General features: G+C 52.4%; 42 protein-coding genes, 2 tRNA genes, 1 rRNA gene, 1 pseudogene and 1 riboswitch. Of the genes and pseudogenes, 14 read left to right on the top strand and 32 right to left on the bottom strand.

What is annotated here, in order from left to right; all coding sequences use genetic code 11:
• The 6 genes and pseudogenes from DFP95_RS25390 to DFP95_RS25370 form a co-directional block, all read left to right on the top strand.
• Positions 1-186: pseudogene (locus DFP95_RS25390) on the top strand (thiol peroxidase); the annotation flags it as partial.
• A gap of 15 nt (positions 187-201) precedes the next feature.
• Positions 202-573: a hypothetical protein gene (locus DFP95_RS25385; RefSeq protein ID WP_245987961.1), complete on the top strand. Its 372-nt coding sequence runs from the start codon at positions 202-204 to the stop codon at positions 571-573.
• Positions 574-628: 55 nt separating this feature from the next.
• On the top strand, positions 629-769 hold the full coding sequence (locus DFP95_RS29055; RefSeq protein ID WP_181907605.1) for a hypothetical protein: 141 nt from the start codon (positions 629-631) through the stop codon (positions 767-769).
• A 145-nt stretch (positions 770-914) separates the two neighbouring features.
• Positions 915-4,034, top strand: a complete 3,120-nt coding sequence (locus DFP95_RS25380) for an ATP-binding protein (RefSeq protein WP_115995481.1) — start codon at positions 915-917, stop codon at positions 4,032-4,034.
• A 171-nt stretch (positions 4,035-4,205) separates the two neighbouring features.
• Positions 4,206-4,691, top strand: coding sequence for a GNAT family N-acetyltransferase (locus DFP95_RS25375; protein WP_115995480.1), 486 nt, complete (start codon positions 4,206-4,208; stop codon positions 4,689-4,691).
• Between the two features lie 108 nt (positions 4,692-4,799).
• Positions 4,800-5,000, top strand: coding sequence for a DUF378 domain-containing protein (locus tag DFP95_RS25370; protein WP_115995479.1), 201 nt, complete (start codon positions 4,800-4,802; stop codon positions 4,998-5,000).
• Between the two features lie 86 nt (positions 5,001-5,086).
• On the opposite strand, the gene DFP95_RS25365 is transcribed toward DFP95_RS25370, so the two are convergent.
• The 6 genes from DFP95_RS25365 to DFP95_RS25340 form a co-directional block, all read right to left on the bottom strand.
• Positions 5,087-5,374, bottom strand: coding sequence for a 4a-hydroxytetrahydrobiopterin dehydratase (locus DFP95_RS25365; protein WP_115995478.1), 288 nt, complete (start codon positions 5,372-5,374; stop codon positions 5,087-5,089).
• Positions 5,349-6,122, bottom strand: coding sequence for an ECF transporter S component (locus tag DFP95_RS25360; RefSeq protein WP_245987959.1), 774 nt, complete (start codon positions 6,120-6,122; stop codon positions 5,349-5,351). The genes DFP95_RS25365 and DFP95_RS25360 overlap by 26 nt, the downstream gene beginning before the upstream one ends.
• Positions 6,119-7,780 carry an ABC transporter ATP-binding protein gene (locus DFP95_RS25355; RefSeq protein ID WP_181907604.1) on the bottom strand — a complete coding sequence of 554 codons (1,662 nt, stop codon included), beginning with the start codon at positions 7,778-7,780 and terminating at the stop codon, positions 6,119-6,121. The genes DFP95_RS25360 and DFP95_RS25355 overlap by 4 nt, the downstream gene beginning before the upstream one ends.
• A complete protein-coding gene (locus DFP95_RS25350; RefSeq protein ID WP_115995476.1) occupies positions 7,753-8,646 on the bottom strand; it encodes an energy-coupling factor transporter transmembrane component T in 894 nt (297 codons plus the stop codon). Before DFP95_RS25350 ends, DFP95_RS25355 begins: the two co-directional genes overlap by 28 nt.
• On the bottom strand, positions 8,643-9,326 hold the full coding sequence (locus DFP95_RS25345) for a DUF4430 domain-containing protein (protein ID WP_115995475.1): 684 nt from the start codon (positions 9,324-9,326) through the stop codon (positions 8,643-8,645). Before DFP95_RS25345 ends, DFP95_RS25350 begins: the two co-directional genes overlap by 4 nt.
• A gap of 881 nt (positions 9,327-10,207) precedes the next feature.
• Entirely contained in the window at positions 10,208-12,982 is a 2,775-nt protein-coding gene (locus DFP95_RS25340; RefSeq protein WP_181907603.1) for an S-layer homology domain-containing protein, read from the bottom strand.
• Positions 12,983-13,285: 303 nt separating this feature from the next.
• Positions 13,286-13,473: riboswitch (cobalamin riboswitch) on the bottom strand.
• 235 nt (positions 13,474-13,708) lie between these two features.
• Between DFP95_RS25340 and motA the strand changes: the two genes are divergently transcribed.
• Both motA and DFP95_RS25330 read left to right on the top strand, forming a co-directional pair.
• Complete coding sequence (motA, locus tag DFP95_RS25335) at positions 13,709-14,515, top strand: flagellar motor stator protein MotA (RefSeq protein WP_115995473.1); 807 nt, start codon at positions 13,709-13,711, stop codon at positions 14,513-14,515.
• Positions 14,496-15,338, top strand: coding sequence for a flagellar motor protein MotB (locus tag DFP95_RS25330; RefSeq protein ID WP_115995472.1), 843 nt, complete (start codon positions 14,496-14,498; stop codon positions 15,336-15,338). The genes motA and DFP95_RS25330 overlap by 20 nt, the downstream gene beginning before the upstream one ends.
• 111 nt (positions 15,339-15,449) lie before the next feature.
• On the opposite strand, the gene DFP95_RS25325 is transcribed toward DFP95_RS25330, so the two are convergent.
• A complete protein-coding gene (locus tag DFP95_RS25325) occupies positions 15,450-16,229 on the bottom strand; it encodes a hypothetical protein (protein ID WP_115995471.1) in 780 nt (259 codons plus the stop codon).
• 236 nt (positions 16,230-16,465) lie between these two features.
• Here DFP95_RS25325 and tadA point away from each other — a divergent pair, with 236 nt between their 5' ends.
• Positions 16,466-16,927: a tRNA adenosine(34) deaminase TadA gene (gene tadA / locus DFP95_RS25320; RefSeq protein WP_115995470.1), complete on the top strand. Its 462-nt coding sequence runs from the start codon at positions 16,466-16,468 to the stop codon at positions 16,925-16,927.
• On the opposite strand, the gene DFP95_RS29940 is transcribed toward tadA, so the two are convergent.
• A complete protein-coding gene (locus tag DFP95_RS29940) occupies positions 16,859-17,137 on the bottom strand; it encodes an aspartyl-phosphate phosphatase Spo0E family protein (RefSeq protein WP_115995469.1) in 279 nt (92 codons plus the stop codon). The two genes, tadA and DFP95_RS29940, sit on opposite strands and share 69 nt — an antisense overlap.
• Positions 17,138-17,356: 219 nt before the next feature.
• On the opposite strand from DFP95_RS29940, the gene DFP95_RS25310 reads away from it, so the two are divergent.
• From DFP95_RS25310 to DFP95_RS25295, 4 genes are all read left to right on the top strand, one after another.
• A complete protein-coding gene (locus DFP95_RS25310; protein ID WP_115995468.1) occupies positions 17,357-18,046 on the top strand; it encodes a response regulator transcription factor in 690 nt (229 codons plus the stop codon).
• Complete coding sequence (locus DFP95_RS25305; RefSeq protein WP_115995467.1) at positions 18,034-19,341, top strand: sensor histidine kinase; 1,308 nt, start codon at positions 18,034-18,036, stop codon at positions 19,339-19,341. Before DFP95_RS25310 ends, DFP95_RS25305 begins: the two co-directional genes overlap by 13 nt.
• A 117-nt stretch (positions 19,342-19,458) precedes the next feature.
• A complete protein-coding gene (locus tag DFP95_RS25300; RefSeq protein WP_115995466.1) occupies positions 19,459-20,151 on the top strand; it encodes an ABC transporter ATP-binding protein in 693 nt (230 codons plus the stop codon).
• Complete coding sequence (locus DFP95_RS25295; RefSeq protein ID WP_115995465.1) at positions 20,148-22,685, top strand: ABC transporter permease; 2,538 nt, start codon at positions 20,148-20,150, stop codon at positions 22,683-22,685. The genes DFP95_RS25300 and DFP95_RS25295 overlap by 4 nt, the downstream gene beginning before the upstream one ends.
• A gap of 501 nt (positions 22,686-23,186) precedes the next feature.
• Here the strand turns inward: DFP95_RS25295 and DFP95_RS25290 are convergent.
• Complete coding sequence (locus DFP95_RS25290; RefSeq protein WP_147304217.1) at positions 23,187-24,194, bottom strand: LacI family DNA-binding transcriptional regulator; 1,008 nt, start codon at positions 24,192-24,194, stop codon at positions 23,187-23,189.
• A 107-nt stretch (positions 24,195-24,301) separates the two neighbouring features.
• Here DFP95_RS25290 and DFP95_RS25285 point away from each other — a divergent pair.
• Positions 24,302-24,377 (top strand) — tRNA-Arg (locus DFP95_RS25285).
• A 106-nt stretch (positions 24,378-24,483) separates the two neighbouring features.
• On the opposite strand, the gene DFP95_RS25280 is transcribed toward DFP95_RS25285, so the two are convergent.
• From DFP95_RS25280 to DFP95_RS25175, 23 genes are all read right to left on the bottom strand, one after another.
• On the bottom strand, positions 24,484-27,315 hold the full coding sequence (locus DFP95_RS25280) for a glycoside hydrolase family 2 protein (RefSeq protein ID WP_115995463.1): 2,832 nt from the start codon (positions 27,313-27,315) through the stop codon (positions 24,484-24,486).
• Positions 27,316-27,397: 82 nt separating this feature from the next.
• Positions 27,398-28,201 (bottom strand): carbohydrate ABC transporter permease, encoded by an 804-nt coding sequence (locus tag DFP95_RS25275; protein ID WP_115995462.1) that lies wholly within the window; start codon positions 28,199-28,201, stop codon positions 27,398-27,400.
• Positions 28,198-29,133, bottom strand: a complete 936-nt coding sequence (locus DFP95_RS25270; RefSeq protein ID WP_115995461.1) for a carbohydrate ABC transporter permease — start codon at positions 29,131-29,133, stop codon at positions 28,198-28,200. The genes DFP95_RS25275 and DFP95_RS25270 overlap by 4 nt, the downstream gene beginning before the upstream one ends.
• Positions 29,134-29,162: 29 nt before the next feature.
• Entirely contained in the window at positions 29,163-30,542 is a 1,380-nt protein-coding gene (locus DFP95_RS25265; protein ID WP_115995460.1) for an ABC transporter substrate-binding protein, read from the bottom strand.
• Between the two features lie 122 nt (positions 30,543-30,664).
• Positions 30,665-32,401 carry a sensor histidine kinase gene (locus DFP95_RS25260; RefSeq protein ID WP_245987963.1) on the bottom strand — a complete coding sequence of 579 codons (1,737 nt, stop codon included), beginning with the start codon at positions 32,399-32,401 and terminating at the stop codon, positions 30,665-30,667.
• Positions 32,402-32,413: 12 nt separating this feature from the next.
• Positions 32,414-33,985, bottom strand: coding sequence for a response regulator (locus DFP95_RS25255; protein ID WP_181907602.1), 1,572 nt, complete (start codon positions 33,983-33,985; stop codon positions 32,414-32,416).
• 194 nt (positions 33,986-34,179) lie between these two features.
• Entirely contained in the window at positions 34,180-40,218 is a 6,039-nt protein-coding gene (locus DFP95_RS25250; protein ID WP_115995457.1) for an S-layer homology domain-containing protein, read from the bottom strand.
• A gap of 46 nt (positions 40,219-40,264) precedes the next feature.
• Entirely contained in the window at positions 40,265-41,530 is a 1,266-nt protein-coding gene (locus DFP95_RS25245; protein ID WP_181907601.1) for a HupE/UreJ family protein, read from the bottom strand.
• Between the two features lie 253 nt (positions 41,531-41,783).
• Positions 41,784-41,999, bottom strand: a complete 216-nt coding sequence (locus tag DFP95_RS25240) for a YolD-like family protein (protein WP_115995455.1) — start codon at positions 41,997-41,999, stop codon at positions 41,784-41,786.
• Entirely contained in the window at positions 41,999-42,187 is a 189-nt protein-coding gene (locus DFP95_RS25235; protein ID WP_115995454.1) for a hypothetical protein, read from the bottom strand. The genes DFP95_RS25240 and DFP95_RS25235 overlap by 1 nt, the downstream gene beginning before the upstream one ends.
• A 210-nt stretch (positions 42,188-42,397) precedes the next feature.
• Entirely contained in the window at positions 42,398-43,522 is a 1,125-nt protein-coding gene (locus DFP95_RS25230) for a hypothetical protein (protein ID WP_115995453.1), read from the bottom strand.
• Positions 43,523-43,652: 130 nt separating this feature from the next.
• Positions 43,653-44,555 (bottom strand): YitT family protein, encoded by a 903-nt coding sequence (locus DFP95_RS25225; protein ID WP_115995452.1) that lies wholly within the window; start codon positions 44,553-44,555, stop codon positions 43,653-43,655.
• 160 nt (positions 44,556-44,715) lie between these two features.
• Positions 44,716-44,865, bottom strand: a complete 150-nt coding sequence (locus DFP95_RS25220) for a small acid-soluble spore protein P (RefSeq protein ID WP_115995451.1) — start codon at positions 44,863-44,865, stop codon at positions 44,716-44,718.
• A 12-nt stretch (positions 44,866-44,877) separates the two neighbouring features.
• Positions 44,878-45,054, bottom strand: coding sequence for a hypothetical protein (locus DFP95_RS29050; protein WP_181907600.1), 177 nt, complete (start codon positions 45,052-45,054; stop codon positions 44,878-44,880).
• A 15-nt stretch (positions 45,055-45,069) separates the two neighbouring features.
• Positions 45,070-45,417 (bottom strand): hypothetical protein, encoded by a 348-nt coding sequence (locus DFP95_RS25215; RefSeq protein WP_181907606.1) that lies wholly within the window; start codon positions 45,415-45,417, stop codon positions 45,070-45,072.
• Positions 45,418-45,853: 436 nt separating this feature from the next.
• Positions 45,854-45,942: transfer RNA gene (locus DFP95_RS25210), tRNA-Ser, on the bottom strand.
• A 77-nt stretch (positions 45,943-46,019) separates the two neighbouring features.
• A complete protein-coding gene (gene serS / locus DFP95_RS25205; protein ID WP_115995449.1) occupies positions 46,020-47,306 on the bottom strand; it encodes a serine--tRNA ligase in 1,287 nt (428 codons plus the stop codon).
• On the bottom strand, positions 47,293-47,883 hold the full coding sequence (gene pdxT, locus DFP95_RS25200; protein ID WP_115995448.1) for a pyridoxal 5'-phosphate synthase glutaminase subunit PdxT: 591 nt from the start codon (positions 47,881-47,883) through the stop codon (positions 47,293-47,295). Before pdxT ends, serS begins: the two co-directional genes overlap by 14 nt.
• 108 nt (positions 47,884-47,991) lie before the next feature.
• Complete coding sequence (gene pdxS / locus DFP95_RS25195; RefSeq protein WP_220376467.1) at positions 47,992-48,876, bottom strand: pyridoxal 5'-phosphate synthase lyase subunit PdxS; 885 nt, start codon at positions 48,874-48,876, stop codon at positions 47,992-47,994.
• A gap of 127 nt (positions 48,877-49,003) precedes the next feature.
• A complete protein-coding gene (locus DFP95_RS25190) occupies positions 49,004-50,344 on the bottom strand; it encodes a D-alanyl-D-alanine carboxypeptidase family protein (protein ID WP_245987957.1) in 1,341 nt (446 codons plus the stop codon).
• A 125-nt stretch (positions 50,345-50,469) separates the two neighbouring features.
• Positions 50,470-51,927, bottom strand: coding sequence for an IMP dehydrogenase (guaB, locus tag DFP95_RS25185; RefSeq protein WP_115995446.1), 1,458 nt, complete (start codon positions 51,925-51,927; stop codon positions 50,470-50,472).
• Between the two features lie 150 nt (positions 51,928-52,077).
• Positions 52,078-53,304: a putative glycoside hydrolase gene (locus DFP95_RS25180; RefSeq protein ID WP_115995445.1), complete on the bottom strand. Its 1,227-nt coding sequence runs from the start codon at positions 53,302-53,304 to the stop codon at positions 52,078-52,080.
• A gap of 363 nt (positions 53,305-53,667) precedes the next feature.
• A 23S ribosomal RNA gene (locus tag DFP95_RS25175) occupies positions 53,668-53,751 on the bottom strand; the annotation flags it as partial.

The following is a 53,751-nucleotide window of genomic DNA, read 5'->3' as shown; positions in this document are numbered from 1 at the left end:
ACCGACTATAAACACCGCTCATTCGGTGAAGCGTATGGCGTACTCATCAAAGAATTGCAATTGGACATGAGGGCGATCTTCATTCTAGACGCGAACAATACCATTCAGTATGTAGAATATCTCAAGGAAATGACGGACCATCCGGATTATGAAGCCGCTCTGAACGCTCTTCGCGAATTCATTTGAATAGGAGCCACTACTTTGAACCCTTTACCATTAGAAGAACAATTAGCGAATGAAAAAAACCATTTCATGGCAAATACACCTGCAGAGGCGCATGTGATATTAGAAAGGTCTCTGCGCGAATTACAAGACTCTGGAAATTATAATGGAATTTCAATTGGAGCGAAGGCTAAGGATTTTACTGCCTCAGATGCTTTAGGCAATAAAGTTACTTTGTATGATGAATTGTCGAACTTAGCGGAATATAACAGTACAAACCGTTGGATATTGCCGGTACCCGCTACATTTATGATTGATGAGAGTGCTATAGTTCGCTCTGCGTATGTAAACCCTAATTTTATGCAACGTATGGAACCGGCAGATATTTTGTACGAATTACAAAAGCTGTAGTCCAATTCGGGGTAATGATTTCTTTATAAAGATTTGAACATAGGATCCCATCGACATGTCAATGTTGATGGGATCCTATGTTTACTGGTATACGAGCTTGCGCACGGAGCGAAACTTGCAATCCTCCTACGAAGGTCTCCAATTCGCGCATGAATTGATCGTCCACAGCCGCCCTTCGGATCGGGGGGATTTTTAATCTGAAGGTATGAAGTTCCGATGGCCGACGTTAGGCGTTTTTTCGATTGTTCGATGCGCGAATGGATTTATATAGGATGTGCGGTCGCAACTAGTATAATAGAACTAGTAGATTCCCCAATAGAAACAATAGGAGCGTTAAATGGATGCTGGCTGTTCGCAACCGAACGAGACGAAACGGTATCGCTCTAGTCGCCTTAATCATGCTTATCTCGTTGGTATTGGCCGGTGCGGCGTTTGCGCTGAAAGCCGCTGGCGATTCCCGGCAAGCCAAACCTATGGCGCAGCGCGGAGAATTGGATGTGCGGCAATGGAACTTCGGCGAGGACGGAATTCTTAAGCTCAATGGGGAATGGGCGTTTTATTGGAACCGATTGCTGTCGCCGGATGATTTCGCGGCCGATCGGGTTCCGCAACCTGGCGGCTACTTTGCCGTCCCGGACGTCTGGACCGGCTACCGCGTAGAGGGCAAACGTCTGCCCGGACACGGCTACGCGACTTACCGCCTAACCGTGAAGAACGGCGGCGCGCCGGTAGAGCTCGCTCTGAAAATTCCGGCCATGGCGCCCGCTTATCAAGTATACGTGGCAGGTCGAACCGTAGCCGAAAGCGGTACCGTAGCCGCCGATAAGGAGCGCTCTCGTTCCGCTTATCGGCCGACGACCGTCTCCTTCATTGCTCCCGCCGGCGATTTCGACATTATCGTGCAGGTGTCCAACTATCTGTTCGCGCGAGGCGGCATGTGGTTCGGGCTGGAGCTCGGAACGGCAGATCGGCTCCACGCCGCCCGCGAGGGAAATCTGGCCTTCGATATGTTCTTTTTCGGCTGCGCGATCATGCTCGGTTTATATCATCTGCTCGTCTACGCGTTGCGGCGCTCCGATCGGTCGGCGCTTTATTTCAGCATCTGCTGTTTGCTGGGGGCACTATGGGAACTGGTCGTCGGAGAACTCTATATCCTGCAGGTATTCCCGGACGCGAGCATTCGGCTAATCAATAGTTTGGGGTATTTGACCTATTACGGCGGAGTGGCGTTCGTCGCATTGTTCATGCGCGAGCTGTTCCCGCAAGACTTCTCCGCTAAGGTCATTCGATCTCTCGCGGGCATCAGCTTCGTCTTCATGGCCTCCGCCGTCGTATTGCCGATCGAGGTTTATACGCGTTGGATAAGCGTATACCATGTGATTGCCATACTTGGCGGATTCTATTTCCTCCTTGGTCTGATGAAGGCGATTATCCGCAGGCGAACCGGAGCGTTGCTTCAATTGATCGGATGGATGATCTACATGTCCGCCGCCCTGCACGACATCTTGTACAATGCGAACGTCATATTGTGGCTAGATAAACAGCTTACGCCCTACGGGCTGTTCATTCTCGTCTTCTTGGAAGCGGCGGAGCTGGCCCGTCGTTTCTCGCGCGCATTCGGGACGATCGAATCGATGTCGAAGAAGCTGTTGTCGATGAACCGGATGAAGGATGAATTTCTTGCTAATACATCGCATGAGCTGAAGACGCCGTTACACGGCATCCTCAACATGTCGGAGTCGATGCTGGAAGGGGCGGCCGGCTCCCTGAACGACGTTCAGCGGGAACATCTGGGAATCGTCGTATCCGTCGCGCGCAGGATGTCCAATCTGATCAACGACCTTCTCGACTTTTCCCGATTGAAGCATAGCGATATCCCGTTGAACTCGCAGAGCGTTGACGTGCGGTCAATCCTGTCGGCCAACATGGAAATTTTCCGTCATTATATTCGCGACAAGCCGGTAACGGTCAAGCTCCAATTGCCGGAACGGCTGCCGAACGTGCACGCGGACGAGAACCGCCTGTTGCAGATCATGTACAATCTGATCGGCAACGCGATCAAGTTCACGCCGAGCGGCGAGATCATCGTCACGGCCTATCCGGAAGGAAATAGGCTGCGCATAGCCGTATCCGATACGGGTATCGGTATTCCGGAAGACAAGCGGGATGTTATCTTTCAATCGTTCGAGCAGATCGGAACGTCCGTGGCGCGGGAATTCGGAGGCACGGGGCTCGGACTAGGCATTGCCAAGCGGCTCGTAGAGCTTCACGGCGGTCTGTTGACGGTTGATTCCGAAGTCGGCAAGGGCTCCACGTTCTCCTTCTCGATGCCGATAAGCGGCGAAACGAACCCCGTTACCTCCATTGTCGCAACTAGCGATCAGATCATCGTCTATAACTCCTTGCATGCCGAGCTGGCCGCCACCTCTTATGAACCGAGCGGCAATCATGAGGGCAACAAGTACACCATATTAGCCGTGGACGACGACCCCATCAATCTGAGGGTTCTGATGGGCGTGCTGGCGAACGAATCCTATACGGTGCGGACGGCCTCGAGCGGTGAAGCGGCGTTGAGCATGATCGCGGGCGGCAGCCCGATCGATCTCGTCATCCTCGACGTGATGATGCCGGGGTTGTCGGGGTACGAGACTTGCCGAAGGATTCGCCGGCAATATTCGGTCGTGGATCTACCCATCCTGTTGGCAACGGTAAAGAACGAGCCGGAGGATCTGATCAACGGGTTCGAGGCCGGGGCGAACGATTACTTGACCAAGCCTTTCTATTCGCACGAATTACGTGCGCGCGTGAGATCGCTCCTTGAGATGAAGAGATCCGCGGAAGAAGCGGTCCGGACCGAGATGGCATTCCTGCAAGCGCAGATCAAACCGCATTTTCTGTTTAACACGCTCAATACGATTATCGCAACGGCGCTGGATAGGCCTCAGATGACGTACGATCTGCTGATGGAGCTGAGCAAATATTTGCGAAACAGCTTCGATTTCGGCAACAGGGATAAGAACACGTCGCTGAGCAAGGAAATGGAATTGGTAGAGGCCTACTTGTTCATCGAGAAGGCGCGATTCGGCAACCGGCTACGCGTCGTTTACGACTTGGAGGATAACTTGGATGGCTTGCTGCCGCCGCTAACGATTCAGCCGCTCGTGGAGAATGCGGTACGCCACGGGCTCACGAAGCGATGGACGGGCGGAACGGTATCGATCGTCGTTCGATCGACGGATCGGGGTATCGTCATTCGCGTCCATGATGACGGGGCAGGCATTCCGAAGGAGAAGCTGGATCGTATTTTCGAAGCTCGGCAGGAGCCGGGCGGCGTAGGATTGCGCAATATTCAGCAGCGCATGCTCAGAATGTACGGCTATGGATTGGAAATAGAGAGCGAGACGGATCGGGGAACGACGGTGACGGTTCGAATTCCGACGAACCCGACGGGCAAAGGCTGATTATTACGTGGAATGTTCAGATGTCCGGCGGAGCATATAGAGTAAAAATCCGATCCTAGGAAACCAAGCCCTAAAGCCCGGCTTCCGTGCGGGTATCGCCGTTTGCTTGCTAACCTTATAATGAAGAGACTAAGGATTTATTCCGCAAGTTTTCTGGAAAGGATCGGGTATATGAATAACGATATTAAGCTCGCGTTTACCTCCATGACGGAGCAAGACGGCCGGGAGATTTGCGATTGGCGTTACCCGGCGCCTTACGAGTTATTCAAGTGGCCCTCGTGGGAGTCTATGATGAAGGATAGCCGAGAGTTCGCGGATGAGCGTATTCGACGGGAGCAGTATATGGCGGCGAGGAACGGGCACGATGGGCAGTTGGTCGGTTATGTCCAGCTATTTCCCATGGATCGGACGTTGCGTATCGGAATGGGACTTCGACCGGATTGCTGCGACCGCGGCTGGGGAAGGCTCCTTACGGAGCTGGTCGTTCAAGAGGCGCGGCGCCGCGAGCCGGGAATGGAGATCGATCTTGAGGTGGAAAAGTGGAACCGGCGGGCAATCAAGGTGTACGAGAAAGCGGGGTTCGTCGTCGCGGACGAGTATGAACGAAGGGCTTCCCACGGGATCGTCGGAGTGTTCTGCATGGTATGGCATAACTAATAATCCCGCCTCATAAAACTATAGAGAACAACCAAGAGTCCGCATGCACCTGTCAGACAGTTTCACCAGAAAAGGTCGCAATGACCCCGTTAAGGAGGCTGTAACTGAATGAAGGCGCTCAATGTCATTAGTCTGGTTCTCATTATTCTCGGAGGATTGAACTGGCTTTCCGTCGGCTTGTTCGAGTACGACGTAGTCAGCGAGATCTTCGGAGGCGCGGACGAGGTCGGCTCGCGGATCGTGTACACCGTCGTCGGCGTCGCCGCTCTGTACGCGCTCTCGCTGCTCCCGAAAGTGTCCAAAGACTAAGGGAAGTCGCAGAGAAAAACCGCAAAGGCTCCAGGCGTTATTCGCCCTGGCCTGCCTCGCGGTTTTTCTTTGATTTGCCTTCATATCTAAGTTCGATCGTAAGCCTTGGCGGAGTCCATATCAAGCGAGGTTAAGCCCCCGGAATTCCAAGTCGTCAACCGTAAAGTCACCCGTCTGTAATCGATGCCGATGAACGGGTGGTGATTCATTTCTTCCGCTATGGCCGCCACTCGGTTTACGAATTCGACAGCCTCGACGAAGGTGGGAAATAACCTTTTGCGTATGAGCCACTTACCATCCTCGATTGTCCAATGCCCCAATTCGCGTAGTCCGTCTTCTAGCTCCTGCTCAGATAGCAGCGGATGTTTGCCCATTGCCCTGCTCCCCTTCCGTAAGCTCCGTTCTTTCGAGCGTACCATATTTACGGCGATATCTCTCCAGCAAAGCAATCCATGACGGGCTGAAGGCCAAGATGAAGAACACGTTCGCCGTCGCGTGAACGACCTCGAAAGGAAGTCCGGTCACGTACTTGCCGACTACCGCCTCCCAAGAGTGGGTTTGCACCCATTGGTCGAGCGCGAGCGTAATGTTCATGATCCAACCGAACAGGAAACCCCATGCCAGTCCGAACAACGCTAGAGGCAACCGCTCGCGCCGCCACAAGCTGCGATGGGCGAATAGTCCAGCCGTATAACCCGCCATCCCCCAAGCGAACATCTGCCAAGGCGTCCATGGCCCTTGCCCCAAGAAGAAGTTCGACACGAGCGCGGTAGCCGCCCCGACCATCCAACCCGCTTCCGCACCGAAAACAACACCGGACACGATAACCACGAAGGTCACGGGAGTAAAGTTGGGCAACAAGGTTGCAAAAGGAATTCGGCTAACAGTAGCGACGGCCGCCATGACGGCGATCAGCATGAGCTCCCGCGCTTTGCGCTCTTTGCGTTCGAAACGGAGCAGAAACGGGATAATCGAGAGCAGGACGAGCACGATTCCGATCAGTAGCGAGTTGCCCCGTTGCACGGACAAATAAGAGAGCCCCAGGTAGACGGCCGCGATAGGAACGATGAGCCATTTCGAAGCCATTAAGAAGCTTCTCTTCGTCCGTTGTTCGGAATTCATCGGGATTTCGCCTCCCATAACGCTAATAAGCGATGCAGCGGCGTCGCATAGAACAAGTTGCCTTGGAAGAAGGCCTCCGGATCCCCGTCCGCGACGATTTCGCCATGGAATAGAAGCGAGCATCGCGTAGCATAGGCTGCGGCAAACTCGATATCGTGCGTCGCCATGACCAAAGTCGTTCCTTGTCTATGAATATGTCTCAAATGCTCGCCTAATCTCTGTTTGGCCAAAGGATCCAATCCCTTGGTCGGTTCGTCCAGGAGAAGAAGCTGCGGCCTGCCGAGCAACGTAATAGTCAATGCGCCTAACTGTTGCTCGCCCCCGCTCATATCATGAGGGTGCCTCTGCAAGAGATGAGTAATCCCGAACCGTTCGGCCATCTCTATAGCTCCCCGCTCCGGATCCTCCGCTCCCGATTGGCTCGCCGCTTGGCGCAGATCGTCCAACAAGCTGTCGTACGCGAAATGAAGCACGGGATTTTGTGCCAAATAACCGACAGACGAATACCTCTGCTTGGAGCTCAACTTCGCGAACGGAGTTCCTTCCCAGCGAACCGCGCCTCTCTGCGGGAGACGCAGGCCGGCCAATAGCTGCAGAAGAGTCGACTTCCCGCTTCCGTTGCCTCCGAATAACACCGCCCAATCCCCGCTCCGGATCTGCCATTCCAATCCTCTCAACACCGCCGAATAACGCTTATCATAGGCGTAAAATAACCCTTCCGCCGCCAGCTGCACTTGGCCCGTATACTCCGACCGTTTGGTGGATTGGGCGCTGGCTTCCGAGTTAACTTGGTCGCCCGTCCGCGAAGCTTCCGTCGATTGTCCCAACCATTTCATGGTTTCCTTCACCGTGAGAGGCGGTTGATCCGGCATTGGTTGATCTTCGGGCGGCGATTGTGTCAGCGCCCAGCGAGTGATAGAAGGAAGAGCGCTCGCCCATGCTTCGTCCGAGCGATTCCACGATTTCAGGACGAACGCCCGCGGGTCGCCGTCATAGGCCAGCTTTCCATGCTCCATTCGGACGACTCTGTCAGCTAGCGGAAGCAAATCGTCGATGCGGTGCTCGCTCATGATGACGGTGATGCCCCACTCCTCGTTGAGTCGTTTGATCATGCCCAACAATTCGCGAGCCGCAAGCGGATCAAGCTGCGCCAGCGGCTCGTCTAGCAGCAGCACCTTGGGCTGCAGCATAAGCACCGCCGCCAAGTTCACGGTCTGCTTCTGGCCGCCGGACAGCTCGTCCGTCTTGCGTTCGAGCAGCGGCTCGAGGCCGAAGAATCCGGCCATCTCCGCCATCCGCCTACGCATGGCCTCGCGCCCGAGGCCGAAGTTCTCCATCCCGAACGCCAGCTCATGCTCGACCGTGTCGACCACGAGCTGGTTATCGGGATTCTGCATCACGAGCCCGACTTGCGCGGCCAGCTCGCGCGCCGGCCAATCCTGGATCGGCATCCGATCCAGCAGAATCGCGCCGCTCATCGTTCCGCCCGGAGATACCTCCCGCTTGAGCAGCCTTAACAGCGTAGACTTGCCGCTGCCCGACGGTCCGCAGAGCACGACGAATTCCCCCGGCTTGATCGTGAGACTCACACTCGAGATCGCGGGCGATGTCTCTTGCGGATACGTAAAGGTTACCTTCTGTAATTCGTAATGAGCCATGCCCTGCGATCCCTCCATTCTAAGACAAGCGGTAGGAACAAAAATACGAGATAGGCGATAAGCGCCGCGGTATCTCCGGACGATAAAGCTAAAGAGCCTAGTCGCGGATAGATCGATAGGAAGCCATGTCCGTATCCCCACGTCATTATCAATATGATGGCAATGCAAACGAATCCGATCAGAGTCAATCCGTCCCGCTTGCGAAACCGGTAGCCTAAATAGGAGCTTCGCGTTCCCGTTCCATACCCGCGCGCTTGCATGGAATCCGCCGTCTGCAGCGCGTCTTCCAGCGTCCACGAAAGCAGCGTTCCGACAAGTCTCGCTCCACTGCGAGCTCTCGTCATCATTGATCCTTCCGCTACCGTCACTCCGCGAGTCTTCTGAATGAGCATGAGCTCCTGCATTCTTTTACGCAGCCTAGGGACCAGCCCCATAGCCATCATCGCGATTAAAGCCGCTTTAGGCGACACGCGAGTAAAGAGAAACAGAAACTTCTGCTCCGTCATGACCAGTCGGTACGTCACGAAGAAAGTCAGCAGGTTGAGCATCGATATCGCCAACGTAATCCCGTAGACGACCGATTCCAATGTAATCGGGATGTCTCCTAAATAATACAATACCGTACGGCCCCTATGGGACAGCAGAGGATTCATAAGCAAGATCAGAACGACGCCGGTCAGCATCGGCAAGCTCCATCTTCGCCATTCGCGGCCTCCGTCGAGATGAAAGTTAACGATGACGGCGGCCGCCCAACCGGCCATGAGAACGAGGGGATGAAATAACAACATGCCGAAGGTTATCCCTCCGGCATAGTAAGTCAATATAACGACTGGGTGAAGCGATCGGAAACCGAATCCTTCCTTCATGACGCGGACTCCTTACCTTGCTCGGCAGCCTCGTCCTTGGAGGTATAGAACCACTCCAGCCGGTCGCCTGGCTTAAGCTTATAAGTGCCGGCGCCGATATCGGGAATGATACCGTTCACCCGGAATTTCCAGCCGCTCGTCGGTCCGTCGTCGAACTCGTACAATCCGTCGATGCCTTCTACGTACGTCAATGCGCCGCTTCCCCGAATTTCATAGGAAAGCTTATGCTTCTTAGCCGTTCGCTTAAGTACGCCCGAAGCCGTATCTCCCTTGCCGAGAACGACGCTTTCGGCAGCGACAATCGAGCCCCACTCCGCATTTCCTTCTATGGATACCGTAATGCTATCGACGGCCGGTTCCACTGTATCCGGCTCCTTCGATGGCTTCGGAGTCGGGGAGGAGGACGGTGAAGGAGTTGGCGTTGGGGCGCCAGCATCATTCGCATCCGTTTCCTTAGCCGGTTCGGTAGATCCGGCGGAAGGAGAAGGAGCAATGGAAGACGGCTCTGGCGTAGGCTCCACGATTGCTTCTCCTGGCGTGGACACTTCCGCCTGAACGGATGCCGCGCTTGACGGCGGCGATCCGGAAGACGAGCCCCCCGCTTCGTTCTCGCTCGAGCATCCTATTAAGACTAACAACAGTAGAAGCGCTATCCACCAACCACCTATCTTCTTCACCATCGGTTCCTCCTTCCTCTACCTTCTATTAAAACACACGTATCGCTACTATTCCTCTACTGGTTCCCCCCCGCTGTCGAGTTAGCTCGATTTCAGTACTATCTCGGCCACCTTCGACCCCGGCGGGCGGAGTTAGTTCGATTTCGTTACTATCTCGGCCAGCTTCGACCCCGGCGGGCGGAGTTAGCTCGATTTCAGTACTATCTCGGCCATCTTCGACCCCGGCGGGCGGAGTTAGCTCGATTTCAGTACTATCTCGGCCATCTTCGACCCCGGCGGGCGGAGTTAGCTCGATTTCAGTACTATCTCGGCCTGCTTCGACCTCAGTGGGCGGAGTTAGTTCGATTTCGTTACTATCCTCGGCCTGCTTCGACCTCAGTGGGCGGAGTTAGTTCGATTTCGTTACTATCCTCGGCCAGCTTCGACCTCAGTAGGCGGAGTTAGTTCGATTTCGTTACTATCCTCGGCCAGCTTCGACCTCAGTGGGCGGAGTTAGTTCGATTTCGTTACTATCCTCGGCCAGCTTCGACCTCAGTAGGCGGAGTTAGTTCGATTTCGTTACTATCCTCGGCCAGCTTCGACCTCAGTTGGCGGAGTTAGTTCGATTTCGTTACTATCCTCAGCCAGCTTCGACCTCGGCTCGGTTCACGTATGTGCGGCGGAGTTAGCAAAGTTAATTCGTTAATTTAGCTCGGTTCACGTATGTGCGGCGGAGTTAGCAAAGTTAATTCGTTATTTCAGCTCGGTTCACGTATGTTGGGCGGAGTTAGCGAAGCTACTTCGTTAATTCAGCTCGGTTCACGTGTGTTGGGTGGAGTTAGCGAAGCTACTTCGTTAATTCAGCTCGGTTGGGCGGTTTGCGTATGTTGGACGGAATTAGATAGTTACTTCTTCGCTTCCCACACTCTAACCGCGATCACGGCCGCTTGTTCGCGCGACAGTGTCGACTTCGGCGCGAACTTGCCTTCGTTCGGAGTCAGCAAGCCTTGTTGAACGACGGCTTGAACCGATGCGACGGCGCTTGCGTTGATCAGCTTCGCATCCGCAAGAACAGTTGTCGCCGTCGCTTTAAGCTTCAAAGCGCGAGTCAGCAAGATCGCCGCTTGCTCCCGCGTCAACGTCGCGTCCGGCGCGAACTTGCCAGCCGACACGCCGCCCGCAAGCCCCGCGTCGACCGCCGCTCCTACATCCTTCGCATACCATGCGCCGCTCGGAATATCCTTGAAGGCCGCGCCATCTCCGCCGCCTTTCAATCCAAGCGCCCGCGCCAGCGTCGCCACGAACTCCGCGCGCGTTACGGCTCTCTTCGGCTCGAACGCGACCGTTCCATCGCCGATTCCCCGCAAGAGCGTAGCCGCCCGCGATAGCTTCACGGCGTCGGCCGCCCAAGCCGCGACCGCGCTCTGGTCGCCGTAACTACCCGCGATCGGCAACTCCGTCACGGAGCGGACTACCGTAGGTGCCGCATCCTTCGCATATCCCGTTACCTCAATCGAATACAAGCCTTCGGCCATTCCCTTGAAAGCCGCTTGACCTTTGTCGTCCGTGGTCGCGGTCGCTTCGCCGACCTTGACCGTCACGCCCGCAATCGGAGCGGCCGCCTCGAAAACGCTCGTCGTGAAATTCCATACGCGATTCGTAACCTTCACCGAGAAGTCTTGACCCGGTTTAGGTTTTGCCGGGGATACAACAATCGGATCCGCAAGCTTGGTCGTTTCGCCGCTATAATAGACAACCACTTCGTCGCCGTCTTCCAGCAGGAACGATCCGACTCCTTCGGCGGGAATGATCCAGTCGCCGCCGCGGACAACCGCGAACATCCAACCGTCGTATCCGCCGTATTTCGCGGCTTCGATTCCCGCGATCGAGCTAATATATTTTCCGTAATCCGAATCCTTTATTTCATTCTTCACGCTCTTGTCCGCAAGCAGCAACTCCAGCGCTTCCAACGCCGTTCCGCCTTGCGCTTGACCCGAAGCGATTGTGCCTGCATCGCCTTCGATGCTAACGGACACATTCTTCGTATAGGAAGCTACGTTCAGCCTCGTCGCCCATGCCACATAAGAAGGAGGAGCATCGCTTAAGTAACCGTCAACGGACAGTGAGTACGATCCCGCTTTCGGCGCCTTAATCTGCGCTTTCCCATCCTTATCCGTCTTGACCGCTTCTCCGTCTATCCGAACTTGCGCGCCTTCCGCGGCGCTAACGACAAGCTTGTCGGAATCCCAGTCGAAGACTTCCTTCTCGACCGTCACGGTAATCGGCTGCCCTTCGCGAGGAGCCGCCGGCTCCACCTTCACCGAGTGAACGAGCATCGTTTCTACGTCGCTGTAATAAACCGTAAGCTCGTCTCCGGCCTGCAGCGCGAACGTTCCCATTCCTTCGCCGATCGTCACCCAAGCTCCGTCTCGTTTTACCGCATATTGCCAACCGTCGTAGCCGCCGAACTTTTTGTTCGCCAGGCCGGCTACCGATGACAGCATCGGCAGCCCGCCGAAATTCGGATTACGGTCGACCGCATAAGCCACGTTGGCGCCGTTTAAGACATTTAAGAGTGCTTCTAAAGCTGTTTTACCTGTCGCGCTTCCTTCCGCGATTACGCCGGACAAGCCATTTACGGTGACGCTGGTACGAGTAGCTGCCGGAACGCCGGAATACAAGCCAGACAAGCCGTCCATCCAACGCTCTACTGCCGTGAGGCCCAGAAGCGCGTTGAAAGTCGCCATCCCGTCCGCTTTACCCGTTACCAGATGCGAGAATTGTCCATCCGCCTGACGGAACTCCAACAACCGCGCCAGAGTCGACTTGCCGTTCTTGATGAACCGGGAATCTGCCGTCGGATCGATTCCCAACGCAGTTAACGCGATCAGTACCTGAACGGTGCTCTCGCTGGCTTCGCTCGGCTTGCCGAAACCCGCCGTTTCCAGCTGCGCGCCCGACAACCAATTTAAAGCTTCATCTAATATAGGCGAGACTTCCGGGCGATCCTTGTAGCCAGCTAACGCGGTCAACACGATGGCCGTTACGTCGACGTCGCTTTTACCTGCTTCGAGCGCCCAGCCGCCGTCCGCGTTGCGATGGTCGACCAGCCATTTGACCAAATCGTCGCGAGTCCAGCGATCTTGTGATCCCGCTTCGTATCCCGCGGCATCCAAGGCAAGTAGCGCGTAAGCAGGCGCGTTAGGTCCTTGAGCCGTAATTTTATCGAAATTGGCTATTTTGCTTAATAAGTCGACTTTACCCGCTCCGACCTTACGGGCATCGCCTCCGCTGGCATTAACGGCCAACGCCACGCGGGCGTAATCCGTAACCAGCTTAAGGCTTCCGTTAGCTGCAGTCGCGTTAGCGAGCGGCAAGTACCGACCGGCTATCGGCTTGCCCGAACGGGCCAGTCCGAACGCAACCCAATCGCTGACCGGATCTGTCTTCCCAAGAATCGACTGCAGATCGGCTACCGCTTTGCCTATTTGCTCCCGCGTTGGCGCTGCGACGGCCGACTTCTCTCCATCCGTTGCCATTACGCCGTTCGTTGCCGTTCCCATTACGCCATCAGTCGCGGTTGTCGTCGCTTCTTCCGCTTGAGCAATGCCGGCCCATGAGCTCACCGTCAATTGCAAAGCTATCGCTAACGCCAATCCTCCGCGTAACCATTTTCTCATCTTTCCGCTTCCTATAATACTAGCTTCCCCGTTCATCGTTCCACGCTCCTCCTCGAATGTGTCTCCGCTATGCATCGGAGATCGCTTGCCCATGCCGAGTGAAGGCAACAAAAAAACATCTCCCAATCACGGAAGATGTTTGCGTGGGGCCAGAGCGAATCGTGCTTGAGCACGCGGCAATTCACCCGAATCATCCAGGCTATGCCTTTCACTATGTCGCGGGATTCTCAAGCTTCTCGTATCCTAAGAACGGTTGTCCGCGTTGCTGCCGCCACACCTCCCCTATTCCTCGTAGGTACCTTGGGTGTTTGTCGAGAACAGATAGGTTTCCTGGCTCCAGGTTCATCGCTCTCCGGCCCTTCCCGCGACGTCCTTCGACGCTTGCAGTGGTATTGCCGGATGGCTCCCCTTGGTCAGTGGCGGGACCGCGCCGGTCTCTCACCGGACTTCCCTATTAAGCTCTCTCGAGCACCTGTTCTCCGCCGTATTCACTTGTGTAGCCATCTTATCATGCTGAATATAGGCTGTCTATCCGCTATTCTTACCAGCCTAACGACCTGTGAACGCGTTCAATAGCGGTTAATCGAAGGTTAACTCTGACGAATTTATGAAAATCGGGCATAGCCTCTAAAGCTTTGCCTTGGTTTTGTCGATAAACCTATTATCGTGTCGGTTGTTAGAGCAAGCTCCTTCGCGTACATATATTCTTCCATGCCGGGGTGTACGATGAAAAATTCAACTATTATCGGATTAGTATTAGGCTTTGTTGCACTTATTTTCGGGATGTTCCTTAAAGGCGCTCCCCTAGGTAGTCTCATTAACAACCCGGCTGCTTACGTAATTATCCTTGTCGGGACTTGCGCTTCGGTATTCGTGGCGTTCCCGATGTCCGATCTAGCTAAGGTGCCTAAGTTATTCAAGATTATTTTCGTAGAGCCTAAGCTGCTCCCCCGCCAACAATTGATTGGCATGTTCATGGAGTGGGCAACGATTACTCGCCGGGAGGGCTTGCTTGCCCTCGAAGCGCGCGTAGATGAAATCGAAGACGCCTTCCTGAAGACGGGCATGCGGATGATCATCGACGGTAACGACCAAGACTTCGTTCGCGACGTTCTACTCGAGGATATCTCCGCAACGGAAGACCGTCATCGCGGCGGCGCGCAAATCTTCTCTCAAGCGGGTATGTATGCTCCGACGCTCGGGGTTCTCGGAGCCGTTATCGGTCTGATCGCCGCCCTCGGCAACTTGGCGGAGATGGAGAAGCTCGCTCATGCCGTTGCCGCGGCCTTCATTGCGACGCTTCTCGGTATATTCACCGGTTACGTTCTCTGGCATCCGATCGCCAACAAGCTGAAGCGTCTCTCCAAGCGAGAGATCGATCTTAAGCTCATGATGGTCGAAGGCCTGCTGTCCATCCAATCCGGCGTCTCTACGATCGCGATTCAACAGAAACTATTGGTATTCCTGACACCTTCGGAGCGGTTGGTATTCGCTGAGAAGGAGGAGTCGCAACGTGAGCAGAAGACGGCATGAACCGCATGAGGAGCACCCGGACGAATCCTGGTTGCTCCCCTATTCCGATTTAATGACGTTGCTGTTGGCCCTGTTTATCGTGTTATACGCGGCAAGCTCGGTCAACACGTCCAAGTTCGAGGAGATGAGCCGCGCCTTCAAGACCGCCTTCAGCTCCGGACTCGGCGTCTTGGACAACGGAGCGTTAACGGAAGACAACAAGCAGAAGAGAAGAACGGATGAAGATCTAGAACGCAAGGATGACGGGAAGAGATCCCGCGAAGCGCTCCAGCAACAGGAGCAGCAGAACCTTGAAGAGCTCCAGAAGGAGCTCAACCAGTACATTCAGAAGAGCGGCTTATCTTCCCAGCTCGAGACGCAGTTGAATCAATCCGAGCTTCTGATCACGATCAGGGATAACGCGTTATTCCCTTCGGGCAGCGCGAATATTAAGCCTGATTCTCAGAAGCTGGCAACGGCGATCGGACATATGCTGCAGCAATATCCGGATTATGAAATTCTGGTTACCGGCCATACCGATAATCAGCCGATTAATACATCGGAATTCCCGTCCAACTGGGAGCTTAGCTCCAAACGCGCGATTAATTTCATGAAAATCCTGCTAGATAATCCGGCATTCGATCCGAAACGATTCAGCGCCATCGGTTACGGAGAATTCCGTCCGCTCGACAGCAATAATTCGGATGCGGGCCGAGCAACGAACCGTCGGGTAGAGGTATCCATCCTTCGGAAATACTTGGAGCCAACCGATGGCAACAATAGCAATGAGATTACATTGTCGGCGATCGCACAAGAAGGTAAAGCCGCCGCCCAACCTAAATAAAAGGCTTAATCCAAAGAACGTCGCGAGAGTTTCACCTCTCTCGCGACGTTCTTTTCTATGTACGCTAGCCTTAGAACACCCTATTAAACCTCGCTCCATCCTTCTGTCTACCTATGATGATATTTTCTTCTCCTCAAGGGCAGCAATCGACGATCGATTGTCCCAAGAACGAAGCAACGCGGCAAGCTCCGCCCATGTGACATTCCGATCCGGCTGCGGCGCAGGGAACGGCAGCAGTTGCTGCTCTTGCAACCACTTCATTTGCTCGACGCCATATGCCGATCCTTTCGGCCCTCTGTTCCTTCCTCTTGCCGTATCGAATTGGCCGCGATCCTGTTCCTCCCCGCTCGAACGATTCATGTCCACCTCCCCCTCCCCTTTCCACTCCGTCATGCTCCTCCATAACGAGACGATGTCTTGACCGTATCGATGATATCCTGGGCCTGCCCATTTGCCGTTCAAATCTTCCCAGCAGTGCACAGAGCCCTGCCAACCCGAGCGTTCGATGAGCGCCGTTTGAATCTTGGCTTTAACTAGCGTTTCCGGTAGGGGCAAATCGCTGGCAAGCGAATATAAAATCTGCATATGCGCTTCTATTGTCGCCTCCTCCATCCACTGAGCCAACGTAATGGGCCACCAATACGGTCCCGAGATCGGCTTCGTCCAGCCTCTCGTCTCGTACACGACCTGGCAATAGGCCACGTCCCCCCTGATTCCGTACCTGTTCCCCCATTTTAAGTACAGCTCCGCGACGTCAGGTGCGTTCGGGTTTCGTCTGCTTACGTAGGCTCGCATCCTTTCCGCCGAGCAGCACTCCTCTCCCAGCAGGGAAAGCTTGCCCGTAGGCTCCAGTTCGGGATGTCCGCGAAACACGGTGCCGACCTTTTCCATTATCCATGCTCCTTCCCTTCCGACTGCGCGTTGGGTTTGTCCAACTCCTTCTCTATACTCTATTCAGCAATTCACCGAGTTTGACCTTATTTACCAACCTGATACAATTAAATAGAGTTGTACCCACATGAAAATTTAAAATGTGCATAAATCTGTGGGTAACTAGGTAGTTATCCACAGATTTATGCACAGCATGTTAACAACGAATACACGTTCGCTGGTAGGGAGTAGGGAATATGACAGTTGCGGATGATGAAATGTGGATGAAAGAAGCCATTCGGCAAGCACGTCTGGCCGAAAATTTAGGGGAAGTACCCATTGGCGCGGTCATCGTACGAGAAGGGGTAATCGTAGGATCCGGATACAATCTGCGGGAAAGAGATCATGATCCGACGGCGCATGCCGAGTTGATCGCCATCCGGCAAGCAAGCTTAAATCTACAGGCTTGGCGCCTGCTTGGCTGTACGTTATATGTAACTCTAGAACCCTGTCCGATGTGCGCCGGTGCCATACTCCAATCGCGCGTCGAGCGCGTTGTCTACGGAGCTTCCGATCCAAAAGCAGGCTGCGTGGGAACGTTGATGGATTTGCTGCAAGACTCTCGTTTTAACCATGTGTCGCCTTGGACATCAGGAGTGCTTCACGAGGAGTGTTCGGCTTTGTTGACCGATTTCTTCCGTCGACTGCGAAGCCGATAATATTGTTACGTTGCAAACATTGCCCATCTTACGATATTCCGCTTCATCCTTGCGCAATCGTTGAAGCTGAATGATTAAGCGATCCGCTTCTTCACTAACCGCAACGATCTCTGGATCGGTCAAGCTGCCTATGTCGCTAGCCATTTCGCATAGACGGCTTTGCAGCAATTGGAGGCGTCTAATGAGGTGTGAGGTCTCCAAGTGAGTCATCTGACCGCTCCTTCTTTTATTTTAATCGTCAAGCGTTGCCATTCATCGATAGGAAATTTGAACTAAAATTATTATAGGACAAATTTATCCATATTTTTGTAGAAATGTGTCGAGGTTTTTACTGCATTTCTAATTTATTTTCCGACAAAGTTAGGTCGTTAATACTATGACAATAGTCGTATTCTGCATGTAAAAAGGACAAAGGAGGGACTCTATACCTTGAACAGTCGCATTTTATTGGTCGAGGACGATGAATCCCTTCATCGCGGGATCCAGTTTACTCTGCAGCAGGAAGGCTTCGAGGTTATTGGAGCTCATCGCTTGGCAGAAGCCAGAATCCTGCTACAAGAGCACGTTGTACAGCTCATCCTGCTCGACGTGCAGCTTCCTGACGGAAACGGATTCGACTTCTGTACCGAAATTCGCAGGCATTCCGATACTCCGATTATCTTCCTGACCGCAAGCGACCAAGAATTCGACATTGTCCGCGGTTTGGACCTCGGCGGTGACGATTATATTACGAAACCATTCCGGTTAAGGGAGTTCCTGTCGCGTGTTCAAGCCGTGCTTCGCCGACGTTCTCCCCTCGTCGCAGAGGAGAAAGCATCCATCGTAACCTCTGGAAATCTCTTGCTGAATATCGGAGAAATGAGACTGGAGAACAACGGACGGGACGTACCCCTTAGCATCACGGAATTTAGGTTGCTCGCCTTGTTCATGACCCATCCCCGTTCCGTGTTATCCAAGGATCAGATCATTCAGCATGTCTGGCCGGACGGAGCCGAAGTGCTGGATGACAATACGGTTGCCGTTAATATTCGCCGGCTGCGAGAGAAGATCGAGGATAATCCACAGACTCCGCAATTCATTGTCACCGTCAGGGGAGCCGGATACCGATGGAACGGATAGAAAAGAGTAAACTCGGAATGGCTAGACTGTGGCGTGACCCCTACATAAAGAAGCTTGTCCTCCTCCTAGTCGCAGCTATTTTCGTCGCGATCGCGTTACTCTGGATTTACGGCTTATATTCCACCGAGCGATTAAAGCAATCGTGGCTTGATAAGGAATCCGCGATGATCGGTAGCATTGCCTCCACCCGGCCGGAATTAGCCAATGAATGGGTTCGCCTTTTGTCCGATTCAGGGCAACCAACGGTGCAGGAACTGGAGTCGGGCAGGAAGCTATTGGAGGAATACGGTATAACCTCGGAGCTTGAAGCCCGCTGGCTACCCGCGATCGAACACTATCGATCCCATACGTTATGGACATTAATCAGCGGTACGGTTTTAGGATTCGCGATTCTAGCCTATTTCTTGCTTCGGCATGCCAGACGGCAACTCTTCGACATCCGAAACCTGGCGGTCGCTTTGGACGATACGGTCAAACATAATCAACCGATGAAATTCAGAATCTACGGTGAGGGGGAACTCGGCTTACTCGCGAATGGCGTCCAAGAGCTTTCCTTAAGGCTTAAGGAAACCATTGGACAGCTTAACCAAGACAAGGACTTCATGAAAGAGACGGTCGCGGACATCTCCCATCAATTAAAAACGCCGCTTGCTTCCCTTATGATCTACATTGATCTCTTGCGGGAAGGAAATATCGATTCGCAGCATTCGAAGGAATTCTTGGATACATGCAAGCGTGAATTGGATCGGATGGAGTGGTTGACCCTTACCCTTCTGAAGATCGCCAGACTGGAAGCCGACGCGCTCGAAATGAGCCTGAAAAGCGCCTCTCTCTTGGCGACCGTCACAAGCGCGATCGAAACGATACAACGCTTGGCCGCAGAGAAAGGAATCACGATTGAGATCGAGCATTCCGACGAGAGTCTTAGCTTGTATCAAGATTCTCATTGGCTCGCCGAAGCGATCGCGAACGTGCTAAAGAACGCCGTAGAGCATAGTCCGGAGAAAAGCCGGATTACGGTGACTTGGGAGCGGACTCCCGTGTTCATACGCTTGCGTATCATCGATCGGGGGTTCGGAATAGAAGAGCAGCATCTTCCTCATATTTTCAAAAAATTTTATCGGGTTTCCGGCGGCGGCCATGGCGTCGGGCTTGGCTTGCCATTGTCCAAATCCATTGTCGAAAGGCACGGCGGCATGCTCACCGCAGCACCCAATCCGAAGGGCGGTACTATCATGACCATGACGCTGCCCCTAAACCCACTGCCGATTGAATCTCCCCTTACGAATCTGTAAGCTTCCGCCCCCCTTGCCCGTAAGATTGCCGCGATATACTGGATTCGTAGCTAGGAGAATTGCCGGGGCTCGCACGGCCGGCAAATTCGAATCCCATATTCGGAGGATGAACAATCGATGAACGTAATATCCGTAGATGGATTAAGTAAATCATATGGCAAGGGCGGCACTCGGGTCGACGCTTTGAAGGACGTTTCCTTCTCGATTAAGCAAGGGGAATTCGTAGCCGTGGTCGGGGCAAGCGGCTCGGGGAAAAGTACGCTGCTTCATATGCTTGGAGGATTGGATAGACCGACTAACGGATATGTCCACATAGACGGGGAGGATCTTTATGGCCTCAAAGAGAAGGAACGGGCAGTCTTTCGCCGTCGCAAAATCGGCTTTATTTTCCAATCGTATAACTTAATACCCGTTCTGAACGTTGAAGAGAACATTCAACTGCCGCTTCTCCTCGATCATCGCCAGCCCGACAAGGTGTTCGTCAACGATCTTATCCACACGCTCGGACTTCAAGATCGCCGCAAGCATTTGCCTTCCGAGCTATCAGGGGGACAACAACAGAGAGTGGCTATAGGGCGTGCCCTGGCTTATCGTCCCGCCATCGTACTGGCGGATGAGCCGACCGGTAACCTTGATACCCGGAACGGGCAGGAAGTCATCGAGCTGCTGAAGCTTGCCGTAAGGCAGTACCACCAAACGGTTGTCGTGATCACCCACGACATGAACGTCGCCGCGGAGGCTGACCGCGTCCTGACTTTGCAGGACGGCCTGCTCATTAGCGATTCGAGCAGCGTCGGGAGAAGCCTATGAAAAGCTATGGCGCAATGGCGGGACGATATCTGAAGCAACAACGAAGGAAATCTATTTTAACCATCGTCGGTATCCTGCTATCCGTGGCTTTGATCAGCGCACTGGGAACGATGGGACAGGCGTTAAAGGACAATGTCATTCTTAACGCCAAATATAACGACGGCTCCTTCTATTTCGGTTATACCGAGTCCAGTCCCGATCTCTACGCGAAGCTGGAGAAGCACATCCTTGTCGATCAATTAGGCATCTACCGCAAGGGCGGCGAAATTCCGCTGCAGGACGATTATTCCATTACGATCGATAAGACGGACAAAGACGGATTTCGGCTTCTCCCCATTCACCTTCAGGATGGGCGGATGCCTACGGCCAAGGACGAGATTGTCGTCGAGCAGTGGATACTCGATCGGCTTCCGGGTACCCCCAAGCTGAACGGAGTAGCGGAATTGAAGGATACGGACGGAACTACGCGCTCCTATCGGATCGTAGGCGTTCTGAACAATCAACAGACAAGCCAAACCAACGGTTCGTCCAAGGCGTACGCGTTCTCCGATTCGTCCGATATCGCGTTGGATTCCGGTACGCAATTGCTTCTCACCCTGAAGCCGGGGGTCGATATTAACCAACAAATCGAAAGCTTCAAGAAGCTTAATCCAAGCTTCTTTACTAACGATGATCTGTTGATTTTTATGGGAGAGTCGGGCGACAGCCGATTAAACAGCACGCTTATGATTATATTCAGTACGTTAGTCGGACTTGTAGTTCTCTCGACCGTAGCCGTCATATACAACGCCTTTCACATAGCCGTTCTCGAGAGAATCAGACAGTTCGGTCTGCTGCGAACGATCGGCGCCTCGCCGGGTCAAATCCGCAGCATCGTGTTTCGCGAAGCAACCGTACTGTCCGCTATCGGCGTGCCGCTCGGCTTGTTAGTCGGATGGTTCGGCTTATGGTTCACGCTATCGATTATGACCCAAAACGGGATGAAAATCATGACGATGGACTCATTCGAGCTAACATTCCACTGGTGGATCATGGGCGGAAGCTTCATCATCGGATTCGCCGCCGTATATCTAGCGGCTTGGCTCCCGGCCCGTAAAGCTTCCAGCGTATCGCCGGTCGAAGCCGTTAAAGGCGCCGGCAGCATTGTAAGAGAGTCCTTTAGACACGTTCGTACTCCATCGCTCCTTAGCCTAATGGGCATTGAAGGTCGGATGGCCTCGAATAACATTCGCCGGAATCGGGCTAAGTTCCGGATTACGACCTTCTCTATCGTCATCAGCGTCACTCTGTTTGTCGTATTTCATTATTTTACCCAGCAATCCTTGACTATGACGACAACGACGAACGAAAATGACCGTCTCGCGTTTCAATTGCTATCCAACTCCTCCATTGAGGAAGACGGTAGTTCTCCGCAATTATCCGATGTCGTCTCGGACAATGTAATGCGGCAGCTTGGAGAGCTTCCAGGGGTATACAGGGTTTATGGAAATTATCAGAAGCTTAACTATCAAGTCTTAGTGCCCGACGAGAAATTGAATAAGGATTACGTGCAGAAGACGGGCAATTCATTCGAACGGATTAACGATAGGAATACGGTTTACTCCGATATGTATTTGTACGATACGGCAAGGCTTAAGGAAGCGGCCAAATACCTGCAGTCGGGCACCGTAGACCCCATGAAGCTAGCCGAAGGCGATGGAGTGATCCTCGTGCAGACGGTCAAACCGATGACGGTAGACGATAAAAGAGAACTTATGCCTATTACTCGCTACAAGGTCGGTGACAAGCTGACCGTCATGGGCGAATACTCCGCATCGCCAACGGCTCGACAGCTTCGCGAGGTTACGGTTGCCGGAATACTCAAGCAATCTCCATTCGAATCGCCTTATCAAGAAAATACTTTGGTTGTAATCGCTACGAAACCGACCTTCGCCAAGCTCGTGACCGCCGATTCGCAATCCGTTTATACGAAAGCTTACGGAACCGCGAGACTTGGACTGGATATCGCGATCGAGGATGGTGCGAATTCAGGCCCGATAAAACAAGAGCTCGAACAGATCGCCCGAACAATACCCGGTAGTCGTCTCGTGGATATTGCGGCAGAACAGAAGGAAACTCGCAATTACAATCTCCAGATGAAGATCTTCGTCTACAGCTTCTTATCCATCATTGGCGTAATCGGAAGCTTGAATATTATCAACACGGTTCAGACCAACCTACTCCTTAGACGCAAAGAGATCGGCTTACTGCAGGCCGTGGGCATGACTATGGGACAGATACGGCGGATGGCCTCTGCGGAGGGCGTATGGTTCGGGGTCATCGGAAGCTTCTGGGGTATCCTACTCGGCCTTGGGCTAAGCTACTTTCTGTACAAACGGTTAAATTACGTACGGGGGTTTCCTTTCGATTTCCCGTGGGAGGCATCGCTGATCGCTTGCGGTATTGCTATGCTTGTCGGGCTGCTTTCCGTGCAAACGCCGCTAAGACGGATGGCAAAGGCGAATTTGCTCGAGGAATTGCGGGAAGAAGCTTAAACAAGGAGAGCGCCTGACGGCGTTCAAGGAAACAGTGGTCGTAGTCCGTTATCCTACGTGCCATAGTCGGAAAATCCGACTATGGCGCGGCATCGCGTGGGTTTGGGTTTGTTATGGTCGGATCTGCCGACTATGGTGCGGAATCGCGTGGGTTGGGGTTTTTGTTATGGTCGGAATTACCGACTATGGCGCGGCATCGCGTGGGTTTGGGCTTGTTATAGTCGGAATTGCCGACTATGGCAGCGGCATCGCGTGGGTTGGTGCTTGTTATGGTCGGAATTGCCGACTATGGCAGCGGCATCGCGTGGGTTTGGGCTTGTTATAGTCGGAATTGCCGACTATGGCAGCGGCATCGCGTAAGGTCGGGTTTGTTATGGTCGGAAAATCCGACAATGGCGCGGAATCGCTGGGGTTGGGTTTGTATAGTCTAGACGCAAACCGAAAATTAAAGGGAGAAACGCTAGCCGCTTGTCGGCTTGGGGATCTCCCTTCTCGTCGTCTTCATCGCTTCGCGATCGCGCTCGTGCCGCGAATAACCAGCTCCGTCGGCACGATCTCTTCCGGTGGCGGAAGCGCGTCGTCGTTAATGAGCTCGTCGAGAAGCTCTATCGACCTTCGGCCGATCATCGTCATATTCTGGCGAACCGTCGTCAGAGCAGGCCTGATCACGCTCGCGATCTCGATATCGTCGAATCCGATAACCGAGATATCCTCGGGTACGGATAATCCCGCATCATGAATCGCGTCCAAAGCTCCGACGGCGCTTAAGTCCGAACAGCAGATAACGGCCGTCGGAGGCTCCGGGAGAGCTAATAGAGTCTTCATGGCCAGATATCCCGTTTCCCTCGTGAAATCCCCATCCGCGATATAGTCCTCGCGATAAGGAATATTGGCCCGTTCCAGGCCGATCCGATATCCTTGCAGCCGTTGCTTGCTTGCGTACGCCTCTTTGTCGCCGGATAAGAAGGAAATTTTATGATGATGAAGTCCGATTAAATATTGAACGGTTCTCTCCGTTGCCGCTTCGTTATCCGAACTGATGTAGCCGGCGCGTCCTTGCTTAACATCCAGGTCGATGAATACCGTGGGAATGCCGGACCGGATCAGTTCGTCGAAATTCATTTCCTCTCGCTGGAAGCCGAAGACGACGACTCCTTCCGCATTGCGGCTCTGGCAATGACGTACGAAGCTATAATCCTTGCTCCTAGAGAACTGCGCCAAGTAAATTAAGTCATAGCCCTTGGATTTCAAGGCTTGTTCCATCCCGGACAAGATTTGGTTGAAGAACGGATGCGCCAGGCTCGTCGTCAGGAAAATTCCGATCGTCATGGATCGACGTCCGACTAACGAACGCGCCGCGGAATTCGGGTAAAATTGCATGTCCTTAACGAATTGCAGGACTCTCTCTTTGGTATTCTCGTTCACCGTCGTATACCCGTTCAGCACCTTGGATACGGTCGCGACGGAGACTCCGGCCGCTTTGGCGACATCCCTTATTTTCGTAGCCACGTAGCACCCACCCCGCTTGATTGCGCAAATACATTCTGATGTTATCACAATGTTTGGCGGGATTCTATTGTTTGCGCGGCTCTTTGTGTTATAATGAAAACCATTGTGGCTCCGTAGCTCAGCGGATAGAGCGACGGTTTCCTAAACCGCAGGTCACAGGTTCAATTCCTGTCGGGGCCGCCATACTTAAAATGTTGAAGAACCGCGCTGTTGCGCGGTTCTTTTTGTTTTTGGATTCCATCAAAGCGCGAATACGAAGAAGAGGGCTCCGCAGAACCCTCCTCAGCCATTATAAAAAGGAATGGATGCCGCGAAGGCGGAACAGGCCGAGCGTTTGTCCGACCGTCATCGTACCGGCGGGACGGAATGCGTCGCTTAACAGATAGTTCAGGATTTCGCCGAACAAATAGGCGCTCTCGGGGCGTTTCCAATCGTCCGGTTCTCTTAGCGCAAGGCTCGTCACGAACAGTTTCCCGCGCCCGACGTTCGCTTCGAACATATACGTCAGCTTCTTTGCGCGATTGAAATTGTCTATGACTTCAATGATGGGCTCGACGCCCGGGACGGCATCCAGACTGATTGCCGGCGAACCGTTGAACAGATGGTACCATTGCCAATCGGACTTTCCGTCGTGAGGGAACTGACCCAGCGCCGGATGCGGATGGACGATGGCGCCCATCGTGCCGCCGACCTGCTCGGAGAACATTAGGTAATTCCAGAATACCGGCAAGTATTTGGTCGCAACGGCATCGTACGTTTCGCTCCCCCCGGCGAACAGCCAGACATGACCGCCATTCGCCATATACTGGAGCACGTTGGTCGTCAACCGCTCGACGATCGCCAGCTTGACCCCCCGCTCTCGCGGATCAACAAAAGGATCGAAGCGACTGTTCGGCTCGACCGTCGCCCCGTACAATGCGGTCTTCATCGCCGGGACGCCGCTCCACACCGACGAAGCTTGATCGTAACGCCCAACGACCGGGAACGACCAGAAAGTCCACTCGTTACGGATCGACCGCGGACCGGCCGCCAACTCTACGCCGTCCGGATCCTCGAACCACGCCTCTAGCACAATTGCTTGAGCCGTCGCCCCGGCAGGCGCGCAGACGCGGACTGTCCCCGCCTCCTCTACCTCGCCTCTGGCAATACCTTCTAAGCGCAACTCGCCTTCCGCGAGAGTGTCGTACCCGTTTCGCAACCGCCAACCGATACGTCCGGACAGCATGTCCTCCCGGCCGTAATGCGAAACCATCAATCGGATATCCGTCGCTTCTCCGGCGAATAAAGTCCTCCCCTGGCATGACATCAGCAGCACGGTCGGCGCGTTGAAATCGAGCACCCGTTCCGGCGTTATGATTCCCTTGCTGTCCCAGAACACGTCCAGTAAGCCGGTTGTCGCATGGCCTTGCCCGGGGAAATCGCGAATATCCAGCAGCTGTACGCCAGCCGCACCGGGAGTTCGCCGAACCCGCTCCATCGCTTCCTTCAAGGAACGGGTCTGATGCACGCCGGTCGCATCGATCAATTGATCGATGCGTTTGTCCAAGCCTTTTTCCGCCAGCGTCTCTTCGACGGTCTCCAGCCATGTCGGCCTTAGCACGCCGGTATACTTCACCTTCTCCTGCGGACGAACATACATCGAGAACTGCGCATGCTCGTGCCCGATGACCGGCTTGCCGGACAACCGCGTAACGGCCGAGAAATTCCGATTCGTCGCCGGCATAGCAATCTCTTCCGTGCGCAACGGCTTATGCCAGTTAAAGGAATGAATGAAGAAATCCCCTTCGCGGTCTTGCTCCGGCAACTGGCCGAAGCCGGTATTGTCCGTGACAAGCCTTGTCCCATCCAGGCTGCGAGCCAGCCGGACAAGCTCGTTTAACCTTTCGTGGCCGTTGTCCTCGATCAGCTCGTTTCCCATGGAAAACATAACGAAGGAGGGGTGAGCGTTCAACCTCTCGTAGATGCGCAAGAGCTCGGCTTCGAAGAAGGCATCCGCTTCCTTGAGAGGTTGAGCGCCTCGCGGCTGATAGAACGCGGACCAGTGCGGCAGCTCGGTCTGAACGAGCATGCCCGCTTCGTCCGCCGCCTCCCAGAACGGCTCGGGAGCGTTCCAGCCATGCAGCCGGACATGATTGAAGCCATATGACTTTGCAATGCGGAACTGTCTCTCGTAATGATCCTTTTCCCAAACCGGGTATCCGGTAAGCGGGAACACGCAGCAATCGACGTATCCGCGCAGGAACACCGGACGCTCGTTTAGGCATATTTGCTGTCCCGATCCTTCGAACAAGCGAAAGCCGGTTCGACGAACAACGCGGTCGATTATCGCGCTGTCTCGCAGCAATAAGATCTCCGCCTCATACAGCCGCGGATCGTTGTCCGACCACAATACCGGTTCGTCCCCAAGAGCGCAGATCAGACTCCCCGCCCCGTTCGAACAAGGAGTCTCCGTTTCGAAAACATTTCCATCCGGGGACTTGAACCTCACTCGGATCCTATACTCTACTCCGGCAGCCTCCGTTTGCAAGACGTCGCCTACGGCGCTTATCCGACAATGAAAGGCGCGCCCCTTAAGATCGGGCGTTAAGGCGATGCTGCCTATTCGTATGGCGGGAAGCTTCTCCAGACGCGCGCCGCCGGTAATGCCGCCCCAATTGGTGGCCGTATGCCGCGTATGAATATGGCTGTCCTCCAGCGGAAGCAGCATCCGATTGTCCACTCTAACAAGAAACTCGTTATCCCCTTCAATCAGTGCGCCTCCCACATCATGGACGTGAGCGACGGACAAGCTCAACTGCCGTCCGACATGAACCCCGTTCACCCAAACGTCCGTCGACCAGCGCGCGCCCGACAGCACCAATTGCCATTCGTTCGATTCATTGCCAAGCTCTACTCGTACTTCTCTGCGATACCACCCGGCGCCGACATACTCCCGAATCTTGGTCCATGTATCGATCTGCAGCATCGGCGGCTCCTCGCCGAATCCCTGCTCCTCCCAGGACCCGGGCACCCGAATCGCCGCCGTAAAGAGCTCGGCATCCGGCGGCGTATCCGAGAAACGGTCTTCCGGATCCAATACGAATTGCCATTGCCCGTCTAGCATGATTTCCTGTCTTCCCATCTCCGCAACCGTCCTTTCTCGACCTCTAGTCGAAGCAAAGACCGCCCGATCCGGACGGCCTCGCAACCCATCAAATTCAACCTCAACCTTTGACCGCTCCGGCGGTCAGTCCCTTCATGAACGTCCTCGACCCGAGCACGAACAGCAGTAGCACCGGCACTGTCGTCATCGTCAGAGCCGCCATCCGGGCAGCGTAATCGGTCCGATGCACAATGCCGAGGTTCGAAATGAACACGGGTAACGTGTACCATTCCGACTTATTGATCGTAACCAGCGGTAGAAGGTAGTTATTCCACGACCAGAGAAATACTAGGGTCGCTAGCGTAGCCAGACCCGGCTTGACGATCGGCAGCACGATGCGGAAGAAGATTCCGGGCTCGGAGCAGCCGTCGATGCGCGCGCATTCGATCAAGTCGTTCGGAATCGCGTCCCTCATGAACTGGATCATGAAGAAAGCTCCGAACGGGAATGCCCCCCATATGAGGATGACCGGCCATAGCGTGTTGCCTACGCCTATGTTCCTCATTTCGATAATGTACCCGATCAATCCGACCTGCGTCGGCACCATCATCGTGAGTACGACGAACGTTTGCAGCCATCTGCGCCCGTGGAACTCGAACTTCGCCACCGCATAGCCGATCAACGTGCTGGTTAGGGTAGCAAGGACGACGGATGCGACGGATACGATCAAGCTGTTCGAGTATACTCGCCCGAAATCGGCTGCCAATACCGTTCGTAAGTTTGCCATCAAATGATCGCCAGGCCAAATGGGAATGCCCTTGAATAAGTCTTCATTATAGTGAGTGCTCATGACGATCATGATGTAGAAAGGAAACAGCGACAGCAGAGAGACGACGGCCAAGCCGATCCATTTGATCATCTTCATCGTTTGTCCTCCTTAGGCGCCGTTAACCGATAGCTGGCAATGGAGAAGAGCAGGATCAGCAAGAATAGCGAATACGCGATCGCCGAAGCATAGCCGAAACGGGTATTGGAAATGAACGATTCGTCCACGAATTTCCATATAATCGTAAGCGCGGAATTATCCGGACCGCCCACTTGGGCCGACCCCGACCAGCCGCCGTAGAGCAGTTTCGGCTCGTCGAACAATTGAAATCCGCTGATAACGGACGTAACGACAAGGAATACGGTAATGTTACGAAGCAATGGCATCGTAATCGTACGGAAAGTATGCAGTCCCGTGGAGCCGTCCACTTTAGCAGCTTCATAGACGTCTTGCGGTATAATCGTCATTCCGGCCATATAGATGATCATGAAATACCCGAGGTTGCGCCATACGACCATCAAAGCGATTATCGCCCGTGAGCCCCATTCGTCCTGAAGCCAATAGAAACCTTCTTCCAGTATGCCGACCTTCGTCAGGAACAAGTTCACGAGACCGGTCTGCCAATCGAACAGGTAGGAGAAAATGAAGCCGATCGCTACAGGGGTCGTGATGTAAGGCAACACGTTAATCGTCTGGATCAAATTCTTCCCTCGAACGAGATGAAACGTCCAATAAGCGAGCGTGAGACCTAGGATCAAGGTCACCGGAATGAACATGCCCATCATGATCAGCGTATTCCACAACGACTTGATGAAGAGCGGGTCGTTCGTCCATAGCTGGACGTAATTCTTGAAACCGATAAAGCTTCTGTCGCTAATGCCATTCCAATCGTAAAGGCTAAGCACGAACGAATAGATGACAGGGTATAATTGGAAAGCCGCATACGTCAACACAAACGGCAGCGAGAAAAGATAGGGCCACATGCGTGGCCCCCATTTGCGTTTGCGGGATACGGCGGAAGATACGCTCATCTGTTCCGCACCTCGTTTTGCCGTTTATTTTACTTGATGGTCGCGCCGTTCGCCTTGATCTTAGTTTCATCGATGAATTTCTTAAGCGCGGATTCGGCGGTTGCCGATCCATCCTTCGTCCATAGCGGGTACAGCGCGTTAAATACGGAATCCACTACGGAATCGTATTGGGATTGCGGCTCGCCCTGCACCTCGGGCACGATCTCATCCATGAAATAGCTTGCCAAATTCTGGCCGCCGAAGAATTCGTCGTATGGTCCCGGCGCTTCGATAAGCGCTTTCTGAGTTTCGTAGAAAGACTTCGAGCTAGTCATGTTGCCGAACGTCTTGAAGTTATATGCGGAACCTTCGTCCGACAAGTAAGCGTATTGAATGAATGCCCATGCCGCATCTTTCACTTTGCTGTCCTTATAGATACCGACAGCCGTTCCACCGCGCGTGAACCCGCCTTCCGGTGCCTTGACGAGGCCCCAGTGGCCGGAACCGTCCGGATCGTTCGCCGCAATGTGCCACTTAGCGCCCCACGGTGCCATCGGATAGAACATGAACTCTCCCTTAGCCATCGATGAAGACCAGGCAGGCGTCCACAGCTCGTTCTTGCCGAGAATGCCGGCATCTTTCATTTGAAACAGCTTCTGCAGCGGTTTCTGCAGCTTAGTCGTCAGATCGATTTCAGTCCCGTTAACGTAAGAACCGAAGTTCTGACCCTTAAGTGCGAGGAAGGCGTCGCCTAGACCTGGGAACATAAGCACTTTACCGCCGCTCTTGTCCTTTAACTCGGTCCCTTTTGCGATGAAATCGTCCCAAGTGGGAATCATAGCCGCGATCTCGGCCGGATCGTCGGTGCCCCAATATTGCTTAGCCAAGTCTCTGCGATAAGCGAAACCCGCCGGAGTCAGCGACTGATCGACCGCGATTACCTCACCCTTGGAATTGGAAACGTAAGGCAGCACGTAATCGACGATGGTGCTCTTGTCGAAGTTATAAGGCGCCGCTTCGAGATTGTCCAACACATCCAGATCGAACAGCTTACCGCGATAAGCCGATTCGCCGAGAATGACGTCCGGTACGTCGGAACCGGAAGCGATGCCGCTCTGAAGCTTCTGCAAGTAATCGTTCGGGTTGACGACGGTCACTTCAACCTTGATGTTCGGATATTTCTTGTTGAATTCCGCGATCATGCCGGTCTGGAACGCTTCGTCCCAATCCCATACTTTGACGGTGCCGCTCATTTGGGCCGGATCCGCTTCCGCGGAAGATCCCGTCGATGCGGCCGGGCTTCCTTCGGTTGACGAAGACGCGGATGGAGACGCGTTATCGTTATTACCGCCGCATGCCGCAAGCAATCCCGTCAGCATCAGCACGGCCATCAAGCCGGATAAGCCTTTGGCCATTCTCTTTTTTTTCATTTTGTACAATCCCCCCAAGAAGATGATGAAAGCGTTTCTCGTCTTTAATCTTACTCCCGGGTCCAGCTTCGTCGTAACGAGTCAAACCGGAGATTTTGTATAAAATCCGGCGGTCGGACCGATCAAGAGGATTCGTTAACCGGCCCTGCTAGCGGAATACGAATCCGAACGACCGTCCCTACATCCTTCTCGCTGCTCACCTCTAACCGCGCTGCCGCTCCGAAATCGGTGTATAGCCTGTCCCGAATATTGGACAGCCCGATTCCTCTCGTTCGGTCCGTGCTCTTAGGCAAGTTGCTCTCCTCCGAGTCCGAGGTATCCATTCCCCTGCCGTTATCCTCGACTTCGAGACACATCTGCGCGTCGTCCCGGTAAGCGCGAACGATGATCTTGCCCTCTTCCCGATCGGAAGGGATGATCCCGTGCACGATGGCATTCTCCACGATCGGCTGCATCGCCATTCTAGGAACGGGTTGACCGAGAAGCGCGTCTTCAAGCTCCCAGATCAGCCGGAAGCGACCGGGATAACGGGTTTGTTGAATAACCGCGTATTTATCGACGATTTGCTTCTCCTCGGCCAGCGATGCCCGAACCGCCCCTTCGCCGGTTTTGATCGTATCCTGCAGAATGCCGATCAGCGCTTGCGTGACTTCAACGACTTGCCCATTGCGGTTAGCGTGCGACAAATAGATGACCGTATTGAGCGTGTTGTACACAAAGTGGGGATTAATCTGCGCCATCAACAGGTCGATCTGCATTTTGCGCTTCGTCTCTTCGTTACGAATCGAAGTATCTACTAGATGACGGAGATCCTCCACCATTCGGTTGAATCCTGCTCCCAATATTTCCAACTCGTCCCCGCTTCGAATTGCGACGCTCGTTCCTAAGTCTCCTACCGCTACCCGCTTCATCGCGTTGGTAAGCCGAATCAAAGGCTTAGTCAGATTGACGATGATCGGCAACATGACGACCAAGGTGACGGCGATGCCGCTTAGAATGATAACGATGTAAAAGTAGAAAATCCGATTGATTTTCTCGAATAGTCTCGACTTCGACAGCAGCGCCGCTTGTTTCCAGTCTTGGTTCATCGTCTCGTCGGTCAGAACGATCCGGTCGGCATCCTCCCGAAACGATTGGCCGGAGCGCAGCGCCTCCTTCATGGATTCTTCGTCCGACGGCTGCAGCTCTTTGCCCGTTGAATACAATAGCGCGTTGGCGCCCGTGAACAGCTCTATTTGCTCGAAGTCCCTCGAGCTTTGAAGGAATACGTTCGACAATTCCGAATAGGCGATGTCGAGGACCAAATAACTGTCGGCAGACGTCTGCTGGCCGATCGGGCGATACTGCAACACGTAGCTGAAAACTTGACGGTTGCCGCTGATGAAGAAGAACGGATGCGGCTCCGAGTAATTCCGGCGCGAATCTTTCATTTTCACGAACCAATCCTGCTTCACGTATTCGGCGAAATAGTCCTCGTACCCGCTATAATTCGAGAACGTCCCCCCGTCCGGACGCACGATTAACACGTTCAGAATAAAGTTGTTAAGCGCAACGAACCGTCCCAGCTTATCTTGAACGGCCTGCTTGCGGAAATATTCGGTTTCGATGTCCGGACCGGCGCGCGCATATACAAGTTCGGTAATCTCCTCGTCCGATACGATATACTCCGCCGTCTTCATGACCTGCTCTTGGACTTTGTTCAGTTGGAACGAGATTTGCGCCAGCTTAGTCCGACTGTCTCGGATCGATTGTTCGCGAATGATGCCCCGTGCATAGTCGTATATGAAAAAACCGCTAACGATTAGCGAGAACGAGACAACGAGCGCCGTACTAAGAATTATTTTGTTGCGGATCTTCATTCGCACGGACGCTCACCTCTGCCTCTCCGTGTATTCAAGCGGGCTCATGCCTTTCGACTTACGGAATACTTGGCTGAAATATTGGCTGTTACGGAAACCCACGCGCTCCGCGATTTCGTACACCTTAAGCTTTCCATCGTCGAGCATAGCCGATGCGCGTTCCATTCGAATATCGGTTAACCGGTCGAGTACCGTCTGGCCAGTCTCCTCCTTGAACATGTGTCGCAGGTAGTCCCGGCTGATTCCGAGCTGCCTTGCAACCGTATCGGTATCGACGGACGCATCGGCATAATGCTTCTCCATGTAATCCAGCGCTTGGCGAACTTTACGGGACATTACGGACTGAACGCTATTGGATGCGTGAAGTACATCCAACTCGGCTGCAAACCAAGCCTGTATACCGTCCAGCGAAGACCATCCCGACGAATCGATCTGCCCCGACGACCACGCCTCCGCAAGCGAAGGCCGGTGAACCGAAGTTCTCACCCTATTTAATGCTGCCGCCAATTGTCTGCAAAGATAGCTGAATCCGGTTATATCTCTCGCTTCAGCCGCTTGCCCGAACAACTCCTTCAATTCCCGCATCGCATCCTCGAGCCGGAATGCGGACAAAGCATCTCTTATCCGGGAGACGCCCTCCTCCCAAGCCCACGAATGCGCGGAAATGTCCTCCTGACGAATCTCGTTTAATCGAAAAGTATGTCTAGGACCGTAGAAGACGGATCGGGATAGCCATCGCATGGCCTCGGCTACCTTACCCGGCACTTCCGTTCTGTCCCTGATTCCATAGGCGATCGCCATGGTCGCCGTGACTCCGGTCATTCGCTCCATCACTCGTCTAGCGGAAACAGCTTTATCCTCGAGCAGCTCCCGTAGCTTTCCCTCTCCTCTGCTGGATTCGTCCGCACCGATCAGGACGAAGTGGCTATCTAGAAACCGTACCGCGAACATCCACTCCCGGCTTCCTCCCTCAGGCCAATCCATTGGCAGTTCCAAGCCATTCGGCAACTCGTCGGACGTGATCCCGCTCATTAAAGGATAGGGGCGATCGGACTGAAGCACGACCAAATGAAGCGCTCCGGACGGCTCGCCGTTATTCCCCGCGCCCGCAAGCGTCCTCCATTGCCCGTCCGTTATCGGCCGGCCTCCGAGCCAGTCTACCAGCAGTCGGCTCAGGTCTCCGTCCCTCTGTCTCCTAACGTTCTCGATCTCCTGCCTCAAGCCGCCCAATTCGCGTTTCAGCGTCTCCGCATCCAGCTCATGCTTAACCCAGTAGTTGGACACGCCAAGCTTGACCGCTTCCTTGGCATATTCGAATTCCTTGTAGGAGGTTAGCAACACGATTCTTGAGACCGTTCCCTGCGCGGCCAACTGTCTGCAAAGCTCCAATCCATCCATCCCGGGCATTACGATGTCTAAGATTGCCAGGTCCGCATGATACTCCCGCGCCAATTCGGGCGCCTTCGAAGGATTCGTAGTCGTACAAACGATCTCGTAGCCGAGTAGCTGCCACGGAACGAGCCGACGTATATGTTCAATCGCGAGAATCTCGTCGTCGACGATCATGACTTTCACTGGTTTCATAGTGCTTGCTCCCTTCCTCGACATGAAAATATCATCCGTCATCCACCCCGTTGTCGTCAAATGTCGATAGCTTATTAAACGAAATCGCCGTATGCACACCACCTTGAACAGTTTACCGATAACCGAAAAAACGGGACAAATCAGAGAATGATTCCTGATTTGTCCCGCTTTGGTGTTCCGTCATTCTTTACTTATTACTTCTGCATAGCCGTAATAATCAATTTCGAGATTTCGGCGCGCGTCACGCTCGACTTCGGATCGTAACGATTGCCGCCTTTGCCGTTGACCAGTCCCAGGGCTTGCGCGCTGCGGATGGAGGCTTGGGCCCAAGTCGATGCTTTGCCGATATCGGCGAAATCCGTTCCGGCCGCAACAGGTATGTCGGCTTTATGTTCATACTGATAGAATCTCAGTAAGATAACCGCCGCTTCCTCGCGGGTGATGATATCGGACGGACGGAATAGACCTTTGTTGCCTTCGATGATGCCAAGCTCGCTTGCCTTGGCAACGTAAGAAGTATAGTACATGCCCGGCTTAATGTCCTTAAACGGATTGGTAGAAACCGGTTTGCCAAAGCCTAGGGCTTTGACGGCCATCACGGCGAAATCCGCACGCGTTACGGCTTTGTTCGGAGCGAAGTGATTCGCATCCACGCCGTCGATAATATGTTTCGCGGCTAGTTTCTGCGTATACGATTCCGCCCAATTTCCTGCCATGTCCACGAAGTTCTTATGATATTCAAGAACCGCGAACTCGGAGAAATGGTTCGTTTCGAAGCTTACCGCCTTACCGACGAACTTGCCGCCCATATACTCGACTTGATCGCCGTTCAGGAAGTAGACTCCGGCATAATCGGGATCCAAGTCTGCAAGCTGCTCGGAAGTCAATGTCCGCTCAACCTTAAGGTCTTCTCCGAATTGGTGCAGTTGAGTTTCTACGCCGTTCTTAGTTGCCACGAGCTGAAGATTAAATACTAGACCCGTTGCGGAGTAATCCTTATTCTGACCGATCGCTCCCGCGATATCGCTCGGGTTTACCGCGTTCTCGGCCGTATCTACCTTAAGCGTCAGGTAATCCGCTCCGTCGGCATTGGCAGGCAAGGCCGTAGCGGGAACCATGAGCGTAAAGTTAGGAGTTACGATCTTCAGGGTGGACTCTTTAAGCCGCGCGGATGCTATGCCTTTGCCGCTTAACTGAAGCTTGAATTGCCCATTGTCGACGGACAATCCGTCCAATTGAATTTCGATAACCGTCGAGGATTTACCGTCGATGGCTTTCACGATGGAATCCTCGTCGACGCTATAGCTTTGATCCGCTAAAGGCTTCACATGGATGACTTTATCGGCCAGAGTAGGAATGACCACTCCGCCTCCAGAGCTCGCCGTCGTGCGGGTAGTAAATTTCCAAATCTCCGACAGTTTGTTACCAGAATTCGCGTCCTCGGCCAGCGCGTACCATTCGTAGGTAGAGTTCGGAGCTAGTCCGCTCCACTGGGCGGATACTTCGCTGCCGCTCTTGACCCCTGGCTTCTTCGCAATCAGTTGGTCCGAGTATACCCTTACGCCTACGTAATCGGTGGCCACTCGTTTCGTTACCGATTCAAGATTCAAGTCGATCGAGAACTCGTCCTTATTCCCGTCAGTCTCGGGATTATAGTAGTTATAATCGTCCAAGTACGGGGAATACGACTTGACGTGGACTTTGTTGTTCGCCATGTCGAATTGCAACAATCGGATATATCCGAGTCCGCCTTCCGGCGCTCCTTGATAATCGGCAAGCATTTGATAGACGGTGCGATCGGTTACGCCGTCGTTGTTGTCGTCGATTTTGTCGGGAAGCAACTGCGAGTTGTGATAATGTCCGGAAAGAACGGCAAACACGTTTTTATTCGGTATGACGACTCTTTCGAATACTTTATCCGCCATCGGCGCGCGAATACCGGATACGAGAAGGTATTCGTGGAAGTTCAGAATCGCTTTGCGATTCGGATACTTGGCCAGGACTTCGTTAATCCAATCGATTTCCTTGTCTCCGTAGCCCCAACCCATATATACGATAATGAAGTCGTTGCCGTTCGAGGAAACCAGATCGTAATGTCCTTTGTTGTTCTCGTAGGATTCGCCGTAAGTAGGCTCGTCCTTGAAACGATCTTCTCCGAAATACTGATTATAGTAACTGTAGTCGTTCGTCTGATGCATGACGTCGTGGTTGCCGGCAAGCACGCCGTAAGGAATGTTGGCTTCTTCGATCACCTTCATGTCCTTGTCGGCTTCTTGCCATTGATAGTCTTGATCGGCATTATCGACGATGTCGCCCGTGTGGATGACGTATTTGATTTTTTCTTTCTCTTTATTGTCGGCGATCCATTTCACGATTCCTTGATAGATGTAAGGATAACTCTTCGAATAATATTGCGTATCCGACATCCAAGCGAACGTGAAGTCGTAATTTTCTTGGCTGATCGGACCAGCCTTCTCCATGGTGATCTCGTCTTGACTGATTGGACTAGCATTCTCCACGGCGATCTCGTCTTGGATCATAACGTGAATTGTCGAACTCTTCGCGTAGTCTCCTGCTTTGACGTCCGCAGTCAGGTCGAAGTCTTCCGTTCCCGCCACTTTCGTATCGAGCGCCTTCCATTTCGACTCCGCAGGGCTCCATGCATACAGAGTCACCTTGCGGCCCTCCAACGATTTGCCCCTCCAGCTGACGTTCACTTTATCCGTCTCTTTCACGGACGGATCGAGGGAAACATCGAACCGTTGATAAGGGAAATTCTCGACGGAATCGTCGACGAGATAGTCGCCGTCGAGCTTGCCGATTTTCGCGTAATCTTCAGCGGCGAAAGGATTTTCCCCGCCCGGGACTTGCTGCTTCGGCGGCTCGGTAGCGGCTGCGCCGCGGAAGCCTGCGAATACGTTCGGAACGTTTGCGTCGTATTTAAAGCCTCTGTAGAACGACACGTCCATATCGTCGCCGGTAGGATCGTTTACTTTAACGGTTAGACCGACGGTGTTGCCGATACTGCTTGCTCCGAAATCGGGCGCAACCAGTTCGGGAGCCAGCGGGTTCTCGTTAGGTACGGTGAATTTCACGGTAGCCGTGCTCGTATTTCCGACTTTATCGTTTGCCGTGACGACGAATACGTGGTCACCTCCGCTCAGTAAGGAGGAAGAGGTAGCGTAAGGCAACTTGATAGCTTTGCCGTCAAGCGTCGCTACGATTTCGGACACTCCGGAAAGCTCGTCGGAAATATCCGCGTTCAACGAGATGGCACCGCGATACTCTTTGCCATCTTCCACGGAAGTCTTAATCGACGGAGCGGTGTTGTCGACGGATACGTTCGCGGTAACGACCGTTTGTCCGTTTACAACGGTTACTTTATGGGTGCCGTCGCCGACTTTCGTTGTATCCCACGCATAAGCTCTGGAAGCAAGCTTACTTGCCGGAACAGAGAAATTGAAATTGAGGAATGGATTCTTCCCGGCTGTGTCGCCCATCTTGATGATCGTGTCCGGGTTCGAATATAAAGGATCGTAAAGTTCCGTGCCATCCGCCAGCACGAGTCGAATATTTTTGATTTCGAAATCGTCTTTGTTTTCCGTCGGGCTATCGTCGAACGGCGACGCCTTCGTACCCGCCCGGATGGAGATGACGTTGCTGCCTTCCTTCAGCCGATCGGCCTGGATCGGAACGGACAGAGTCGTAAAGGTATTGATCGGATCTAGGAAAATCTTAATGATTTCTTCACCCATCGTGACGCCGTTTTTGAAATAATAGTTAACGTTGGTCACATCGAAAGCGAAATACGCGTCTTTTTCAGCGGCGTTGTATAGGGATTCCGTCAGCAACTTATCGTCGATCGAAAGCTGCAGCGTCGACGGGTCGACGCTCTCGCCGGTACCCTTAATGATTTTGTCGCCGAATACGTATTCGCCGTTCGCCAAGTTCAAGCGTAGGGGGCTATGGTCAGATCCTCCCGTTATGTTCATCTTGACCGGATCCGTACGGGTTTCGTTCGTACCATCCGATGCGACGAAGTAGTATTCCACGTAAGCTCTGCCGATGAGGTCCGGAGAGAAGAGCGTGGCGTGATACATCGTATCCGCGAAGCTTTCGGTTAAATTTACTTGCTTATAAACAGTGCTCTTGTCCGTTCTGTAGTAAAGGGTTACCGTACTAACTTGACGATCGTCTTTTACGTCTCCGACGATTTCAAGGTTATCGGACTGCGAAACTTCGGTTTTACCGGTTTGGTCCGAGATGGTCGGTGCGACAGTGTCATCGGTCAGATTCACGGGGACGGCCGGCACTTGAATTGAATCGACCGATCCTGGGGTCGCTTTAGAGAGGCCTGCGCTGTATTGATTCATCTTCGTGATTCCGTTGAAAGGAACCATATAGAAAATACCTTTGTTCTCGACCGTTTCTTCGTCCGTATCATAGTAAGCTCCGGAAATCTCGGTTCCCGTATTGCTTGCTACGATGAGACCGCGCGGACCGCCGTTGGCCATGCCGTCGTTTTTGATTCTAAAAATATCCCGGTCCTCTACCAAGCTGTTATTGCCTGTAAGACCGTAGTTTGTGTTGAAATTCGCGACGGTCAAGGCTGTATTCTGCGAGTTGATGACCCAGAATACGACCGCTTTGCCGGCCGGGATAATAACCGTTTTGTTCGGATCGACAGGCCACAACACGTCGCCGTCCGGACCTTTGTCCGTATAACGGTAGCGAAGCGTGTAGTCTTTGTAATTGATGTCGCGATCCGTATTGTTGTAGACTTCGATAAATTCGTATGCGTCCGCGGTTCCGTCTACTACGTTGGCGGAGTCCGGAACGACTTCGGTGACGAGCAAAGGAGGCGCCTTCTGCGCGTCGAACGAAGGAGTCTTTACCATTACGGTATAGGTATCCGACTTGACAGTTCTAAAGCCATTGCTTGTTTGGATATAATATTGCATCGTTTTTTCGAAGAGCTTGTCTTTGGGAAGGGTTACCGTATAATCGGTGCCGTTCGTAGACTTCATCGCCGTGGATTTAAAGGCCGTCATGTGCTCCGTCTTATAATAGACGACCGCGCTGAGCGATGGTCCTTGCTCCGCATTAAAGATTTGGGCGTTAAAGACAAGATCCTTCATAGCGTCGGCTTCCAGTACCGGTTCATGATTAATAGGAAGTGCTTGACCGTCGAGAATCGGCACGGAATAAACGTCCGTCTTCGCAGTATTAACGCTGTCTTTGGCTTCGACGTAATAATGCAATTGCTGTCCGGTTAGCGCTTCTTTCGGAATATCGACTTTGTAGCTTCCTTCGGCTACGAGCGACAGATAGACCGAAGAATAAACGGAAGCCTCGTCCGCTTTGTAATAAACTGCTGCGGTAACCGAATCGGAGCCGGATGTCATCTCCGCGTTCAAGATTTGCGCGGTGACGGGAAAACTGGAACCGTTAAAGGCTAATTTAGGAGAGTCGTACGTAATGACCGGCGGTTGATTGACGTACTCCGCCGCAGGCGTCACTTGGTAGTCTGCAACGACGCCTGGCGTCGCCTTGTAATTGGCGGCTTGCGGCATTTTAATCATATTTTTGCCGTCCGTCGGGAGACCGTAGAAGATTCCCATGTCCGGCAATGTTTCTTTGTCGTCCCAATAGGATGCGACGACGATTTCCGTTTTGCTCATATCCCGGAAAGCGATGTTGACCGGACTCGCCAATGAACCCGAATTCGCCATTGCTCCGCTGTAGCGGAATAAATTTACGCCTTCTTTAAAATTCGTGCGGAAATTGGCGTTAAATTGATCGACGGTAAGCGCCGCGTTATTAAATACCCAGATAACGCCGGAAGTTTTAGGCGCGAGGATCATGTCCGCGTCTTTATTTTCGGGCGACCAGACCGTGCCATCCGCCGTTCCTTTACGGTAGACGAGTTCGTAATCTTTAAGGTTTATCGGCGCGGTGGAATTGTTATAAACTTCGATAAATTCATAAGCATCCGCAGAGCTTACGTTTGTCGTATCCGGTACGAGCTCGGTAATGAGCAAATTAGGAGCCGCGACCGCGATACCGGCATCGGCGACCGATAAACCTGGTTCTTCGACCGCGGTAACCGGCTCTTCGACCACAATACCCGGTTGTTCAACCGGTTCCGCCGAAACAGGACGATAGGCGGACGAGAGTAATAGTGAAGCGACGGAAAGAATAGAAACCCAACGCTTAAAACTTCTGTTTAACAAGTTATGTGCACGCTCCCTGGATGAGTAGATTAAGCCTTATGTTTTTTTACAAACCGATACGATCCAAAAACCAATAAAATCCGATAAGTCCGACGAGTCCCGAGCCGTAGCGCAGCCAGTCGATTTTGATCGGCAGGCGGCTAAGCCCCCACAGAAGCGGAATGATAACGGCCAATACGGCGAGCTGTCCGATCTCCACGCCGAGATTGAAGGAAAATAACGGAAGCGCCATGTGACCGGATAACGTGCCTCTTAAAATTTCGGCGAATCCGAAGCCGTGCACCAATCCGAACAGCAAAGTAACTCCGACTTGGCTCTTCCGTTCCTTCTTCCATAAGTTCTCGACCGCGACATAGACGATGCTAAGCGCGATCAAGGGTTCGACGATTTTGGGCGAAAGATAGGCAAGCTCGAGGGAAGCTAGAATGAGCGTGATGCAGTGTCCGACCGTAAAAGCGGAAACAAGCTTAACGACGCTCCATTTTTTCTTATTCGATGCAAGCACTAAGCCTAGAAGGAACAACATATGGTCGATACCCGACCAAATGTGCATCATACCCTCCCAGGTGAAATCCTTCAACGTTTTCGTCCAAGAACCCTTCGGTTGCGCGGCGGTATCGACGATGGCCGGTTTCTCGGGTTCGGTCGGCGGAACAGCGGGAGTCTCCGCGGCTGGCGAGGTGTCGGTTGTCCCTTGAAGCTGAATAATATAATTCTCTTTGTTCAGTACTTGCTCTATTGTTTGGTCGCCAAATCGGATCGTCGCATAATTCCGATGAGCCGAATCGATACCGTTGTACCAGAAAAAATCGTATTGCACCAAGTAGCGTTTAACGGGAGCGGCGAAATCGTAGCGAATATCGATGCCGATCATGTCCATGCTGGCCCGCTTAACGTGTTTGGCGCTTTCCACGACTCCCGTTCCGAGCTTACCGTCGCCCGTGACGATAACGCCGTCGTCGACTAGCTTGGTTAGCTCGTCCATGGATTGCGATAATTCCTCGTCGCTGAGCTTCTCGTCACCGTTCTTATCGGCGGGGAAAATTTGCAAGAGGTCATGTTCCGAGAAAATCAGGCTGTACTTTAACGTCTGCGCTTCTACCGTAATGTCGGAATAGCCGGTAGAAGTGAAGTGAGCAGCAGCCGTACCGCCAAAACTTAGCAAGAGCGCAATAGCCGCCATAAAGATCGCGAACGTTGCCTTTCTTGTTCGTACGACGTCTTTGCGCACGGGAAAATTCACACCTTTTTCGTCATTTTTGTCTGTCATGATGTCAGCGAATAAGGCATTTCTCCTTCCGATTACCAACACGCATGCGCCTCTTCGGCGCCATATGTAACGGTTTAGCTTCCTTTCGTGCATAACCGCAAAGAAGCCCGTTATTCCTAGCACGCTTGAGTATAACTGCCTTTTGTAAACGTATTGTTTTCGCATCATCAATTAACGGTAATTTTTCTACATAATTCGATATAAATCGACATATAAACGATTGATTCGACATTTATATACAAATAACAACCTCCCGCGATACTCAAGGAGGCTGTTTCATATTTACATATAGTAGTTAAACCGTAGTAGCGCCTATAATATCCGCCATTTTAAACTGTTCGCCGTCCACGACGAACGTGCGGGTATACGGATCGACTCGTTCGACGACGCCTATGACCGCGCATTCCTCGTATGGATCGTATAAACGAAAATTAGCAGTTATTTGCAAGCCTAGCGACTCCATGAGGACTCGCATAATCTGTTCCCATTCTTGCTCTTCCGGTTTCCTCATCAAAGCTGCACCGCGAGGATTCGATCGACGGACAACGTCCGGAAGCCGCGTTTATTGACGTCGAACACTCTGGCTTTACCGTTGCGAATCGCGAAAAAGTCGACGCGGCGTTGCGAAAATTTCCCGGCAGTGTCTACGTAGATCAAATCGACTCGGCGACCGATGCAACTTTCGATTTCGTTAATCATGTATTAACCCCTCCGTTATAGGAACATTTGTTCTTATTATAACGGGAACGGGAGTTCGCGCACAAGGGGTTATTCTTAATTGTTTTATTTTACCTCGCCAAATATTTGCATGGAGCGAATGAATGCGGCACTTCCTTGCAGCATTACATAACCCGATCGCACGAATAAACCCTCGCCGCCGGCGAGGGTTATCGTCATTCTTTGATGCTATTACAGGCCTTCGTTCGTGGCCTCTGTATCTAGGCCTTCCATATCTTCCATTCCTCCGAACAGACCGCCCAATTGCTCTTGGAGCTGTTCAAACGTAACGATGGCGTCGCCTGTCGGTTCGTTGTTCTCGAACTTCGGCTCTTCATTGATACCCGTCATTTGCGATACCACTTTAATGCCAATGTTACCGGTCAAATCTGTTGATTCGATCGCTGCTTTGATCGTTGCGTCCGAATAAACCGGGAATTCTTTTTTATCGATTCCGATAGTCGACTTAATGTCTAGAGATTTAAGCTCTTTTTTAATCTCGGCCAGCGCTTCGGAAACCTCGCCGTCCTTCACTTCGCTAAGCTTAGTCTTAGCTGTATCCAGATCTTCTTGCTTTAGTTGAAGCATGTCGCGGTATTCTTGATTATTGCTTAATAAATCGATGACTTCCGGAGCGATCTTCTCGAGAATGATATTGAAGAGCGGCTCAATCTGAGACTGGTCCATATGGAATTGAACGACTTGCTTCGCATCCACTTCTTCCGGCAACCCGGCGTCCTTCGCTTTCAATTCAGTCAAATAATCCTCTTCGTCAATGTGCTTAAACACGATTCCCGTAACGTCGTTAACGAGTTTCTGCGACTTGGCGATATCCGTCGTAGGCATTGTTTGCCCGGCTTGCTCCGCAAGCTCATCCAGATCGAGCTCAAGGAATTTACCGATAATGTCTTCCGGAATCGGCAACATCGGAATATTCGGAATCTTAATCCACGTTTTCTTCTCCGTCATCAAGATCGGAACGTTGAACGTAATAGCTAGGTCGCCTTTCAAGGCCAGTTGAAGATTCACTTCTATCAGCCTTGGATCGGCGCGATAGGCTCCGGTCCAAGACAGCTCGGCGCTTTTCAGCATGTTGATCACGGCAGTCGCTTGGCTATCGGTCATCTCGTCGTCGGGGAAGTTGAAATCCTCGATTTTCATGCTGCCCTTAAAATTATAAGATTTAATATCGGATGATTTCGATAAAGACGCCGTCAACGCATCTTTAGGCGACTTGTCTTTCGTGCAGCCGCTTAACACCATCGCTGTCATCAGCATGACGGCTAAGAATGCGAAGCTTAATTTTCTCTTTAACAAGTTGTAAGAACCCCTTCCCAAGTAAATGAACTAAAAATCAAGCAAAGTTCATTGTATCTCAATTCCGCATCAGCGAAAAGACTTTCTTTGTTAAATTTTTGCTAAAATACGTTAATTCCCGTAACTAATGTTAATGAATGTCTTTCTTCTTGAATCTCCCACCTTTTACATCGTGGATATTCCCTACCGCAAGAAAAGCACTCGGATCCATCTCGGTAACGATCGACTTTAACTTTGCTTCTTCCAGACGGGTAATGACGCAGAAAATCACTTTCTTCTGATCTCCGGAACCGCCTTCTCCATGTAGCAGCGTCGTGCCCCGTCCAAGACGGGCATATATCGTATCGCTGATTTCCTTGTGATGCTCGCTAATGATCCAGCAAGATTTCGATTCGTCGAATCCCTCGATAGTAAGATCGATGACCTTAAAAGCGATATAATAAGCGATCAACGAGAACATTGCGCGATCCCAGCTGTAAACGAACCCCGCGCTTCCTAGAATGAACAGGTTTATGAACATAACCGTCTGTCCGACGGAAAACGGAGATTTGCGGTTAATCAGAATAGCTACGATCTCCGTACCATCCAAGGATCCGCCCGCTCGAATGACGATACCCGTACCTGCTCCCAAGAATATGCCTCCGAATACGGCTGCCAAGAAAATATCGTCCGTAAAAGGTTTGACGGGGTGCAGGAGCGTCGTTGCAATGGATAAGACGATAACGCCTAGCAGAGTGGATAACGCGAATGTCTTGCCAATGGTTCGATAACCTAGAATGAGGAACGGAACGTTGAGGAGAAATAAGAAGATACCGACCGGAATGTCCGACAAGTACGAGGACATGATGGAAATACCCGTAATTCCACCATCGATAATGGAGTTGTTAATGAGGAAAATTTCCAAAGCCACCGCGACAAGAATGGCACCTACAATGATGAAGAAAGTACGTCGTGCGACTTCGAAGGGGGTTTGCTTGTGATGGCGGATCGGTTGAATGGTGCCTGGCGGCGCATGCGTTGTTACATCGGTCATAGACAAGTCCTCCTTTATTAAGTTAATTTAATTATACCAATGTATATACTGGGGGTAAACCTAACCAGGCGGTATAATATCGATTAATTAGTCAATATTTTGACTTTTTTTTCACAATAAAAAATCCCGGCTAAACACCGGGACCTGTTATTCTATCTTGTTAGCCTTCCGCGTTATTATGCCTGGTGTGATTCCGGTTTTTCACGCTCTTCGAGCCGGACAACGGTTCGACCGGCTGTTGGTCTACATCGGAATTCCGGGATTTATGATCCGACGGCTGCGGAACCGATTGCGTCTTAGGTTTGCTCAATTGAGGATCCCCCTACGATTTGAAATGCTTCAAATCCGTTTTTTTATCATGATTCAGCGCGTCTTGGTGTCGTCGGTCGTTCTTGTCCTGCTGCAGTTGCTGCGCTTGATGCGAATTAACCGGAGCCTGCTCTAGGTCCTCCGCCACGTTGCTTAAGTTTTTATCCGCAAAGCCATTAGAATCGGACAACGGGTTAGCCTCCTTCTAAGGATGTGTATAATGATGCAATGCTTGTGCGGTTTCATGCAGATGGCGTCGATAGTCTACGATCAGCTCTTGCATGATATCGGTTCGTTCATCGACCGATTGTCCGTCCTTCTCCACGTCGGTAAGCTGTATATCGATCTCGCGAGCATCGACGTATTGAACCGCGAAGTCGAATTCCAACATCTGATGTCCCGCCGTCTTAATGTTGACCCGCAGAGTACGCGGATCCGCCTCGTCGGCCAGCACCTCTGCTTTATCGCCGCCGCTCAATCGTTCCGGCAACGTTTGCTGCCAGGCTTCGGCCAAGTCTTCCCGAGGAACGCTCAGTTCATCATTGCTTGACATCATGATCACCTCCACCTTCGTTAGGTTGACCCATTGTCCCTTTCTTATGCGGCTCGTTCGATCTTGTTTGCATGCATCAAAAAACCGCCCCCGTGAATAGGATCGGTTGCTAATGGCGTGATTATGGCGGAGAGGGTGGGATTCGCTCCGTCGCACCATGACCGTATGCACGGTCATGGTAATGCGACTATCACGCCGGGGCCGTAATCGCAAAAAACCGATTCCTAATTTACAGGAATCGGTTGAATATGCTCATATGGCGGAGAGGGTGGGATTCGCTCCGTCGCACCATGACCGTATACACGGTCATGGTATTGCGACTATCACGCCGGGGCCTACGAACATGCCCTTTGGCATGTTCGCTTAACGGCCCGTTCGAATCCCACTGCCACCCAACAAAAAACGACCCCTAAGGGTCGTTGACTTTTTTGTTGGATGGCGGAGAGGGTGGGATTCGAACCCACGTGAGCTTGCACTCTAACGGTTTTCAAGACCGCCCCGTTATGACCGCTTCGGTACCTCTCCACGACTGGCAGACGACTCACCCGCGAAAGGCTCGAACGATACTGCCAAGATATCATATCACAGGCTATAGGGTAACATCAACCCCTGCGCGGAACTATAAACTCGATACCGCCCATATAAGGTTTCAACGCTTCCGGCACCTTAATGGAACCGTCCGCTTGCTGATAATTTTCCATAATAGCCGCGACCGTACGCCCTAGAGCCAATCCCGAACCATTCAGAGTGTGCACGAATTCCGGCTTCGCGCCGTTCTCGGGGCGATACCGAATTCCGGCCCTGCGAGCTTGGAAATCCTCGAAATTCGTACAGGAAGAGATTTCGCGATACGTTCCCGCGCTTGGCAGCCACACTTCTAAGTCGTACGTTTTCGCCGATCCGAAGCCCATGTCCCCCGTGCAGAGCGCCAATACGCGGTAAGGTAATTCGAGCAATTGCAATACCCGTTCCGCATGTCCGGTCAGTTGCTCTAATACCTCGTACGACTTGTCCGGCGCAACCAACTGCACCAGCTCCACTTTATTGAATTGATGCTGGCGAATCAATCCGCGCGTATCGCGTCCCGAGGCTCCGGCTTCGGAGCGGAAACACGCGCTGAACGCAACGAATGCCTTAGGCAACGCGTCCGCTGACAGAATTTCTTCGCGATGGAAATTGGTAACCGGCACTTCCGCGGTCGGAATGAGGAAATACTCCGTGCCTTCGATCTTGAACAAGTCTTCTTCGAACTTTGGAAGCTGCGAGGTCCCTACCAAGCTATCCCGATTAACGATGTACGGCGGAAGGATTTCTTCATAGCCATGCTTATCGGAGTGCAGGTCCATCATGAAATTGATCAAAGCCCGTTCCAGACGTGCGCCCAAGCCCTTGTAGAAGACGAACCGGGAACCCGTTACTTTAGCGGCCGCTTCGAAATCCAAGATGCCCAGATCGGTCCCGAGCTCCCAGTGCGGTTTCAAATCGAATTCGAAGGACGTTGGTTGCCCCACGCGACGCAGTTCCACATTGTCGTCTTCCGATGCCCCTACCGGCACGCTATCGTGCGGGACGTTAGGAATAGACAACAGTAGTGTATCCATTTCCGCCTCAAGCTCGCGTACCTCATCGTCCAATAGCTTAATTCTATCGTTCACGTTGCGCATTTCCGCGATTAAGTCATCCGCGTTCTCGCCGCTTCTCTTCAGCTTGGCGACATCCTGCGACACGACGTTCCGGCGATTCTTGAGCGACTCGCTTTCCGTCAACTTTTCCCGACGGCTGACGTCCAATTGCGGGAAAGCGGATATGAGATCTAAAGATGCGTTGCGGTTATTTAAAGCCTGCGCAACCTTATCGTATTCGTTACGAAGCAATTTAACGTCCAACATGGGTTTGTCCCCTTTCCTGGGCCATACGAATGAACAGTTCGTGCAATCTATAGTCGTCGGTAAGCTCCGGGTGATAAGACGAAGCCAGCAGGTTCCCCTGTTTTGCGGTAACGATCTCTCCCTTGTACATGGACAGAACGTCTACCTCTTCCCCCACCTCTTTAATCAGCGGCGCACGAATGAATACAGCCCTAAGAGGCGTATCGATTCCTTTAACGTCCAGGTCCGTCTCGAAGCTTTCCCGTTGACGTCCGAAAGCGTTACGCGCCACGGTCATATCCATTAAGCCCAAGTGAGGCTCCTCCGAGCCTTCCAATCGCTCCGCCAATACGATTAATCCCGCGCAAGTTCCGAATATGGGGTTTCCTTGTTTCGAATAATCCCGAATCGCATCGACGAAGCCATACTTACGCATTAGCTTCCCGATCGTCGTGCTCTCCCCGCCCGGGATGATAAGACCATCAATTTCGGCCAACTGCTCAACCCGTTTGACCGCGATACCCGAAGCTCCCGCTAGCTCGATGCTACGAATATGTTCGGCGACAGCCCCTTGCAGCGCCAATACTCCGATAATCATGCGTCTTCCTTCTTCCCCGCGCTAGTTATAAATCTCAAGCGGCCTCCGCCCGGCATGAGGTTATGCCGAATGGAAGCCGCTCGTAGGGTAACCTCGTTTAGATGAATTTTACAGTCCGCGATCTTGCATCCGTTCGGAGGAATGCAATTGCTTAATGTCGATCCCTTTCATCGCTTCGCCCAGATCCTTGGATACGCGGGCGATCAATGCGTAATCTTCGTAGTGGGTCGTCGCTTCGACGATCGCGCGAGCGAATTTCTCCGGATTGTCGGATTTGAAAATACCGGAACCCACGAATACGCCATCTGCGCCCAAATGCATCATCAACGCGGCATCCGATGGAGTTGCCACTCCGCCGGCAGCGAAGTTAACGACCGGTAGACGTCCAGAAGTATGAACATTCAGCAACAAATCATAGTTAACGCCAAGGACTTTAGCTTCATGGAACAGCTCGTCCTTCGACAAGTTTTGAATTCTGCGGACTTGTCCGGTAATAATCCGCATATGGCGGACAGCTTCGACGATATTGCCAGTTCCGGGCTCGCCTTTCGTCCGAAGCATGGAAGCCCCTTCTTGAATCCGGCGCAATGCTTCGCCTAAGTCTTTGGCGCCGCAGACAAACGGAATCGTGAACAGGGATTTGTCGATATGGTAAACTTCGTCGGCCGGCGTAAGCACTTCGCTCTCGTCGATGTAATCGACGCCGAGGGATTCCAGTACTCTCGCTTCAACGTAATGTCCGATACGAGCTTTCGCCATAACCGGAATACTGACGACTTTCATGACGTCCTCGACTAGCTCGGGATTCGCCATACGCGCTACGCCGCCTGCCGCGCGAATGTCGGACGGTACTCTCTCCAACGCCATAACTGCCGTTGCGCCAGCAGCTTCCGCGATTTTAGCTTGCTCCGCGCTCATGACGTCCATAATGACGCCGCCTTTTTGCATTTCGGCCATGCCGCGTTTAACTCTCGATGTTCCTGTTTCCATTATTTTTAAGCCTCCCGAAGATTCTAAACATAAATTTTACAGCAAGAATGTGTAATAGGCAACCAGTTATGTCGGGATCAAGTAAAACGGATTCGCCGTCCTTACGGACGGCATTAAACGCTTGTATCGTTTAGAAAAGATCTACGATCCCTTGGAACAATCCGGAGAAGAAATTGCCTATCGCGCGGAACATCAATCTCCACCAGCTTGCTTTGCTAACGTCGTCCGAGGCAATCAGATCAATAGTGATCGTCTTGTCTTGTTGAGTCGAGGGATCTTTATATTTGTAAGTGGCGGTTCCCACTTTATCGCCAAGCTTGATCGGAGCGACTAACGGATCCTGAGCACTCTTCACTTCTTCCACGGTCGGAGTCACGGTTTGGCCTTTAGGAATCAGTACCGTAATATCCGTAGCCGTTACGACGGGCACCTTCGTGGATTTACCTTTTTTAACTTTCAGCGTTTCGTATTCGGGTACGGAGGCTTTCGCTTCCAGAATCGTTTTCTTCTCGAAGTTGTTGAAGCCGTAATCGAACAGCTTGGCTGTTTCCAAGAAACGTTTGCCGTCGTTCGTGTCTCCCGGAACTCCCATAACGACCGCTATCAGACGCGTGCCATTCCGTATCGCCGTTCCCGTGAAGCAGTTGCCCGCTTTGGAGGTATGTCCCGTTTTCAACCCGTCTACGCCAGGGTAAGCGAACTTCCTGAAGTTGGGAACATCTTTATTGCTTTCCAGCATCCAGTTCCAGTTCGTGATCGGTTCCTTGTCTCTCGGACGGAATTTATAGGACTGGATCTTTGCGGTATCCAGAAATTCCGGCTCTTCCTTCAAGATATGATAGGCCAGGATTGCGGAATCCTTGGCTGACATGACCGTCTCGCCCGCCGACTCGCCCGGTCTGTACTTCTCCGGCATATCTGCCCGGTCAAGTCCGGTCGAATTGACGAAATGCGATGTAGACATACCGAGCTCGACGGCGGTATCATTCATCATCTTGACGAAATTTTCTTCGGATCCGCCAACGGTATCGGCCAATTGCGCCGTGGCATCGTTAGCCGAACCTACTGCCATCGCGATATAAAGTTCCTTAATCGTATGTTTATCGCCCTCTGCAAGGAATATGCGGCTGCCTATTTGGCTAGCGGCGTTCTCGGTTACGGACACCGTTTCATCCCATGAGAGAGTACCTTGTTTAACGGCTTTGGATACTAAGTATTCCGTCATCATTTTCGACATGCTTGCCGGAGGTTTAGGATCGTCCCCATTGAGTTGATACAGAACTTGGCCGCTTTCGGCGTCCATTAAAATAGCAGATTCGGCATCCAGTTGCGGTGCTCCGGCAATCTCATCGGCTGCCGATGCCATAGAGGATACTCCGAATAGAAATATGAGGCTAATGAGAACGACAACGGCGACGAACCGCTTCGAGATGATAGCTTTTGGCAATGTCAGTAGATGATGGCGATTCAACGTATTCTCTCCTTTTTCGATAAAATAGCTTCGACCTATTGTACCATACGACTCCGAAAAGGAAAAAGCCGAAGGTCAGATGTCCCTGACCCTCGGCTCTTCTATTCGCATTAAACCCTGCAGGTTTACAAAGAGTAATTGGGTGCTTCCTTTGTAATTTGCACGTCATGCGGATGGCTCTCACGCAGCCCCGCACCCGTGATCCGTACGAATTGCGTATCGTTCTTTAATTCTTCAATGGACGACGTTCCGCAATATCCCATACCCGAACGCAAACCGCCGAGCAATTGATGAATCGTGTCCTTCAACGGACCTTTGTAAGCAACACGGCCTTCGATTCCTTCCGGAACAAGCTTGCTCTCGTTCTCCTGGAAGTAACGGTCCTTACTGCCTTCTTTCATGGCTCCGATGGAACCCATGCCGCGATATGACTTGTACCGACGGCCTTGGTAAATCTCGGATTCGCCCGGGCTTTCTTCCGTTCCCGCGAACAGACTGCCCAACATGACGCAGCTCGCACCGGCCGCGATAGCCTTCGTGATATCGCCCGAGTACTTGATTCCGCCATCGGCGATGACTGGAATATTGTATTCGCGCGCAACCGACGCGCAATCGTAAATAGCCGTTATCTGCGGTACGCCGATACCGGCCACGATTCTCGTCGTACAAATGGAGCCCGGTCCGATTCCTACCTTAACGACGGATGCGCCTGCTTCGATAAGATCGCGAGTCGCTTCTCCCGTTGCTACGTTACCGGCGATAATGGTCAAATCCGGGTATTTCTCCCGCAGCTTGCGTACCATGGATACGATATCGATATGATGGCCGTGCGCCGAGTCTACGACTAGAACGTCAATGCTTGCTTGTACCAATGCTTCCGTACGTTCGACAGTATCCTTCGACACGCCAACCGCGGCGCCGACAAGCAGACGACCATGGCTGTCTTTAGCCGCGTTGGGGAATTGGATCGCTTTCTCGATATCTTTAATCGTGATGAGACCTTTAAGCGTGTTCGTCTCGTCCACGAGCGGTAATTTTTCGATTTTATGACGTTGCAGAATACCTTCCGCTTGCTGAAGCGTCGTTCCGACGGGCGCGGTAACTAGGTTCTCGTGCGTCATGACATCTTTGATTTTAATGGAAAAGTCATGTACGAAACGAAGATCGCGGTTAGTAAGAATTCCCACTAATTTTCCGTCTTCATTCACGATAGGAACGCCGGAAATCCGGTATTTACCCATCAGTTCTTCCGCGTCGTATACGTGATGTTCTGGCGTTAAGGAAAAAGGATTGGTAATGACTCCGCTCTCCGACCGCTTAACGCGATCCACCTCTTCTGCTTGCTGGGCAACGGACATGTTCTTGTGAATGATACCGATTCCGCCCTCGCGGGCGATCGCGATCGCCAAAGCCGCCTCCGTGACCGTATCCATCCCCGCGCTGATCACCGGTATGTTGAGCTTCACCGAAGGACTAAGTACGGTTGAGACGTCTACATCCCGAGGAAGAATTGAAGATTTACGGGGAACGAGTAGTACGTCATCAAATGTAAGTCCTTCTTTGGCGAATTTCGTTTGCCACACTGCTAAATACCCCCTTTGCCGGATGCTTATCCGGTTAATGTCTCCGATTGATTATCGTCAATCTTAGCAGAGGCATCATGGGCTGTCAAGCACAATCGAAAGTTCGGGAAGCCGCATCATATAAGCGTTTCTTAGCCAAATGTACCCATTTTAGGTTGTGAATTTGGGGTAGCGGTTGGACGAATTCCAGATCATGTAGGAGGTAATTCCCGCATTTCTCGCCGCTACGATTTGTTCGCGAATTTGTTGCGCCCCGTATTTCTGATGAGGGTGAATCCATCCGGCGGTAAAGCCTTGCAACCATGGGCGGACCTTCGCCGTGGCGAATCCCTTCTCGTTCAGCTTCTTATTTTGCTTAATCGTATCCTGAATAGCATGGGTTATGATGGTTCCCGGGCTCAGATCCGGATTCCGGATTCCCCACATTCCTTTGGAGTAGTGCGACGGGTAGATCATCGGAGAAATGACATCCACCTCTCTTGCAATGGAGGTCCACTTCTGCCCGATGCCCAAATCATCGTTGGAGGATCCCACGATCCCGAAGACGTCCGCGGACACCTTTACGCCATACTTGTGCATGCGCAGAGTCGCACGATGAAGAAATTTTCGGATCGCCTCTTCCTTCGTCCACCCTTGAGAGTTGGCGTAAGCGACTTCCCGATCTACTTTAGCCGCATTCTCTGGAAAACGCACGTAATCATACTGTACCTCGTCAAATCCAATTTTTGCGGCTTGTTCTGCAAGAGCTAGAGGATATTCCCAGGCTTCTTGTTTGAACGGATCAATCCATGGCGTACCGTTGCGCTCTCTCCATAACTTTCCGTTTTTACGTTTTAACGCCCAAGCCGGCACCGCTTCTACGAGCGTCGGATTCTTAAAGGTCACGATTCGTGCTATCAAGTAAATGTTCTTCTGCTTAAGCTGTTTGATTACCTGCTGAAAATGTTGGGATGACTTCTTATTCGATATTGTCAGCTTGGAGTAGTCGTTTTTATTTCCAGTGCGGCTAGGGGAGGACAATGCTACCCCGCTATTAATGTCCAGCACCACAGCGTTAAGCTCCGTCTCGTTCAAGAGATTGATCAGCTCTTTCATCCTTCCGCTGTTAGCCACGTGCGCAGATACGTAGATTGCGCGAACAGGCTTCTTCACGGGCATCAAGGAAACCGGAATAACATCTTCGTTATTTTTCTTCTCCTGAGACTGCAGAATCATTGTTCGCTTGTCCGCATCCTGCTGTGCGTATTTCCGGGTCAATTGATCCTGGCTCTTCTTGAGCTCCGCTCGGGAGTCGATTCCGCATCCAACCAACGAACACATGGTCGAGAATAACAAAGCTGCCGTTCCGATTATTCCCATGCTTCGATACATTACCATAAGAAACGCCTCCAAATACAGAGTAACGTTATTGTTAACATCGGAAGCATTTGTGCAGCGTTAGAGTTTATGGGAGTAAAGGTGGATTATAGCTTCGCGGGATTTATTTGGAATCTTTAACTTGGAAAATAACGAAAAGCTCATTAGACTACCGACCAAAAGCGCATGTTTCCACTATTTAGCGAATTGCGGTACCGTTATTGGGACTGTTTGCTCTCTGGATTGTTAAACAAACAAAAAAAGCACCCTTAATATAGGGAGCTCGAATTTGCGCGTAAATAGGCTCATGCCTTGAAAACTGGATGCGAAGCAAGCAAAGGTGAAGAGATGCTGAGGATCATTTGCCTTACTGTGTCCATTCGTTAGGATAAGCCCTCGACCGATTAGTACTCGTCAGCTGCACACGTTACCGCGCTTCCACCCCGAGCCTATCAACCTGGTGTTCTT

Origin of the sequence: Cohnella lupini (assembly GCF_003386205.1) — a bacterium.
Lineage (GTDB): Bacteria > Bacillota > Bacilli > Paenibacillales > Paenibacillaceae > Cohnella > Cohnella lupini.
Note: the sequence above shows the minus strand (reverse complement) of the source record. Positions and strands in the feature narration are given on the sequence as shown.

What these genes read in the sequence shown, in the direction of transcription:
- DFP95_RS29055 (WP_181907605.1), top strand. Translation starts at nt 629, where the DNA reads ATGTCAATGTTGATGGGATCCTATGTTTACTGGTATACGAGCTTGCGC.
- DFP95_RS25380 (WP_115995481.1), top strand. Translation starts at nt 915, where the DNA reads ATGCTGGCTGTTCGCAACCGAACGAGACGAAACGGTATCGCTCTAGTC.
- DFP95_RS25375 (WP_115995480.1), top strand. Translation starts at nt 4,206, where the DNA reads ATGAATAACGATATTAAGCTCGCGTTTACCTCCATGACGGAGCAAGAC.
- DFP95_RS25370 (WP_115995479.1), top strand. Translation starts at nt 4,800, where the DNA reads ATGAAGGCGCTCAATGTCATTAGTCTGGTTCTCATTATTCTCGGAGGA.
- DFP95_RS25365 (WP_115995478.1), bottom strand. Translation starts at nt 5,374, where the DNA reads ATGGGCAAACATCCGCTGCTATCTGAGCAGGAGCTAGAAGACGGACTA.
- DFP95_RS25360 (WP_245987959.1), bottom strand. Translation starts at nt 6,122, where the DNA reads ATGAATTCCGAACAACGGACGAAGAGAAGCTTCTTAATGGCTTCGAAA.
- DFP95_RS25355 (WP_181907604.1), bottom strand. Translation starts at nt 7,780, where the DNA reads ATGGCTCATTACGAATTACAGAAGGTAACCTTTACGTATCCGCAAGAG.
- DFP95_RS25350 (WP_115995476.1), bottom strand. Translation starts at nt 8,646, where the DNA reads ATGAAGGAAGGATTCGGTTTCCGATCGCTTCACCCAGTCGTTATATTG.
- DFP95_RS25345 (WP_115995475.1), bottom strand. Translation starts at nt 9,326, where the DNA reads ATGGTGAAGAAGATAGGTGGTTGGTGGATAGCGCTTCTACTGTTGTTA.
- DFP95_RS25340 (WP_181907603.1), bottom strand. Translation starts at nt 12,982, where the DNA reads ATGAGAAAATGGTTACGCGGAGGATTGGCGTTAGCGATAGCTTTGCAA.
- motA (WP_115995473.1), top strand. Translation starts at nt 13,709, where the DNA reads ATGAAAAATTCAACTATTATCGGATTAGTATTAGGCTTTGTTGCACTT.
- DFP95_RS25325 (WP_115995471.1), bottom strand. Translation starts at nt 16,229, where the DNA reads ATGGAAAAGGTCGGCACCGTGTTTCGCGGACATCCCGAACTGGAGCCT.
- tadA (WP_115995470.1), top strand. Translation starts at nt 16,466, where the DNA reads ATGACAGTTGCGGATGATGAAATGTGGATGAAAGAAGCCATTCGGCAA.
- DFP95_RS29940 (WP_115995469.1), bottom strand. Translation starts at nt 17,137, where the DNA reads ATGACTCACTTGGAGACCTCACACCTCATTAGACGCCTCCAATTGCTG.
- DFP95_RS25305 (WP_115995467.1), top strand. Translation starts at nt 18,034, where the DNA reads ATGGAACGGATAGAAAAGAGTAAACTCGGAATGGCTAGACTGTGGCGT.
- DFP95_RS25300 (WP_115995466.1), top strand. Translation starts at nt 19,459, where the DNA reads ATGAACGTAATATCCGTAGATGGATTAAGTAAATCATATGGCAAGGGC.
- DFP95_RS25295 (WP_115995465.1), top strand. Translation starts at nt 20,148, where the DNA reads ATGAAAAGCTATGGCGCAATGGCGGGACGATATCTGAAGCAACAACGA.
- DFP95_RS25280 (WP_115995463.1), bottom strand. Translation starts at nt 27,315, where the DNA reads ATGGGAAGACAGGAAATCATGCTAGACGGGCAATGGCAATTCGTATTG.
- DFP95_RS25275 (WP_115995462.1), bottom strand. Translation starts at nt 28,201, where the DNA reads ATGAAGATGATCAAATGGATCGGCTTGGCCGTCGTCTCTCTGCTGTCG.
- DFP95_RS25270 (WP_115995461.1), bottom strand. Translation starts at nt 29,133, where the DNA reads ATGAGCGTATCTTCCGCCGTATCCCGCAAACGCAAATGGGGGCCACGC.
- DFP95_RS25265 (WP_115995460.1), bottom strand. Translation starts at nt 30,542, where the DNA reads ATGAAAAAAAAGAGAATGGCCAAAGGCTTATCCGGCTTGATGGCCGTG.
- DFP95_RS25260 (WP_245987963.1), bottom strand. Translation starts at nt 32,401, where the DNA reads ATGAAGATCCGCAACAAAATAATTCTTAGTACGGCGCTCGTTGTCTCG.
- DFP95_RS25255 (WP_181907602.1), bottom strand. Translation starts at nt 33,985, where the DNA reads ATGAAACCAGTGAAAGTCATGATCGTCGACGACGAGATTCTCGCGATT.
- DFP95_RS25240 (WP_115995455.1), bottom strand. Translation starts at nt 41,999, where the DNA reads ATGAGGAAACCGGAAGAGCAAGAATGGGAACAGATTATGCGAGTCCTC.
- DFP95_RS25235 (WP_115995454.1), bottom strand. Translation starts at nt 42,187, where the DNA reads ATGATTAACGAAATCGAAAGTTGCATCGGTCGCCGAGTCGATTTGATC.
- DFP95_RS25225 (WP_115995452.1), bottom strand. Translation starts at nt 44,555, where the DNA reads ATGACCGATGTAACAACGCATGCGCCGCCAGGCACCATTCAACCGATC.
- DFP95_RS25215 (WP_181907606.1), bottom strand. Translation starts at nt 45,417, where the DNA reads ATGTCAAGCAATGATGAACTGAGCGTTCCTCGGGAAGACTTGGCCGAA.
- serS (WP_115995449.1), bottom strand. Translation starts at nt 47,306, where the DNA reads ATGTTGGACGTTAAATTGCTTCGTAACGAATACGATAAGGTTGCGCAG.
- pdxT (WP_115995448.1), bottom strand. Translation starts at nt 47,883, where the DNA reads ATGATTATCGGAGTATTGGCGCTGCAAGGGGCTGTCGCCGAACATATT.
- DFP95_RS25180 (WP_115995445.1), bottom strand. Translation starts at nt 53,304, where the DNA reads ATGGTAATGTATCGAAGCATGGGAATAATCGGAACGGCAGCTTTGTTA.